This window comes from Mycobacterium kyorinense, assembly GCF_001672775.1.
Classification (GTDB): domain Bacteria; phylum Actinomycetota; class Actinomycetes; order Mycobacteriales; family Mycobacteriaceae; genus Mycobacterium; species Mycobacterium kyorinense_A.
In genome coordinates, this window is record NZ_LZKJ01000055.1 from 1 (window position 1) to 42984 (window position 42984).

Below are 42984 nucleotides of genomic sequence, written 5' to 3' on the forward strand. Positions count from 1 at the left end.
AGTGGCATAAGTGAACAAGTCATCAGCCGCGCACCGTGCAGCAGGCCGGTTTGTCGCTGCAAGGCGGGCACATCGCCGCATCCCAATTTTCTTGGGGCAAAAAGGGGATTTTGAGCCTTGTGGGAAGCATCAAGTGCTCGTCGCGGCAACGACGTGGCCTGCGATGACGTCGTACATCTTGGCGGTGATGTCCAGCGAGTCCCCGAGGATGTTGTAGCCGTGGTCGACTCCGCCGACGTCGTAGTGCTCGACCAACGAACCGGCGGACTCGAGTTTGCGCGCATAGTGGACAGCTTCGTCCCGCAGGCGGTCCAACTCCGCGGTGACCACAACTGCGGACGCGATACCGGCGATGTTGTCGGCGTTGGTTCCCCATCCTGGCGACGCCAGCCGGTCGCGTCGTTGCAGCGGGTCGGGGATGTACGCGGCGTCCAGGATGTCGCCCATCCACGGCTGGAAGACCGCTTTGCGGCCCGCGGGTGTGTGCTTGTGTTTGGCCCGCGTCACCAGATCCACCGGCGCGTAGTGCAGCACTTGAAGTTTGATCTGCGGACCACCGCTTTCCAGTGCGAGGCGGGCGGCTGCGGCGGCCAGATTGCCCCCGGCGCTCTGACCTCCAACGCAGAGCCGGGTGCCGTCCCAATCCCGGTCCGGCGACGCCGCCCACGCCACCATGTCGTAGATCTGCTCGACTGCGACAGGGAAGCGGTGCCGCGGAGCCAGGGCGTAATCCGGGTTGATCACAACGACTTTGGCGTGTGCCGCCAGGTAGCGACACCACGGGTCGTCTTGCTCGGGATGTCCCACGGCGAATCCTCCGCCGTGCACATTGACATATACCGGCGGCCTGGCAACGGCATCGGCGGGCGGACGGTAGATCGTCGCTGCGAGCGGTCCGTGACGGGTGGGGATCGTGACGTCGCTGCTGCGCGCCGGGATGTCGTCGAACCGTAACTCCGGGGGCGGCGTGGTGCCACCGGCCACCGCTGCGAACAGTCGTGCCATGGGGTCGGCAATGAAGGGCAGCGACAGCAACGGCATGCCAGAAGTCAACCAAGCGGGCACCGCCAAACAGAAGCCAGGGTCGTGATCGCGGGCCAGATCGCAGCCCTGGCTTCTGCTTCGCGGAAGGAGGCTCACTCCGGTGCGAACAACCGCATGCTCTGCTCGCGCATGTCGACCTTGCGGACCTTGCCCGTGACGGTCATCGGAAACTCGTCGACGACGTGGACGTATTGGGGGATCTTGTAGTGGGCCAGCTTGCCGGTGGCGAAGGCGCGGACGGCCGCGGCGTCCAGCGGAGGGCGTCCCGGTTTCATCCGGATCCAGGCGCAGATCTGCTCACCGTATGCGTCGTCGGGGACGCCGATGACTTGTGCGTCCTCGATGTCGGGATGGGTGTAAAGGAATTCCTCAATTTCGCGGGGATAGACGTTCTCCCCGCCGCGGATGATCATGTCCTTCAAACGCCCGACGATGCGGCAGTAGCCGTCGTCACGCATGACCGCGAGATCGCCGGTGTGCATCCACCCGTCGGCGTCGATCACTTCGGCTGTCTTGTCCGGCTCGCGCCAGTAGCCCAGCATGACCGAGTAGCCGCGCGTGCAGAACTCGCCCGGCTGGCCCCGTTCGACGACGTCGCCGGTGTCGGGATCGACGATTTTGATTTCGACGTGCGGATGCGCGCGGCCGACCGTCGCGGTGCGCCGATCCAAATCGTCGTCGATGAGGGTCTGGCAGGACACGGGTGATGTCTCGGTCATGCCGTAGGCGATGGCGACCTGGGCCATGTTCATCTCGGTCATGCAGCGCTTCATCACCTCGACCGGACACACCGACCCCGCCATGATCCCGGTGCGCAGCGACGACACATCGGTGTCGGCGAAGGCCGGGTGAGCCAGCATCGCCAGGAACATCGTCGGCACGCCGTACACACCGGTGCAGCGCTCACGTTCGATGGCCGTCAGCGTGGCTTTGGCGTCGAAACCGGCCGCTGGAATGACGAGCGTGGCGCCGTGCGTGGCGCAGCCCAAGTTGCCCATCACCATGCCGAAGCAGTGGTAGAACGGCACCGGAACGCACAGCCGGTCAGCCGGTCCCAGGTTGAGCAGTTCGGTGACGAAGAATCCATTGTTGAGGATGTTGCGGTGCGACAACGTCGCGCCCTTCGGGAAGCCGGTGGTTCCCGACGTGTACTGGATGTTGATCGGATCGGTGTTGCGCAACGCGCGCAGCCGCGTCCGCAGTTCGTGTGAGGCGCACCGTTCGGCGCGGTCCTGCAACCTCTTCCAGTCGTCGGTGTCGAGAAACAGCACGTCGTTCAGATCCCGGCATTGCGGACGCACCTCCTCGATCATGCCGCGGTAGTCGGAGCTCTTGAACGCCGTCGCCGCGATCAGGGTGCGCACACCGGATTGATTCAACGCGTAGCGGAGTTCATGGGTGCGGTAGGCGGGATTGACGTTGACCAGGACGGCGCCGATCTTGGCTGTGGCGTACTGCACGATGACCCACTCGGCGCAGTTGGGTGCCCAGATGCCGACGCGCTCACCTTTTTCCACACCCAGCGCCATCAATCCCCGTGCTGTCAGGTCGATCTCGGCGTTGAGTTCGGCGAAGGTCCAGCGACGGTTGCCGGCGAGGTCTACCAGCGCCTCGGCGTCGGGCATCGCCGCAACGGTGCGCTCGACGTTGGCCCCGATGGTCTCCTCCAGGATCGCGACATCGGTCGGACCGGCGTCATAGGCTTTCATCGGATCAGATCCTCGTAGCGGTATTCGGTGGTGATCGGCCCGCCCGCCAGAGCTTCTTCGCGGCGGCGTAGCTCCACCCGGCGGATCTTGCCGGAGATGGTCTTCGGCAGTTCGAAGAACTCGATACGCCGCACCTTCAGGTAGGGGGCAACACGGTCGCGCACGTGCTCCATGATCACGCGGGCGGTGTCGGCGTTGGCCTCCCATTCGACGGCCAGCGAGACGTAGGCTTTCGGCACGCACAACCTGGTGTGGTCGGGTTGGGGGACGACGGCGGCTTCGACGACCGCGGGATGCTCGACGAGCACGCTTTCCAGTTCGAACGGCGACACCTTGTAGTCCGATGACTTGAAGACGTCATCGGTGCGGCCGATGTAGGTGATAGCGCCGTCGGCGCCGCGGCGCGCAACGTCACCGGTGTGGTAATAACCGCCGGCCATCGCTGCGGTGTTGCGTTGCGCGTCACCGAGATAGCCGGTCATCATGTTGACCGGATGAGCGTTCAGGTCGAGGCAGATCTCACCCTCGTCGGCAGGCTGCCCGGTGACGGGATCGACCAACACCACCGGCACACCGGGCAGTGGGCGACCCATCGAACCGGCCTTGGCGGGTTGGCCCGGGAGATTGCCGATCAACAGCGTGGTTTCCGTCTGGCCGTAACCGTCGCGGATGGTCAACCCCCACGCGCGTTCCACTTGCGCGATCACGTCCGCATTCAGCGGCTCGCCGGCGGCCACGACCTCTCGCAGCTGCTCGGGCCGGGCACCCAGATCGACCTGAACAAGCATGCGCCACACCGTCGGTGGCGCACAGAACGTCGTCACGTTCCCGCGACGCAGCTGAGTCAGCAGCGCGGCGGCGTCGAGTCGGTGATAGTTGTAGACCAAGATCGATGCCTCGGCGATCCACGGCGCGAAAAAGCAGCTCCAGGCGTGCTTGGCCCACCCCGGTGAGCCGATGGCCATGTGCACATCGCCGGGCCGCAGCCCGATCCACGCCATCGTCGACAGATGCCCCACTGGATAGCTGATCTGTGAATGCTGCACCAGCTTGGGTGCGCTTGTGGTGCCGGAGGTGAAGTAGATCAACATCGGATCGTCGATGTCAGTACGCGCCGTAAAGGGGTGCACACCGCCCAGTTTCGAGGCCTCGGCATAGCAGCGCCACCCGTCGACCGGAGCGCCCACCGCGATTCGGGTGTAGTCACCGACGACGTGGTCGAACTTGACGGTGTCGGCGGCGTTGGCGATCACCGCGCGCGCCGCGCCGCGGCTCACTCGGTCGGCGATGTCCGCCGGTTGGAGCGCGGTGGTGGTCGGCATGATGATCGCTCCGAGCTTGGCGACGGCCAGCATCGACTCCCACAGTTCGACCTGGTTGCCGAGCATCAGGATGACCCGGTCCCCCTTGCCGACGCCGAGCCCGTCCAGCCATGCCGCGACCCGGTTAGAGCGTTCGGCCAACTCGGCGAAGCTGACCCGTTGCTCGGAGCCCTGCTCTTCGACAATCCGCAGCGCGGTGCGGTTATTGCTCCGGGCGATGACGTCGAACCAGTCGGTGGCCCAGTTGAAGCGACCGGCGAGTTGCGGCCAGGAAAACGCGCCGTCAGGTCCGTTACCGGACAGGATCTGGTCACGCGCGATGCGGTAGCGATCGGTGTTGGTCGCCATATCCGATAGCATCCCCCGCCGCCGGCACGATGTCCGCTAGATGAGCATCGCCGGGCCCGATACTGTGCTCGAGTCAATGTAGAGCTGGAGTGTCGATGACAGAGCGGGGCAGAGCCGAACAGCTGCGGCTCGACGTCAGTGCGGCCGTCGGCGAACCGGCCTCGTTGGCCGCAACCCACTACGCGGCCGGCACGCCGAACCCGACGGTGCTGGTGTGCCTGCCCGGCGGGACATACAACCGCGGCTATTGGCACCTGGATGTGCCCGACCATCCCGGCTACAACTTCGCCGATTACGCCGTCCAACACGGCTATTCGGTGGTAGCGATCGACCCGCTCGGCACCGGCGACAGCACCCGGCCGGCCCGTGACATCGCCCTGGCCGATATCGCGGCGGCGCTAAACTGCGCGATCTCTGCTCTGCCCGAAATCACCGACAGCACAGCAGCTCCCGTCGCGGTAGCGCACTCGTTGGGCGGCTATCTCGCGATTCTGCAGCAGGCCGCCGCCCCCAGTTATGCGGCGCTGGCCATCCTCGGCTGCACCAATCAACATGTCGCACCATTGAACCTCGACCCGGAATTCGTCGCGGCGGCCGGCACCTCACAAGGACGTGCGCTGCTCATCGAGCAATTCGCCGGAATGATTCCCGAGCCGTACATGGAAACCTCGCGCGATTGGTTGCAGAGCTGGTTTCACCTCCCCGACGTCCCGGCGGCGGTGCTGACCGCGGATAATTCGACGACGATTTCGGTTGCACCGCGGTGTTTTTCAGCTGCGGCGATCCCGGGTGTGGCCGCCGAAGAAGCAGCGTCGGTGGCGGTGCCGGTTTTCCTCGGCTACGGCGAGGTGGATGTCTCACCGGATCCACGGGCCGAGGCGCGGTTCTACAGCCACAGCCCCGACATCACCACGTTCATCGTTCCGGGCAGCGCGCATTGCCACAACATGGCATCGACCCGTCGGCTGTTGTGGCGACGGCTGCTGGCCTGGATCGCCGGGGTGGCGGGTTCAGCAGCTGGGTAGGGTGAATTATGGCCACGGCTCGACGACGCGGTTTCAACGAGACAGTCACCCGGTTCTGGAGCTTTGCAGCTCCCGCCTACAACCTGCCAGCGCTGCAGCAGTGGGTCTATCGGCCCGCGCAAGACGAGGTGATTGAGCAGCTCGTCGCTCACCGTTCTCGCCGGGTGGCTGACATCGCCTGCGGCACCGGCGTTCTGGCTGATCGCATCGAGCGTGAGTTGCACCCAGAGGAGGTCTACGGCGTCGACATGTCCGACGGGATGCTCGCCCAGGCACGGATGCGGTCGGACCGGGTGCACTGGCTGAAGGGCCCAGCCGAGCATCTTCCGTTTGACGATGGTGCGCTCGAGGCGGTCGTGACCACCTCAGCGTTTCACTTTTTCGACCAGCCGGCCGCATTGCGTGAGTTCCACCGGGTGCTGGCGCCCGGCGGATTAGCGGCGGTCGCGACGCTGAGCCCGCGACGGACGCTGCTGCTGCACAACCTGTCAGCAAACCGGTGGAATCCCTCCCACAACCCGTCGCCGCCGGAGATGCGCGGCCTGTTCGAGGACGCCGGGTTCACCGTCAGCGAGCAACACCGGGTGCAGCGGCCGGTGTGGACGAAGATCCTCTCGGATTTGCTCACCGTCGGGATCAAGAACTGACGCATGTGCCGAGCGGTAACGGCAGATGTGCCGCTCGAGGACTATTTATGGAAAGTGCGGGGTAAGCGTCGTGGGTTCTTACGGGCGCGGCAGACGTGATCTAGGGGTAGCGGGATGAAGGTTCCGGGTTTGGCCACCGTGGTTGGTGGCGTGACCGACGGAGCAGGCCGGATGCTGCGGGCCGGAATGCAGGGTGCGGCGATGACGGCGGGTGCGGTTCAGATGCTCACCGAACCCGTCGTGCGATCGGTGAGCGAGTCGACGAGTCGAGTGCTCGGAACGGGCGATTCCGGCAACGGCGCGCAGCACACCGATGCCCAACCGTCCGTGGCGTGGCACACCGGGCGGCGGCTGCATCTCGACCTGGATCCGTTACTGCCGTTCACCCGCTGGCATGAACACGCCGCCGCGGTGGAGAAGGCCGTGCGCACCATCCCGGGTGTCGCCGCTGCCCACGTCGAGGGCGCATTGGGGCGACTGGTCGTCGAACACAAGACATACGCGGACAGCGACCGTATCTGGGAAGCAGTGCGCGAGGCGCTCGCAACGTCGGTGGACGGCTCTCCCACCGGTCCGCGGTCGCCGCGCACCGCGCCATTCGCCGATCCGGGTGACCCGCTGGCGTTGCTTCTCCCGCTGACCGCCGCGGCGATGGATGTGCTGGCGCTCGGCGCGGCGGTGGCCGGATGGTTGGGCCGCCTGCCGGCCGCGCCGCGAACGGCGCAGGCCGCGGCGGCGGTCATCAACCACCAACCCCGGCTGGTTTCCCTGCTGGAGTCGCGGCTGGGACGGGTGGGCACCGATATCGCGCTCAGCGCCTCGACCGCAGTGGCGCACGGGCTGACCCAGTCGGTTGGCACACCCCTGCTCGATTTGGCGCAACGCGGGTTGCAGATCTCCGAGGCGGCGGCGCATCGACGCACGTGGCGCGAACGCGAACCCGAGCTCGCCTCACCCGACCGGCCCCAAGCTCCGGTGGTCCCCGTCATCTCGTCGGCCGGGGCCGGCTCACACATACCGCGACACAACTGGGCGGCCGCGGCCGCCGGCGAGGCCTCGCACGTCGTCGTCGACGCCGCCATCGACGCCGCGATCGACACCGCGAAGGGCGCCATGGCCGGGCCGGTCGAGGAATACGCCGACCAGGCGGCGAATGCCTCGCTGGTCGCCGCCGCCGGTGCCTTGTTGGCCGGCGGACGCGCCGAAGAGGTCGCCGACGCGATCCTGGCCGCCATCCCCAAAGCGGCGCATTTCGGGCGCCAAACCTTTGCCGCCATCCTGGGCCGCGGGCTGGCCAACGCCGGTCAGCTGGTTCCCGATCCGGGTGCGCTGCGGCGGCTGGACCGGGTCAAGGTGATCCTCATCGACGGCGCGGCATTGCGCGGTGACGCCCGCGCCGTATTGCGGGCGGAGGGCAGTGCCGCCGGCTGGGATGACGACCGGGTCTATGAGGTGGCCGACGCGCTGCTGCACGGCGAGCGGGCCCCCGACCCGGACCCCGACGAATTGCCGGCCACCGGGGCGCGGCTGCGATGGCTTCCGGCCAGGGGACCGTCGGCGGCTCCGGCCGAGGGCCTCGAACGTGCCGACCTAGTGGTCGACGGCGAGCGGGTCGGCAGCGTCGACGTGGCGTGGGAAGTCGACCCGTATGCGATCCCGTTGCTGCAGACCGCGCAGCGCACGGGCGCCCGGGTGGTGTTGCGGCACGTCGCCGGCACCGAGGACCTGGCCGCCAGCGTGGGCGCCGCCCACCCCTGCGGGACTCCGCTGCTGCCGCTGGTACGCGAGCTGCGCGCCGACCGTGGACCGGTGTTGCTGGTCACCGCGCTGCACCGGGACTTCGCGTCGACCGACACGTTAGCGGCGCTGGCCGTCGCCGATGTCGGGGTGGCTCTCGACGATCCCGCCGCCGCCACCCCGTGGACCGCCGACATCATCACCGGCACCGATCTGGCCGCTGTGGTCAGGATCCTCTCAGCCGTTCCCGCGGCGCGGCGGGCCAGCGAATCGGCGGTGCGACTCGCCAAGGGCGGCAGCACACTGGCCGGGCTCCTGGTGGTCACCGGCGACCCCCGCGGCGGCAGTCCGGTTGCGGTACGGCGTTGGCTCAATCCAGTCAACGCCGCCGCCGCCACCGCGCTGATCGGCGGAGCTCTGGCGGCCGGCAACGTGTTGCGGCAACCCGATCCCACTCCGCAGCCGCTGACCGCCTGGCACGCACTGGACCCGGAGATCGTCTATGCGCGGCTGGCCAGCCGGTCGCGGCCGTTGACCGCCGAACCGGGCGCGCCGCCGTGGCGACGCGTTCTCGACGACCTGTCCTACAACCCGATGCTCGCGCCGCTGCGTCAGCCGGCCCGGGGTCTGGGACGGCTGCTGGCCGCCACCCGCAGCGAACTGTCCGATCCGCTGACACCGATCTTGGCGGTGGGAGCCGCGGCGTCGGCGATTGTGGGCAGCAACGTCGACGCGCTTCTGGTCGCGGGGGTGATGACGGTCAACGCGCTCGTCGGCGGTGTGCAGCGGTTGCGCGCCGAGGACGCCGCTGCCGAGTTGTTCGCCGAGCAGGACCAGTTCGCGCGCCGTGTCGTGGTCCCGGTGGTGGCGACGTCGCGGCGCCGGTTGGAGGCGGCCCGCCACGCCGAGCGAACCGTCACCGTGCCCGCGAGCTCGCTGCGGCCTGGCGACATCATCGACCTGGCCGCTCCGGACGTCGTGCCGGCCGATGCCCGTCTGCTGGTGGCCGAGGACCTCGAGGTCGACGAGTCGTTGCTGACCGGTGAATCACTGCCGGTCGACAAGCAGGTGGAACCCGTCGCCGCGGCCGATCAGGACCGGGCCAGCATGCTGTTCGAGGGCAGCACGATCGTGGCCGGACATGCCCGCGCGATCGTCGTCGCCACCGGTGTCGCCACCGCCGCGCATCGTGCTCTGGCGGCGGTCGCCGACGTCGAATCCGCGGCCGGCGTGCAGGCGCGGCTGCGGGAGCTGACCAACAAGGTGCTGCCGCTGACGCTGGCCGGCGGTGCCGCGGTCACCGGGTTGGCGTTGTTGCGCCGCGCGTCGTTGCGCCAGTCCGTTGCCGACGGCATCGCGATCGCTGTGGCCGCCGTCCCGGAAGGCCTGCCGTTGGTGGCCACGCTCGCCCAGCTCGCGGCGGCGCGGCGGCTGTCGGCGCGCGGAGTGCTGGTCCGCGCTCCGCGCACCATCGAAGCGTTGGGCCGCGTCGAGACGGTCTGCTTCGACAAGACCGGCACGCTCACCGAGAACCGTTTGCATGTGGTCCGCGCCGTACCGGCCGGCACCGACCCGCAGGGACCATTCCCCGATGCCGCCGACCCGGTGGCCGCCGGCGTGATCCGGGCTGCCGCACGGGCCTGTCCGGCGCCCCAGAACGGGCAAGGTCACGCCCATGCCACCGACGAAGCGGTGCTATCGGCGGCGAATTCGCTTCCCGAGCAGCTGAATTCCGACTGGGTCACGATCGCCGAGGTGCCGTTCGAGTCCAGCCGTGGCTACGCGGCCGCGGTCGGCAGCATGAACGGGGATGCGCCGACACTGGTGCTCAAGGGAGCACCCGAGCAGATCCTGCCGCGGTGCCGCTTCGACGACCCTGACGGCGATCGCGGCCACGCCGAATCGCTGGTGCATAACCTCGCCGAGCAAGGATTGCGGGTGCTGGCGGTAGCGCGACGACACTGGGACGCCGACGCGACCGACGACGCCGATACCGACGCCGACGACGTCGATGCTGCCGCATACGATTTGGAGTTGCTCGGCTACGTCGGCCTGGCCGATACCGCACGACCGTCGGCCCAACCACTGATCGAAGCCCTGCAGGACGTCGGACGCAAAGTCGTGCTGATCACCGGCGACCATCCGGTCACCGCACGGGCGATTGCGCGCCAACTGGGTCTGCCGCAGGACGTGCGGGTGGTCACCGGCGCCGAACTGGCCGCTCTCGACGAGGATGCCCGCGCTGAATTCGCCGCCGACGTCCAGGTTTTCGCCCGGGTCAGCCCCGAACAGAAAGTGCAAGTCGTCACCGCGCTACAGCACGGCGGGCAGGTGACCGCGATGGTCGGCGACGGCGCCAACGACGCCGCGGCGATCAGGGTCGCCGACGTCGGCATCGGGGTCAGCGGACGCGGGTCGTCGGCTGCGCGCGGCGCCGCCGACATCGTCTTGACCGAAGATGACCTGGGTGTGCTGCTCGACGCGTTGGTCGAGGGCCGCGGGATGTGGGGCGCGGTGCGCGACGCGCTGACCATCCTGGTTGGCGGAAATGTGGGCGAAGTGGTGTTCACGATCATCGGGACCGCGTTGGGCACCGGGCGCGCCCCGGTCGGGACCCGCCAGCTGCTGCTGGTGAATCTGCTCACCGACATGTTCCCCGCCCTTGCGGTGGCCGTCACTCCGCAATACCCGCAGCCCGAGGACGCCGCCGACCAAAGCGACGAGGACCTGGATGCGGCGCGGCGCGCCTACCAGCGCGCGATACTCACCGAGCCCACACCATCGCTCGACGTGCCGCTGATGCGGCAGATCCTGACCCGCGGCGGCGTGACGGCCGCCGGTGCCACCGCCGCGTGGGCGATCGGGCGCTGGACACCCGGCACTCAACGACGCACGGCGACAATGGGTTTGACTGCCCTGGTGAGCACACAGTTGGCCCAGACGCTGCTGGCGCGTCGGCACAGCCCGCTGGTGGTGGCGACGGCGCTGGGCAGCGCGGCCGTGCTGGTCGCCGTGGTCCAAACCCCAGGCGTCAGTCACTTCTTCGGCTGCACACCACTAGGGCCGGTGGCGTGGACGGGCGTAGCCGGTGCCACCGCGGCGGCCACCGCTGTCTCGGTGGTGGCTCCTAATTGGCTGATCAAAACCACCGATGACGAAGTGGTGGTCGCCGACGACGAGGCGCCCCCGCCGGCGCTGCACGTCGTCGACTAGATCTCCGGCAGTTCGTGTCGCAGCACCTTGCCGGCCGGATTACGCGGAATGGCGCCGACGATGCGGATGTCCCTCGGCTGCTCGAAGCGAGAGACCTTGTCTTTCAAATACTCCCGCAGGCCCGGCTCGTCGATGTCGCTGTCCTCCCGGGGCACCACGAATGCGGCCAGTCGCTGACCGAACTGTTCGTCCGGCACCCCGACGACCGCGATGTCGGCGATGCCGGGGTGTTCGGCAAGCGCGTTTTCCACCGCGCGGGGATAGACGTTCTCGCCTCCCGACACGATCATGTCGTCTTGGCGGCCGACGATGAACAGCCGCCCCGACTCGTCGAAATATCCCATGTCGCCGGTGCTGGTCATGCCGTGCAGCACGGCTTTGGTGGCGCCGCCGGTGTAGCCCTCGAATGTCAGCTCGCCACCGACGTAGACCCGTCCGATGACCCGCGGGCCGACGGGCTTGTCGTCGTCGTCGAAAATTCGGACCGGGCAACCGATGGACGGCTTGCCCACCGTCTCAGGGTTTTCCCGCAAATCGGCGGGCGTTGCCAGTGCACCGATCCCGACCTCGGTGGACCCGTAACCGTTGTAGAGGACGTCGCCGTACTCCGTGCTGAATCGGCGCACCAGCCCCGGCTCGAGCCGCGCTCCACTGGACAGCACCACCCGCAGCGACGGCAGCGGATTTCGCGCCCGCACCGCGTGCGGCAGTTCCAAAATGCGCGCCAGCATGATCGGCACGACGGTAAACGCGTCCGCGCGATACAACGACGCCTGCGCCAGCATCGCCTCGGCATCGAAGCGCCGGTGGGTGAGGATCGTGCCACCCAGGGCCACCGTCAGGATCACCATGCCGAAGCCCAACCCGTGGAACATAGGTACTGCCAACGCTATTCGTGATCCGGTGCGCAGCCCGGTGCGCTCGAGGATCGTCACGCCGACGCCCAGCACCCCTGGATTGACCCGCGGGGCGCGGGGCACACCCTTGGGTTTGCCGGTCGTGCCGGATGTGAGCAAGACGATCCGGCCGGCCCGCGCGACGGTGGGCCGCGAGCCAGACCCGTGAGCTTGGATTGTCGTGGGGTCGACCGCCGCGATCGACTCACCCGCGGCGCGCACTTGTTCGATGAATTCGGCGTCACAGACCACGGTTTGGATGTCGTGTGCGCTCAGCGCGGCGGCCAGCGCCGCACTGCGGAATTCGGTGTTGACGAGCACCACGTCGGCACCGACCAGCGCGACCGCGAAGACCGCTTCGACGAATCGGCGGCCATTGCGGCACATAACACCGACCGCCTGACCGGGCTGCACGCCTCGGCGATACAGCTCTGCGGCCAAACCCTCGATGCTGGACCGCATTTCGCGGTAGCTGACCGCGCCGTCGTCATCGATCATCACAGTCCGGTTCGGCCACCGGGCTGCCGTGACCGCCAGCAGCGTGAAGGGATTGGTGCCGCCTCGCCGCGCCTCGTTGAGCAGCCGGGCCGTTGCGAGCGGTCCCGGTGGGATCAGCAGCCGAGAGCGCGCCAGCGCGCGCCCGGCGCCCCAGACCACACCTAGGATCGTCATGGCCGGCCTTGTCCCGAGCCGACAACATAACGAGACCACAGCCGCGCAGCCCGATCGATCGGCCCGGCCAACGCCACCGACGCCAATTCGGCGGGCCCGGTCCAGGCCGGCGCGATGGTGCGGGGCCGTTGGATCACGGCTTTGGCGATCACGTCGGCGGCCTGGTCGGGGTGCAGCCCCGGAAGCCTGCGCAAAATCGGTGTCGGCTCGATCATCCTGGTACGAACCAACCCGAAGTAGACGGAGGTGACCTCCACGCCGTCGGCGTGCAATTCCGGTGCGACGCTGCGCAACCAGAGGTCGAATGCTCCTTTGGATGCCTGGTAGGCGCCCCACTGCGGCCCCGGCGGGACGCGGACGCCGACACTGGACACGTTGACGATATGTCCGCCGCCGGCCTCACGCATCGCCGGAAGTACTGCCAGCAGCAGCAGAATCGGGCCGAGGTAGTTGATCGCGATTGTGCGCTGGAAGTCATGCGGCCGGTCGTACTGGTGATGCAGTGAGCGGCGCAGCGATTTACCGGCGTTGCTCACCACGATGTCCAGCGCGCCATGTTCGTCGGCGAGCCGTGTCCCGAGGCTGCCGATGGCCGCCTCGTCGGTCAGATCGGCCGGGTAGGCGCATGCTCGTCCCCCGCCGGCGGTGATCGACGCGGCGAGGTCGCTCAGCCGGTCCGCCGACCGGGCAACGAGCAGCACGGTCGCTTGGGCGGCGGCCAGTCGGCGGGCGGTGGCCTCGCCGACGCCGTAGGACGCTCCGGTGACCAGGACCGTCTTCCCCGATACGGCGCTGCGCAGCCTGTCGAGATCCGCGATGCGCGTCGGATTGGCCAGCCGGTCGATGGCCTTAGCCGCCACGTTCATCGGTCCTCCGCTCGACGAACCGGTGCATGCTGTGAGTCTGGCAGAGGCCGGCGCCGCGCGTAGGCTGCGGACGAGTTTCTCCTGTCGAAGGACTGCCGATGGCCGATTCGAACACCAGCTTGTCGCCCGCATTGCGCCGGGCGCTGGACTTGCTGATCGACCCCCCGGCCGAACCCGACGCCCGCAACGGCTATCTCGATCTGCTCGGCACTGGGCCGGAGGCAGCTGCCGCCCCGAAGAACACCGGGCTGATCCAGGCGGTGTGGGCGTCGCGGATCGGGTCGATGCTCTACGACAACGCGCAGGCGGTGGCCCGTCGGCTGCTCACGGCCTGGCAGCACCCCGTCGAGTGGTTGAACATTCCGCCGGGTGGGACCGCTCTGGACGTCGGGAGCGGCCCTGGCAATGTCACGGCCTCGCTGGCCCGGGCCGCCGGCCCCGGTGGATTGGCGCTGGGGATCGACGTGTCCGAGCCGATGCTGACACGGGCGGTGCGCGCCGAATACGGCCCACAGGTCGGGTTTCTGCGAGCCGACGCGCAACGACTGCCGCTGCGCGACGACACGGTGGACGCGCTGGTTTCGATGGCCGTACTGCAGTTGATACCTGACCCCGCGGCGGCGTTGGCGGAGATGGGTCGCGTGCTGCGGCCTGGCGGACGACTGGCGGTGATGGTCCCTACTGCCGGGCGGGCCGGCCGGTTGTTGCGGATGCTGCCCAACGCGGGCGCCCACGGCTTCGACGACGACGAACTCGGCGACATCCTGGAAGATCGCGGCTTCGTCAGCGTGCGCACCAAGAACCTCGGCACCATCCAGTGGGTCCGCGCAAAGCTTGGTTAGACCGGCAGCTTCGTGCCGGTCTCCTGCTCGGCGAATTCGAAGATTCGGGCGCCTGCCTCGTAATCGCAGGCCACGGCCGAACGGCCGATCAGCACCGGGCCACCACGTAGTCCGAATCTGCCGTCGACACCGACGTAGCTTCCCGGTGGGATGGGTTCGCTGATGCAATACAGCGTGGGCGCCGCGCCTGCGTCGATATCGTTGCCGAACACACCTGCGACCGCCTTGACGGCGCGATCCGCCAGTGCCAGCAGCGGTTTGTCGGAGACCTGCGACAGGTTTGACGACACCCAGCCGGGATGGGTCAGGTGGGTGACGATCGGCGAATCGGCCGCGCGCAGTTTGCGATCCAGTTCCAGCCCCCACAGCATGACCGCGAGTTTGGATCGGGCGTAGGCGCCCATCACGCTCCACTTGTGGTGTCGCAAATGCATGTCGTCGAGCCGCAGTTGGGCACCTCGGTGAGCGTCCGAGCCCACGTTGATGATCTGTGACCGCAGTCGATCGAACAGCACATTGGTCAGCGCGAAGGGACCCAGAAAGTTTGTGCCGATGGTCATTTCGTACCCGTCGGGCGTTTCGGCGCGGTGGTCGGTCAGCGCTCCGGCGTTGTTGATCAGCACGTCGACGTCGCCGTCGAGCAGGGTCGGGAATGCACGTACCGAGGACATGTCGGCCAAATCGAGCTTGAGCACGGTCGTCGAGCCGCCGATCTCCGCGGCACGTTGTGCGCCCAACTCGGTGTTACGCACCGCCATGATCACGTGCGCGCCCGCGTTCGCGAGAGCACGGGCGGTTCCCAAGCCGACGCCGCTGGTTGCCCCGGTCACGATGACCCGCTTGCCGGTCAGATCTCCCAGTCGCCTCGGCGACCACTGTGCAGCCACTTGTCGAGAGTAGCCGCGCCGCTTTTCGTCGCTGACCTGGGATTGACAGAGCAATCCGTCGCTGGTTAGTTACGTCGAGACAGGATTCTCCGGGATGTGAGGCTCAGTCGATGCAGACGCCGCGCGAACTCCGCTGCCGCACCATGATTCGTGTGACATGACCGACAGCGCCCGTCTGATCGAGAACCTGATTTATACCTACGCGGAGCGGATGGACGCGGGCGATCTGGACGGGGTGGCGGCGTTGTTCGCCCACGGCCGGATCTGCGGTATCGAGAACGGGCCGCCGGAAAGCGTGTTCACGGGTGCTGCCGAGGTGCGCACGATGTATGAGATGGCTGTCCGTTTGCATGACGACGGCACCCCCAAGACGAAGCACATCACCAGCAATGTGCAGATTTTCGTCGACGAGGCTGCCGGCGTCGCGGAGAGCCGCTCCTACTACGCCGTCACCCAGGCCGCCGCCGATTTGCCGTTGCAGGTGATCGTCACCGGCCGCTACCACGACACGTTTCACCGGATCGACGAAATGTGGTGGTTCGACACCCGCATCATGTTCATCGATCAGGTCGGCGACACCAGCCGGCACTTGAAGTTCTGATGGTGCGTCGCGGCTTATGCGGTTCGCGTAGGACACCTGGGAACAATCAACGTCGCAACCCTCGTGACAGCACGCCGCGGCCCACGATCGTGGGCAGATCGAGGAAGGTGCGTATTCCGGGGGCCGCCGCGCAGACTGGTGCGATCGCATGCACCGCATGCATGGCCGTGCCCAGGCAGCCCTGGTCGGTGTCGTCCTCGTCGTGGATGGCGATGCGCGACTCCAACACCATCGACGGCAATCCCTCGACGGTGACTTTCCAGCCCCGCCCATTCGGCCAATGCGGCGCCTGGTCGGCGCCCAGCCGGGTGATGTGCTCGACGGTCAGCGCCGGACGACCCTCGATGATTGCGGTGTAGGCGAACCGCTGCGCAGAGACCGTGCCGGCGTCGATACGCCCGGCGGTGATGTCGATCGGCGTGTCGGTGACGGCGACCTCGCGCTCCCAGACGTAGTCGTCGACGGTTGCGCCGAGCCCGTCGGCCAACAACATCAGTGGAGCTTTGAACGACAAGCCTCCGATCGCCGGCTCGTCCATCGGGACCGGTTCGTTGGGGTCTTTGCCGAATCCCATCACGTCGATCAACACGAACGGAACGTTGTAGGTGGTGTAGTCCATCAACTCCTGCACCCGCAGCGAGTCGATCCGGCGGAACAGACCCGACATCGTCAGTGGCAGGACTTCGGCGGCCCACCCCGGTTCGATGCCGGTGCCGTGGAAGGAGGTCTGCCCCTCCTCGCAGGCGGCTTCGAGCCGTTCGACCACGTCGCCGCCGCTGCTTTCCGGATAGATCCATGCCGTCACCGCCGTCGAGACGACGTTTTTGCCGGAGGCCAGCAGCCGGCATACGTCGTCGAGGGCGGCCGACGGATTCCATTCGCCCTGGGCCATGTAGAGCACACAGTCGGCGTCGAGGGCAAAGATCTGCTCGGGGTCTTTGGTTGCGGTAACGCCGATTTCGCCGGTACCGCAGATCTCGCCGACGTCGCGACCGGCCTTGGTGTCGGTGTAGACCAGCGCCCCGACCAGTTCCAGGTCGGGGTGGTCGTGCACGGCCGCGACGGCATGGCCACCGACGTTTCCGGTGGCCCACTGAACGACTTTGAGTGGCTCAGTCATGGACTGGGCGTGCTGTGCTGCTCGGCGGCCTGCCGCGCCAGGCGCTCCTGGTGGATGCGGACGAGTTCACGAAATCCGAGTCGGTGGTACTTCGGGATTGGTTGAATGCCCCATTGATCCTGGGCGGTGTCCTTGCCTTCGGCACCCTCGGGCGGCCCGAACGGCGGGTAGGGGAACTTGCACTCCAGCGTGTCGTCGGAGTAGCGGACCTTCAGCAGTTCGCTGCAGATCTCGGTGAGGCTCAAGGTCGGGTAGCCGTAGTACACCGCCATGAACGGCAGCGTGAATGCGCCCTCGATGACCAGGGCGACCAGGCAGACCAGCACGGCCCGCTTGATCCAGGTATGCATCCGCGCGTAATAGGGTGTGGTGCCCGGCGGCAGGTCGTTAGCCGGGTCCTTTTCCTCGGTTGGTCTGGTCACAGTCGTGCTCCTTGAATCTGGTTCAGTCGGAGAAAATTTCGCGGTTGACCGTGTGCAGATACGGGATCGCCAAAAACGGGGTGATGTAGAAGACGTCGTAGAGCCACCAGCCGACGACCGGGAACACCACCCCGGCGTAGCGCACGTCGGCGAACATCGTCATGTTGAACACGTAGCCGCACCAGATCACCACGCCCATCCAGCAGGTGATGACCATCCACTGGTGTCCCCAGCGCTTCATCTGCAAGAACCCGATCGCGGCGGCGACCCGCATGGAAAACACGGTGAGGATCAGTCCGGCCACCCAGGCCTTCTCCCCCGGTCCGGCCGAGCCACCGACCCACAACTCGTTGTAGTGCCAGAAGTAGCCGGCATCGAACATGTTGCCCCAGCCGACCATCAGCACCCGATTGATCAGGGTGTGGTTAGCGATCAGGTCAAGGGCCCACCCCAGGCTGTTCAGGCATCCGTCGATCAACACCAGATAGCCGATCAGCGTGACGATCATGGGCCGAACCGACAGGCCGGCGCGCAGCGCTTGACGCTGCAGCCATACCCCACGCATGAAGATGGGAAAGCCGATCAGGCCCGGCGCCCACATGCCCATCAAAGCAGCGCCGACGATCATCCATTTGTCGGCCCGGCGCTGTGCCCGCCGTGACTGGTCGTGGTGGTCCTCGAGACTGGTCGCGGCGTTGGCGGTGGCCGATGGCGAGTTCACAACTGCCACCAGCCCCGGGCGAACGACATGTAAAGCTGGATGAGGAACATCGTGAGCAAGTAGCCGTAGATGACGACCTGCAGAATGATCAGCGCTCGCTTGCGTTTCCGCTCTTGTTGGTCCATGCGGGACGGTCCTTTCCTAGCTCGGCGTGCTCGGGGCGTCTGCCGCGGCCAGGCTGGCTGCCGCGACTTCACGTAGTCCGTCGGTGATGGCCCCGTCGGTAGTCAGCGGCGCGAGGATGCAGACCTCGGCGGCTTGCAATTCGGTTGTGCCGGCGGCGATCAGCTGTGCGGCATTGACCAGCACCCTGGTGGAGGGCGGCTCGAAATGGAAAGCATCGTCGGCGGAGCGGATCGCGACCGCGCAGCCGACCAGCCGCCGTGCAGTGGCCAATGCGACACCGGTTTCGGCGACGATCACCTCGGCCTCGCGTTCAGGGGGCAAGTACTGCATGGGCAGGGTGACAAACCGTTGCCGGAAGGAGGGTTTGAGCTCCTTGAGCGAGCTGCGGTAGGCGGGATTGTAGGAACACACGAGCATGAATTCGTCGGGCGCCGTCACCACCTCCCCGGCCCGGTCCAGGTACAAGGACCGGCGGTGATCGGTCAGCGAATGCAAGATGGCCAGCGAGTCGTGGCGCGCCTCGACGACCTCGTCCAAGTAGCAGATCGCTCCCGCCTTGACCGCTCTGGTCAATGGCCCGTCGGTCCACACGACGTCGCCGCCGGTCACCATGAACCGGCCGACGAGATCGGAACTGGTGAGGTCGTCGTGGCAGCTGATGGTGACGACTGGTCGGCGCAGCAGCGCCCCCATGTGCTCGACGAACCTTGTCTTGCCGCACCCGGTGGGCCCGGTGAGCATCACCGGAATACGGCGATGGTAGGCCTGCTCGAATAACTGGACTTCGTTTCCGCTGGCGAGATAGGTGTCGGTGGTCATGGGTTCCTCATGTGGTGAACGGTCAGGCGGCGACGAGTTCGCGGTGGACGTGGGCTAGTACGCGGGGCAGCTCTTCGACTCGTTTGATGCGTTGAGATCGACGGGGCCCGAACACCTCCGGGAGGGGATCGACCCGGGTAGGACCAACTCCCACGTAGTACACCGAGACGCCGGCATCGTTGGCTTCCTCGACCGCGTGCGCGGCGTCGGCCCAGGCGTAGCGGCCCTCGTAACCTTCATCGGAGATCAATCCGTCGCCGATGACGATCAGCAGGCGCCGCTCGGAGGGCTGCGCCAACAGCCGGCTCGTCAAATGGCGCAACGGGGCTCCCAGCCTGGTGTAGCCGCCAGTGGTCAGGCCCAGCCGGCTGGGCGGCACGAACCGGCGATCGGCGAAATCCTTCAGGCACCGCACTTCGACCCGATGGCGGGTATTCCCGGTGAACACGAAGACGCCGTGACGCTCGCGGGCCACCGCCATCGCCCGCGAAAGCGCGTCGGCACAGGCCAATTCGAGTCGGAAGATCCGGCCGCCGTGCACGCCCAGTGACGAGCTGCCGTCGAGCAGCAACGCCGTGGTGACATCCCGGCTGCTGGGCAGCAATTCCCGGAAGATGCGGGGCTCGGCCACCTCGCCGGTGGACAAGTCGAGGTAATGGCGGACGTAGTGGTCGACGTCGATATCGGATCCGTCTTCCAGGCCGCTGGTCATCGCGCGATGGGTGTGCTCCTGGAACCATGCGCGCAGCTCTGCGGCGATCGGAGCCTGATGCGACGTGCGCTGGGTGTCGACGCGTTCCAGTACCGCGACGTGGTCGCGCAGGAAACTGTTCGTCCAGGAGTTCCACTCGGGGTACGGGATGCCCGGCCGGTGCTGGGGAGTGATGTCGAAATCGTTGTCCTGCGGCCGGCTCGGCGGCGGGAGATTGGGGTTGCGAACGCCGCCGTCGCCGCCCACGGGCACGGAATACGGTCTCGGCAACCGTTTTTGGGTGGTGGTCCACGGCATCCGGCCAAAGCTGCGTCGCAACTTGTCGGACAACTGCTGCGGCGTGGTGTAGGCCAGCGGCAAGGTGCCCAGCAGCGGGTGCACCGCCAGGCTCTGCTGCTGGCGCGCCATCACGACGGCGCGGTTGAGCATCTGTTGGCCGTCCATGTCACCGGCCGCTGCCTCCACCTCGGGTAGCAGTCGCCGTATTTCGGTCAACAGGCCCGGCCAGCGCGAGCCGATCCATCCGACGGCAACACTGGCCTCGACGAGTGTGAGCGCCCGAAGTTCGCGTGCCGACAACTCGTTGAGCCGGTATTCGGTCAAGCGTTCTTTCGATGGTGCGCATTGAAAGGCGATGCCGCACGTGGTTGTTCGGCGTGTCCAGTCTCCGCTGAGCGACGGATACGGAACGTGAACGAAGGTCAGGGCCGCGTTCAGGCCGAAACTGCGCTTCTCCCCGGTCACCAGTCGCACGCCTTCGCGACGGCGTTCACTCAACGCGACCGCGGTCACGGCGCAACTGCGCTCGATCGCCATCGCGGCGGCGTCAGGCAGCTCAGGCATTGAGCGTTTCCCGGCTCAGAAGGTGCCGATATTGGAGAACATCCAGTACCAGAACCAAATGATCAGTCCGGTCCCTCCCCAAGCGGCGACGTAGCGAAGGATCTCCCAAAGCATCGCCATTCTGCGACCTCCTCGTTGATGAGCGGTGAACAAGCGGATGCGTCATCGGACCTCCAACCCGCGCACCGCAGAAGCGACCAGCTCGTCGAGCATCGTGTCGCGGGCCTGCGGATCGTGCGTTGTGGTCAGGACGCCGTAGACGCCGAGCAGGAAAAAGACCGCGCTGTAGAACGCGTCGACTTCGGGATGCACCTCGCCGTCGCTGCGCACCCGCTCGATGTGGCGGACCAGCAACACGATCACCGGGTGATCGGTCCAATCGTCGGTCTGGGGCCGTGACGGCGAAAAGTGCAGGGCCAGCAGTTCTTTGAAGAGTATTCCGCCTAACTGCTGCTCGAGTCCCTTGAGCAGGCGTATGACCTCGGTCAGCGGTGCGGTCAGGTCGCCGGCGGTGTCCAGGAAGCGGGCCAGTTGGGTGGCAAGGCGGCTCTCCTCCCGATGCTCCAGCTCGAGCAGGACATGTTCTTTCGACGGAAAGTGAAAGTAGAAGGTGCCGTGCGCGACGCCCGCAGTGGCCACGATTGCGCTCACGTCGGCATCGGCCATGCCTGAGCGTGTGAACTCGGTGATCGCCGCGTCGAGGATGCGCTGCCGCGTCTGCCGTCGGCGCACTTCGCGTGCGCACGTCTTGACCCGCGGAGCCATGCCTTGTCTTTGTAGTCGAGGCGCTGACTTAAGTCAATGATACGAGTCAGCGAACAAGCGGCCCGCCCCAGCGCCCCGCCCAGGTTTCAGTGTGAAGCCATGGCGAAGATGCCGCCAAAATCCCGCCCACGATTCACACTCAACGCCAACGATTCACACTCGACGAGGACGTCGGCCTCAGTCGGAGAAGATTTCGCGGTTGACCGTGTGCAGATACGGAATTGCCAGGAATGGCGTGATGTAGAAGATGTCGTAGAGCCACCAGCCGACGACCGGCAGAACTACTCCCGCGTAGCGCACGTCGGCGAACATCGTCATGTTGAACACGTAGCCGCACCAGATCACCACACCCATCCAGCAGGTGATGATCATCCACTGGTGGCCCCAGCGCTTCATCTGCAAGAAACCGATGCCGGCGGCGATCCGCATCGTGAAGACGGTCAGAATCAGCCCGACCTCCCAGGCTTTTTCGCCCGGACCCGCGGCGCCGCCCAGCCACAGCTCGTTGTAGTGCCAGAAGTAGCCGGCATCGAACATGTTGCCCCAACCGTTCAGCAACACGCGGGCCAATAGCGTGTGGTTGGCGACCAGGTCAAGCGCCCATCCCACGGTGTTGATCGCAGCGTCGACGATGACGAGATAGCCGAGCAGGGTGACCAGCATCGGCCGAACCGACAGCCCGTCGCGCTGTGCGCGGCGCAGCAACCACACGCCGCGCAAAAACAGCGGCAACCCGAAGATGCCCAGTGCCGCAGTGCCGATCAGCAGGCTGCCGGAGATCAGCCACTTGTCGGCCCGGCGCTGCGCGACGTGCGACTCCGCCATGTGTTCGTCGAAGGACAGTCCGCGGGGCGGGGACGTCGGCGCCTTGCCGGTATCGCGCTGGATCAGCTTGGACAGGTTCACGAACCCTCCTCGTCGGAGCCGCCCGGACTGGCGGGTCCAACATAACAAAACTGACTGCAGTCACCAAGAGCGACGGCAGCCGGTGCAGTTAGCCGGATCGCGACGGCGCGATGCTGCGTAACGTCCTGGCCACGTAGTCCTCGAGTAGCTCGCGCCGGGTCGGCCAGTCGTGCGTGGTGATCAACAGCGCGTAGAGGCCCAGTAAGAAGAACACCGCGCTGTTCATCGCGTTGACGTCGGGATCGGTCTCGCCACGGTGGCGAGCATCCTCGATTTGTTGCGCCACCAACACGATCACCGGATGATCCCGGCCGTCCTCGGTTGGTGGACGGGTCTGCGAGAAGTGCAGTGCCAGAAAATCTTTGAAGAGCGAATCGCCGAGTCGGCGTTCCAATCCCATCACCAGACGCACGGCCTCATTCAAGACGCCCGCAAGGTCGCGCTGCGTTTTGAGGAATTGCGCCAACTGTTTGACGATGCGGTCTTCTTCGCGCCGCTCCAACTCCAGCAGCACATGCTCTTTGGTGGGGAAGTGGAAGAAGAACGTACCGTGGGCCACCCCGGCGGCGGTCACAATGGCGCTGACATCAGCCTCGGCCATCCCGGAGCGCTTGAACTCCGACACGGCCGCGCCCATCAGTCGCTCCCTCGTCTGCAACCGTTTCGCGTCGCGTGCAGATAGCCCGTCCGTCACTGCCATCTTGGTTCCTCTTCGTGATGACCCGGCTCATCAGGTCGACGGCCCTCATGGAGAGGTTATCTTGTCGAGCACCCGAATTGGCCTGCCGACGATCCGGCGACCTGGACCGGTCGCGTCGAGGCAATGCCAGGTTCCACTCCCATACGTCATTGACCGAAGTCAATCAGCTCGGCTTAGATGAGGGGCAGGCATCCCAGGAGGCACCGCGTGGCGTTGGAGCAGTTCCAGCTGGACGGACAGGTGGCGATCGTCACGGGCGCCGGGCGCGGTGTGGGGGCAGGCATCGCCAGGGTGCTGGCGGAAGCAGGCGCCACCGTCGTCGGCACTGCGCGCACCGAGTCGCAAATCAACCAGACGATCAGCGACATCAAGCGCGCCGGCGGCAACGGACTGGCACTCGTGGCAGACGCAATGGACCGGCCCGACAGCGCGCGTGTCGTGGAAACGGCCATGGAGCGCTTCGGGCGCATCGACATCTTGGTCAACAATGTCGGCGGGTCCACCTACGCGCGGTTTCTGGATATCACCGACGAAGACTTCCGGCACACCTTCGATTGGTGTGTGACATCGGCGTTCATGATGAGTCAGCTGGTGGCGCCGCACATGCTCAGCGCCGGGCGCGGCTCTATCGTCAACATTTCCTCGGGCTCTGCCCGATTCGGTATTCGCGCGCTGACCGCATACTGCGTCGCCAAGGGCGGCCTGGAGGCACTCACCCGGGCAATGGCGCAAGAACTTGCGCCCAAGATCCGGGTCAATGCCATCGCGCTTGGCTCGTTCGCCACCGACGGACTGCAAGGAAGCCTGGATTTGATGCCCGGATCGCTGGAGAAGATGCAAGAGCGCATCCCCCTGCATCGCCTTGGCGACGTCGAAGACCTGGGGCGGCTCACGGTGTATCTGTGTACGCGGGACTGCTATGCCACCAACGCCACGTTTCACGTCGACGGCGGCATCGACTCGAACAATTCTCCGTTGCCGATTCCCGACTACTAAGAGATGTTCTGCTCCAGTCCGGTTCGCAGCAGATCCCAGGCGAGCCGGCGAGCTTCGGTGGCTCGGGTGTGCAGCAGCCCCTGGACCGATGCGATGGAATCCGGTTGCGGGGCATCGCCTTCGTCGACGGCGTTGTGCAGATCTTCGGCTACCTCGACCGCCATCAATGCCGCGTCGCCGACACGCTTCAGCGCGTGATGCAAACTGTCGTCTTCGATCAGGAGGCGAGCACTGCGTAGCTCCAACGAGAAATCGTTGACCACCTGACCGATCTGATCGAAGATCGGGCTCATCAAGCGCTGCCGCTCGTCGCGGTCCTCGATGTCCAGGACATCCGAACCCTGTTTCCACAGGGTTGCCAGCTTTTGGCTATGGGTGCCCACGGCGCGGGAGACCTCGATCATGGCTTGCTTCTGCAGTTGATTGCGGAGCTGGACCCGCTCGACGCGAGCCAACTCCCGCTGAGCTTCCATGTCGGCGCGGTGCAATTCCTGCTGCGCCTCGAGCTCGGCGCGGTGCAGCGTGCGCGTCAGGTCCAGTTCACGCGCCCACCGCTGCTCGGCGGTGGCGAGTTCCATTCGCACTCGCTCGACAGCCTGGTCCGCGTGCTGCCTGGCCTGCCGCTGGACGCTGCTGGTCTGCCACAACGACACCAGCGCGACGCCACAAACCGCGGCGCCGAAAAACCACTCCGCCCTGCTTCCCAGCTCGCCGGGACTGAGAAAGATGAACCATACGATCGCCAAACTACCGGCGAAACCGCAGGTCAACCAGCCAATTTCGCGCCATCCCCGGGGCGTGAACCCGCGCGGGGCGGGCCGGATGGGCGCCATCGCTTGCGTTGCCTCGGCGGAGTTGCTGACGTCGCTTACTTCGTCGCGCTCCAGCAGTCCGGTCATCGTCACCTCCCGATTGCTTCAGCCTCCCCGACGCAGATTTCAGCCTAAAGGTCTCAGCGCTCGGGTGGGGATCAGGCCGAACGCCCCGCTGTTGCGAGCGGTTACCCGCGCGGCTTCTCCGTACCCTCGGTGGGGTGAGTGCTGCACCCGAAACCAGCATCGTCCTGGCGGACTGCTTCTCCCGTGATCTCCCGGAGATGGCAGTCCGCTGGACGGCCCGGGAGGTTCGACAGCCGCGGCTGCTCGTGCTCAACCAACCTTTAGCCGCTGAACTGGGTTTCGACGATTCCTGGTTGCGGGGCCCCGACGGGCTGAAGTTTCTGGTCGGCAACCTACTGCCCGCCGGCGCCCAACCCGTCGCGCAGGCCTACGCCGGACACCAGTTCGGCGGATTTGTCCCGCGTCTGGGCGATGGTCGCGCATTGCTGCTCGGCGAGCGGGTCGACATCCATGGCAACCGTCGCGACCTGCACCTCAAGGGATCCGGAGCCACACCGTTTGCCCGCGGCGGTGACGGCATGGCCGCAGTCGGCCCGATGCTGCGCGAGTACGTCGTCAGCGAGGCGATGCACGCTCTGGAAATCCCCACCACCCGATCCCTGGCCGTCATCGCGACCGGGCAGCCGGTGCAACGGGACACACTGCTGCCCGGAGCCGTGCTGTGCCGCGTCGCAAGCAGCCACCTGCGGGTAGGAAGTTTTCAGTTCGCCGCCGTCGCCCGAGACGTCGACTTACTGCGCCGCCTCGCCGATCACGCGATCAGCCGGCATTACCCGGCCGCCGCACAGGCCGAGCAGCCTTACCTCGCACTGTTGGATGCGGTGATCGCCGCTCAGGCGTCGCTGGTGGCGCGCTGGATGCTGGTCGGGTTCGTGCACGGGGTGATGAATACCGACAACATGACGATTTCAGGCGAAACCATCGACTACGGGCCGTGCGCGTTCATGGAAGCCTACGACCCAGCCACGGTGTTCAGCTCGATCGACTTCTGGGGCCGCTACGCGTACGGCAATCAACCCGCGATGGCCGACTGGAACCTCGGCGCGTTCGCCGAAGCACTTCTTCCGCTTTTCGCTGAGGACCGGGAGCACGCCGTCGCGCTCGCGCAGGACTCCCTGGGAAGTTTCCGGCAACGCTATGAGGCCGCCTGGTCGGTCGGCATGCGGGCCAAGCTCGGGCTGACCGACGGCACTGCCGACGACGTGGCGGCGCCGCTGGTCGCGGAGCTGCTTGGGCTGCTGCAGCACAGCCACGTCGACTACACCTCGTTTTTCCGCCAGCTCGGTCGAGCGGCTCGCGGCGACGCGGAGCCCACCCGCGGACTATTCGTCGATCTGGCCGGGTTCGACGCGTGGCTGGCGCGCTGGCTGCCGCTGGGGCCGGACGCGACCCTGATGGACCGGGTCAACCCGGTCTACATTCCCCGCAACCATCTCGTCGAGGAGGCCCTCGCCGCGGCTACCGGCGGCGATCTGCAGCCGGTCGAGCAGCTGCTCACCGCAGTGACCGCCCCCTATGACGAGCGGCCCGGCCTCGAGCGCTACGCCCAGCCGGCGCCGGAGGACTTCGGCGCCTACCAGACCTTCTGCGGCACCTGAGGTTTGGGCTCGGCCGGCGGGCTAACCGCCGACCTCGGCGGGCAAGGGTGGCGGCAACGGCGTGGATGGCGTTGCGGTGGCGGGCGCTGACGGCGTGGGCGCCTTGGGGGCTGGCGCCCCGTGGAAGTCCACCATCGGTTCGTCGCGGATCACCTCATCGCCCGCGCTGACGACCAAAGAGCTTGCTGTGACGGTGTACTCGATGCCGTCGTTTTCCGCGACAAACTTTCCGTTGGCGGACTGCGAGGCCGGGCGGATCAAGGTAGCCCCGTCGCGCACCCGCACGCCGCGGTACTCGTATTGGCCGGCCGGTGTTTTGCAGATCGCCACCCGTGAGGTCTCAGTGCTGCCAAACACCACCGTGGAATTCGGTGTACTGCACCGCGCGGTGGAGTCGAGGTAACCCTGGTCGTCGGTGGCGGGCGCCGCCTGCGCCGACGGCAGCGGCATGAGCAGCCACGCTGCCCACGCTGCTGCTGCGACGGCGGAGCGGAGGCTGGAACACCCGGCGGACGACATCGACGTCCACCAGACCACGACCGGTCGTGTTGTGCGAGGCGCCACGCCGAGTCCGGGCGATCTCTGCGGAAAAGCGCGTTCGCCGATGGCTGTGAAGTCAGTCACCGAGAGGTCGGCTTTCACCAGCTCACATCAAGTAGCGAGCCGCTGCGAACCAAGCTGCCTCGTTTGCCGAGGTTTGCGTTCCACCCGCTGCGGGAACTGAATCGGCTGAGACGGTCGAATGCCGTCGAGCTACGAAATTGGAGGAAATGTGTCGGACAAGAGCGGGCCTGGGGAAGCCATCAGGGGCGTCGTCGAAGGCGCCAAAGGGTTGGCCAAAGAAGCCGCCGGCGCGGTGACCGGCAACGACGAAATGGTCGAGGAGGCGAAGGCTCAGCAAGATAAAGCCGAAGCCCAGCGCAACGCGGCGCGCAAGGAAGCCGAAGCCGAAGCGGCCCGCGGTAGCGCGAAGGCCGCCGAAGCGCGTCAGAAGGCCAACCAGGACAACAACGACTAACACCTCGGCAGAATGGGCCCAGCTGGATTACCGCTGGGCCCATTCTCGTTTTTATGCCGGATTCAGCGGATGGAGTGGCAGCGGGTTGGCTGCTAAGGGATGCTGGGAATCGCAATGGCTGACATCACCATGTTGATCCTCGCCGACCACGACTGGTTCCGCGAACGGTTCGCCAAGCTGGATTACCTGCAGGCGCAGACACCCCTCGACCCGGTGGCACTCGAGCGGGTATGGCATCCGTTGGCCGACAAGCTCGATCTTCACGCCTACATCGAAGAGAAGATCTTTTACCCTCAACTGCTGACGCGCGGTGCCGATGATCCCGAAGGGGAGACGCTCGATGCCATCGGTGATCACAACGACATTCGCGACGGGGTGCGGGCTGCCAACGGATGCCGGGTCGGCACACAGGAGTGGTGGGAAGCGGTCGGACGCACCCGAGTCGCCAATGATGACCACATGGCCGAAGAAGAGCGGGAAGGGCTCTCGGACTTTCGTCGTCATGCCCCGATCGGTCTTCGTGAGGCGCTCGGGCGGCAATACAGCGAGTTCATGTCCGCGCATCCAACCACCGAGGGTGTGCCGATCGTTGATCGCGACCCCGAAAGCTACGTCGAGGAAGTCGCGCGCACCGCGCAGTTCAAAGCCTCCGAGCGCACCGACTTTTCGCTTCATATCGGCAGCCTGAAAGGTCAATGAGCATAGCGCGGTTACGCTATCCGTGTGAGCAGCAAGCAAGTCGCCGGTGGGGTGGTCCACGAGTTGCCGGCAGATCTGCGTGAGGCGCTGATCGTCAACTCCACGGCACTGGCCGCCTGGAACGACATCACGCCGTTGGCGCGCAACGAGTTCATCTGCTGGGTCGAGGACGCCAAGCAGGAGAAGACGCGCGAACGCCGGATTCGCCGGACCCAGGAGGAATTGGAAGAGGGCAAGCGCCGACCCTGCTGTTGGCCGGGCTGCAAGCACCGCGAGCGCAACGGCAGGTGAGCGCGGCCTGGCCCTGCCTTATCCGGTCTTGACGGGGAGGTGCGCCCAACCGCGAACGCTGGACGTGTGGGCCATGACCGCGTTGTCGTAGTCGACTTCCCAGTCCGTCCAGCGCGTGAGGACCTCTTCGAAGGCGACCCGGGCCTCGAGCCGGGCCAATGCAGCGCCGAGGCAAAAGTGCAGCCCCCGACCGAAACTCAGATGCCCTCCCTCTCGGTGGACGTCGTAGCGATCGGGATCGGTGAAGCGCGTTTCGTCGCGATTGGCTGATCCGTTGAGTAACAACATGTAGGACCCCTCGGCCACGATGTGCCCGTAAAGCTCTGTGTCGCAAGCAACGTAACGTGCCTGGACCGGTGACGGGGCCTGGTAGCGCAAGGTCTCCTCGACCGCGGAGGCGATCAGCGACGGTTCGGCAACGAGTTCGCGTCGTTGATCGGGATGTTCGCCGAGCAGCTGCCCCATGAAGCCGATCAGCCGAGCGGTGGTTTCGTTGCCCGCGCCGGCGATCATCGCGGTGTACGCCAGGACTTCGGTGCGGTCGAGCGGGCGCAGCGATCCGGACTGGTCTTCGATCTGTGCGTTGAGCAGATCCGTCATCAGATCATCGGACGGGTGCGTGGCTCGCCAGTCGATGTATTCGGCGAACATCGTGATCGCATCTTCGAAGATGGTCGGACTGATGTCCCCCTGCTGCCGGTCGACAGCTATGCGCTCGTTGTTGCGATCGCGAATAAGCTGTTGCCCGTCCTCTGGAATGCCCAACAGGTAACCGATCGTGCGCATCGGCATGATCGCACCGAGATCGGCGACGAAGTCAAAGCCATCCCGATCACGAAGCGGATCCAGTGCACGCGAACAGAAATCCCGCACCATCCCTTCGACGGCCAGCATCCGGCGCGGAGTGAACACCCCCGACAACAAGCGTCGGTGCAAGTCGTGCAACGGTGGATCCTCGAACAGCAGAATTCCCGGCGGCACTTCGATGCCGCTGAACAGAATGTCGGCGGTGGTGCCGCGGCCGGACCGATAGGTCTGCCAATCGAGTAGCGCCCGGGCGACGTCGTCATAGCGGCTCAACGCATAAAAGTTGTACTTCTCGTTGAAGTACAGCGGCGCCTCCGCGCGCATCCGCTGCCAGATCGGGTACGGATCGTCGTCGATCTCGAAGTCAAATGGGTCGTAGTACAGCTCGGCGGTCGGGTTGGTGATCACTGATCCCTTCTCCTTGCTTCGAACCACACCTGGACGTCCCTACCGCGGTTGGTTTTCCACCCCGGAGAACAGCGGCGCCGTCGGACCTGCGGTCACCCATCCGCCCAGCTTGGTCGCGAGGTGCGGCGCGAACACCGCTCCGTAGAGCAGGTTTCCGACGATGACGACCGCGACGATGGACAGCACCGACGACTGCAGACGGCCCTTCGCCCGCTTGTCGGCCCACATCTCGATGACGTTTCGGCCCTCGGCATCGGTGCGTCCGAGCAGGTAGGTGAAGACCATCATCTGCACGCCCATCGCAAGGGAGTCGTAAATCGGATACTGGTGCTTGGTCCCCTCCGACACCGCAAGCCCCGGGATCACATAGCCATAGTGGAAGATGCCCAGCCGTGCCCCCAGCATGGCGTTGAAAAAGAAGGCCCAGCAGAAGCCCACGACGAGGCCGACGGTGAGCAGCGTGAATGGTCTGCGCCAGTGGAACTTTGCGCTCAGCCACCGTCCCACTGCGGCACCGATGACGGCCGGCAGCACGAAGTAGGAGATGTAGCCGATGGGCACGGACGAGGGCAGCCCACCCCACGTCATGTTCAACGGCCACCACGAGGGCATCCGCGGCAGCGCGGGCGGGAACTGCGCGTACATCGCCCAGTCATAGGGCGCTTCGATCCACGAGAACGAGACCGCCGAGATGCTCAGCAGGAGCAGCGGGTGCACGCGGCGGCGCCGCAAGCTCAGGTACACACCGATCGCAAGGAAGCCAATACCCCCGATGTAGGCGAAGGCAAGGCCGGCCTTCAGCAGTGGGGTCAACTCCGCGCTCACCGGTCGTCCTCGTGGCTGGCGGCCGCGCGTGCTTCGGGATCGAAATAGCTGACCAGGCCGAACACCAGGACGATCAGTCCGAACAACGTGCCGAGCATGATGACCGCGCCCACGCCGATGCCCCTTCCGATACCGACTCCGTACCGTACAGATAGTGGACACTATCTTAAAGATCCGGTGATCGCGACTATCTTCGAAGCCGTCCACCGCCGAGACGCGGTCCGAGGAGTGAATATCCGTGCCCCAGCGCCCTGCCGCCAAGAAGCCGACTGCGGTCGAGACGGCGGCCCGTACTGCACGTCGGCCGCGCGGTGCTCCGCGGACACTGCTGCTCGGTGCTGCGCGTGATCTCTTCGCCCGCCGCGACTACCGCAGCACGACGACCCGCGAAATCGCAGAAGCCGCAGGGGTCACCGAGCATCTGCTCTTCCGCCACTTCGGGTCGAAAGCGGGTCTGTTCCGGGAGGCCCTGGTGCTACCGTTCACCGACTTCGTCGATGAGTTCGGCCGGACGTGGCAATCGGTGGTGCCCGAGGAAACCGACGAAGAGGAGCTGGCGCGGCATTTCGTCGGGCACCTGTACGACGTGCTGGTGGAACACCGCGGGCTGCTGCTGACGCTGCTTGCCTCGGAGACGCTCGGCGACGAGGAAATCGCCGACGCCGGCATTGCCGACATCGGCCGCGCGCTGAGGGTGCTCGGTCAGATCAGCGCGGAGGGCATGCATCTCCGCGGGCTGCGCTCCGGCCAGCCGGACCTACCGGCCCACTCGACCGTGGCGATGATCGCCGGCATGGCGGCATTACGATCCACCTTTTTCGGCCCTAACCAGCCGTCGCGCGAAGCCATCGTCGACGAACTCGTCCAAGCGACCCTGCACGGCTTCCTGCACCGGCAGGCCTGAGCGTATCCCTTGCAGTTCAATTGTTTTCGGTGGCCATTCTGGCTCTCTCCTTCATCGAGGCGACCACTCCGCCGTCGCTGAGGATATCGGTGCCGGTGAGGTAACCGGCTTTGTCGCTCGCGCAGAAGGCCAGCAACTCCGCCATCTCTTCGGGTGTGCCCCACCGTGGCACCGCGGCGTCGGCGACCAGCGCGCCGGCTCCAGCGTGCTCCTCAAGCCGGCCCATCTCGGTGTCGATGGAACCCGGGGAAACCGAAACGATGCGGATGCCCCGGCCGGTGAACCGTTCGGCCTGGAAGGTCGAGTACCACCGGACGAAGCTCTTGCTGATCGCGTACGCCAAACCGGAGCGGGCTTCCTCGGGAACGAGGCTGCACACCGACGCCATTTCCGTCATGAAACGGGCTTCGTCTTTTAGTGCCAGCGGGAAATGCTCTGCCGGGACGAGGTTTTCGGGCAATAAATGGGCGGCCATCGATGCCACGTTGACGATTGCAGAGCCTTCCCCGGCCATGTAGAAGGCCTCGTTGACGTTCAGCGTGCCGATCGCGTTGGTCCGCATGACGTAGTCGGCATCACCCATGCTGGGACTGACCCCGGCAGTGTGGATCACCGAGGCCACCGTCCCCAGACCGGATGCGGTTTCGAGTAGCTCGGTGACTGCCTGTCGGTCGGTGACATCACAGTCGACGGCCGTGGCGGTGATCCCGAGATCCTGCAACGCCTCGGCCGCAGTCTGCAGCCGGTCCTGCCTGACGTCGCAGAGGACAAGAGCGCGGTCTCGGCCGACGATCTTGGCCGTGGCCACACCCATCCCGCCCGCACCGCCGGTGATGACCGCTACTTGATTCATAGGTTCGTCTTCGTCAGCTCGGCGTATCGCATGAGGTGGTGGTCGGTAGTTCCGAACTCGTATTGGATTGCGGTGAGCCGCTTGAAGTAATGCCCGATGGCCAGCTCTTCGGTCATCCCCATGCCTCCGTGCAACTGCACAGCCTGCTGGCCGATGAACCGTGCCGCTCGGCCGACGGTGGCTTTACCCGCCGACACCGCCCGGGCACGGGTCGCCTCGTCGGCTTCGAGTTTGAGGATCGCGAGATAGACCGCGGCGACGGACTGCTCGAGTTCCATATACATGTCGACCATTCGGTGCTGCAGCACCTGAAAACCACCGATCGGCTGCCCGAATTGCTGGCGCTGTTTGCAGTATTCGACGGTGTCCGCCAGAACTTTTCGCATGCAGCCCACCGCTTCGGAGCAGATCGCCGCGGTGCCCTCGTCGCGTGCCCGGGCCAACGAGGAACCTGCCCGGCCCGGCTCGCCGAGTAGCGCCTCGGCCGGCAGCCGCAGATCGTGGAACGTGAGGTCGGCCGCGCGGCGGTCATCGATGGTTCGATACGGATGCACTTCGATACCGGCTGAGCCGACATCGGTGAGGAACAACGAGATTCCGTCGACGCCCGGCGTGTGAGCGGTGATCAGCAGGTGTGTCGCCAACGGGGCAGCCACGACCGTGATCTTGGCGCCGTTCAACACCCAGCCCTCGCTGTCGGGTTCGGCCTGCGCCGACACCTCCTGCCAGCGATCACCTGAGTCCGGCTCGGCGGCGGCCAACGCCACAATCGCAGAGCCGCCAATGATCTTCTCCAGCACCGCTGTCGCCGCTCGGCCGCCTGCCCGACGCAACAGTCCACCGGCAACCACAACCGTTTCCACGTACGGTTCGACCACCAGCGCATGCCCCAATGCCTCGCTGATGATCATGAGTTCCACTGGGCCGCCGCCGATTCCGCCGCTATCTTCGGGCAACGTAGCTCCCAGAATGCCCAGCTCCGTCGCAAAGCCGCGCCAGATGTCGGGCTGCCAACCGGGACCGGTCTTAGCGGCTTGGCGACTCTTGTCCAAGGTGTACCGAGCGGCGAGAAACTTCGCGAGCCCGTCGCGCAATAGTTCCTGCTCATTGGTCAGATTGAAGTCCATCTACAGCCCCAGTGCCGCCTTGGCGAGGATATTCCGCTGAATTTCGTTGCTGCCGGCGTAGATCGAGCCGGCCCTGTCATTGAAGTACCGCAGCGGTGCGACAGCCTGCCACGGCTCGCCGGTGTGGTACCCGTCGGCAGGCGGCACGAACTCGGCGATCGGACCGCCCGGCGCGGTCACATGCGGCTGGTAGGCCCGGCCCCACGGGCCGGCCGCTTCCAGCGCGAGTTCGGTAAGTGCCTGACTGAGTTCGGTGCCAAGGATTTTGAGCATCGACGACGCCGCGCCGGGGTTTCGGCCCCCGGCGGCCGCGGCGAGCACTCGGTATTCGAGAATCTCCAGCACCTCGGCGCGAATCCGCGCATCGGCCAGTTTGCGCGCAAAGGCCTGGTCGTCGGCCAGGCGTCCGCCGCCCGGGCCAGGCTGGTGCTGGGCCGCTGCCCCGATCTCCTCGGCCGCCACTTGCAGCGCCGGCGCCACGGCACCACCGCCGCGCTCGAATTCCAGGAGATACTTGGCAACCGTCCAGCCGCTGTCGATCTCACCGACGACGTTGGCCTTGGGCACCCGCACCTCGTCGAAGAACACCTGATTTTGGATCTGTTCGCCCGACGTCATCACCAGCGGGCGAATCTCAATGCCCGGCGAGGTCATGTCAATCAGCACGAACGTGATGCCCTGCTGCTTCTTCTCCATGCGCGAGGTGCGCACCAGCGCGAACATCCAATTGGCCTCGGCGGCATGGGTGGTCCAGATCTTGCTGCCGGTACACACCAAATCGTCGCCGTCGGCGATGGCCGCCATCGACAGCGCGGCCAGATCCGATCCCGCTTCCGGCTCGGAGTAGCCCTGGCAGAAGAAGACCTCACCGGTCAGGATTCGCGGCAGGAAGTAGTTTTTCTGCGCCTCGGTTCCGTACGCGATGATGGCGTGCGCGACCATCCGAATCCCCATCGGGGACAACGACGGTGCGCCCGCCAACACCGATTCGCGGCTGAAAATGTAGTGCTGGGTCAGACTCCAGTCGCAGCCGCCGTATTCGACCGGCCACGCCGGCGCGGCCCAGCCCCGTTCGTGCAGAATCGCCTGCCACGCCATGCTCGCGTCGTGCTCGGCGTAGACACTGGTCATCAATCGGCCGGCGCGCCGCAACTCCGCAGTGAGTTTGTCGTCGAGAAACTGCCGGACCTCGTCGCGGAATGCCCGCTCTTCCGTTGACCACTGCAGATCCATGAGTTTCCCGGCCGCGACGTCGTATCCGTGTGATGTCCGCGTGAGTCTAACTCAGGCTGCGTGAGTGTCCGGGGTGCGCACATGCTCGGGGCGGACGCCTCGGCCGAAGGTGATCGGCGGGATGAATTGCAACGGACCCCGACCGATGATCTTCGGGATCCGGATCGGGGACAGGTCACCCGTCAGGTTCGGCGCAACTGCCCTGTCCTGAGCGAACACTTGGATGGCCTGGATGATCCGGGTCGGCAGCTCTCGCCGGCGCTGCACTTTGGCGAGATCGGCATTGCTGAGGCGGCCCTCGCGCAGCGGGCCGCACAAGATGTTGGCCGCCGCCACCGCATCGGCAACGGCGAGGTTGATGCCGACCCCGCCAATCGGTGACATGGCATGGGCGGCATCGCCGATGCACAGCAGGCCGGTGCGCCACCACGTCTTGAGCCGGTCCACCCGCACGTCGAGTTGACTGGTCTCGTCCCAGGATTCGAGGTCGTCGACGTGTTCGCGCAACTGCGGTCGCACCGACACGATGCGCTGCTTGAACGCCTCAAGTGGCTCGTCGCGGGGGTTCGCGCCTTTCGGCATCAGATACGCGATCTGCCAATAGTCGCTGCGGTAGATCAGCGCCATGGTGAAGCCCTTGCGGATCACCCCGTACAGCTCCTGCGGGTCGCCGGGGCGCCAGTTCAACCGGAACCAGAGCACGTCCATCGGAGAGTGCGCCGCAGCGGTCTCCAGCCCGGCCGCGGCCCGCACCGCGGACTTGCGCCCGTCCGCGCCGACCACTAAGTCCGCCCGCACTTCGAGGTCAGGCGTGCGCACCCCGATCACCCGATCGCCATCGAAGATCAGATCTTTGACCTCCGCGTTGCGGATCAACGTGAATTCCGGGTAGGCAGAAGCCTTTTCAGTGAGGAAGTCGAGAAAGTCCCACTGGGGCATCAATGCGATGTAGGGGTGCTTGAAGCCCAGGCGTTTGAGCACGCCGAACGTGCCGAAGGTGCGTATCGAGCCGTCGGTGTCGAAGGCGACACGGTTGACCTTGGTGTGCGGTAAACGCAAGAGCTCGTCGACGATGCCCAGCTCGTCCATGATGCGCAGGGTGCTCGGATGCACAGTGTCGCCGCGGAAGTCGCGCAGGAAGTCAGTGTGCTTCTCCAACACGACAACCGGAATCCCGGCTCGGGCAAGCAGGAGGGCGTGCACCAGGCCGGCCGGGCCGCCGCCGGCCACGCATACCTTGGTCTGGATAGCTCGCGTCATGGTCTGACAGTACTGTTCGGCGATCGCAACCGTCCGGCTGTCTTATTGACAATTTGTCATCGCGCGAAGATCGCCACGGCGCGTCATATGGCGCATTACAGTGCTTGCGTGGGCGGACGTCTGTTAGCTAACCAGCGGGGCCGGTGGCTGGCCTTGGCGGGCTCACTCGTCGTGGTCGGCGGAATGCTGTATGCCCAAGGGGCGGAGACTCCGTGCTGCGCAAAGTCGGCGGCGGTCGCACAGACGGATGCCAAACCAGGACAAGGCGCCCCGCCGGTCGCCGGCCACTCGGAGCCGCACATCGCCAGTGCCGCTGAGGTCAGCTCGTTGGCGGCCAATGCGCCCGCGGCTGCCCAGCAATTCGATTTCGACTTACCCGCCGGGGTCGCGCCGGAACAGGGACTGCAGGTCAAGACCATCTGGGCGGCTCGTGCCATCAGCGTGTTGTTTCCACAGATCACCACCATCGGCGGGTACCGGCAGGATGCCTTGCAATGGCATCCCAACGGACTGGCGATCGACGTGATGATCCCCAACCATCACACGCCCGAAGGTATCGAGCTCGGCAACCAGATCGCCGGGTATGCGTTGGCGAATGCCAGACGGTGGGGTGTGCTCCACGTCATTTGGAGGCAGAAGTTTTACCCGGGCATCGGCGCGCCGAGCTGGACGGCCGACTACGGGTCGGAAACCCTCAACCATTACGACCACGTTCATATCGCCACCAACGGCGGCGGATACCCGAGCGGGCGGGAAACCTACTCCATCGGATCGATGAGTCCCGCGCCCTCGCAATGACGGTGCGCTAGCGGTTGTCGTCCGAAGGCTTCAGCACAAAGTCCACGATGATGCCCGCCATGGCGTCAATTGCGCTGCGGGCGATGACTTCATAACCGTGGGTGCTCAGCGTCGGCAGGCACAGCAACCCCGCGCGCGGCGTCAGCCCCGCAGCCTTGGCGTGCGAAGCGTCGGTTTCGAACGCGCCCAACACCGCGGCCTGGGGTTGTAGCCCCCGGTCGGCGGCGATCGTCATCAGCCGGTCGGCGACGTCTTTGTCGTAGACACACAAGGCGTCGCTGTAGCCGACGATGGGCCCGCCGGTGACGCTCGTCGCGTACTCCTGCTCGGTAGGCCCGACCTCCAAAGCGAGGGTGAGATTGCCCGGTAGCGCGGCGCTGGCATACGTGCCGCCGACTCCGCCGATCTCCTCGTTGGTGGTGAACACCAGATAGGCGTCGGCGGCGGGTCGCTGGCCTGACTCGCGCAGCTGGCGTGCGGCGCGCAGCAGGGCGGTTACCGCGGCGCGGTCGTCGAGGAAGTACGCGCCGAGGTAGTCGCCGAACTTGACCAGTGTTCGCTTGCTCCGGTCCACGCACACCCGGGTGCCGGCGCGTACCCCGGCGGCGGCCAGCTCATCGGTGCTGCGGCCGGTGAAGACATAGACATGCTGCCAATCCAGCGCCTTGTCGCCCTGATCAGGTTTGGTTTCCCAGATTCGCGGGCTCTCCTTGGTGGTGTGTTCGGAGCCGAGGGTGAGCACTCCGGTAAGGGTTTCGTGGTCGCCGAGCACCGCCACCGGCCCGAGCCCGAAGTTGCCCGGATACATCGTTCCCAACTCCGTCAGGTGCAGCGAACCATCGGGTTCGATCCGCTTGACGAGCATGGCCAGTTCGTCCATATGGGCCATGACGCGCGTCGCGGAGATGGGTCCGGCGGTCGATGCCAACCGGTGGCGGTGCTGGCGCGTCGCAGCATCGTCGCCGGAACTGTCGGCCGCGCCGATGTAGCCGATCAGGTTCCCGGCGTCGTCGATCCACATGTCGTCGACGAGCGGTTGCAGTTCGCGGGCGCACACGGCGCGCACCGCCTCTTCCTGGCCGCACGGCCCGTAGGCCCACAGCAGTTCTTGCAGCAGGTCTGCGGTGGAGTTGTCGGACTGTCCCATCGGTTTCCTTTCCGCTACTCCAACGGTATAGGTGCCGGCTGGCGCAAGTGGTAGCCGCAAACGCGGCGGCAGGCCATGCTAGAAGGTGGGGCCGCACAAGTTCGGCTGGCACCCGTGGGGTCGCGTCAGACGGCCCGATGCAGGAACGAAGGAAGGACTGTTGTGAACGAAGAGCAACGCACCAGGATGGAGTCCGGGCAGGGCTTCATCGCTGCGCTGGACCAGAGCGGTGGCAGCACCCCTAAAGCTCTCAAGCTCTACGGCGTTGCGGAGGACGCGTACGACAACGACGAGCAGATGTTCGATCTCATCCACGAAATGCGTGAGCGGCTGATGGCAAGTCCGAGCTTCACCGGCGACAAAGTTCTGGCAACGATCCTGTTCGAGCAGACCATGGACCGCAGCATCAACGGCGAGGACACCGCAGCGTTCCTGTGGAAGCAGAAGCGCATCGTCCCGTTCGTGAAGGTCGACCAAGGGCTCAGCGATGCCGAAAACGGGGTGCAGCTGATGAAGCCGATGACCAAGCTCGACTCGCTCCTGGATCGGGCGGTCGACAAGGGCATCTTCGGGACCAAAATGCGTTCGTTCGTCCAAGAACCGAACGAGCAGGGCATCAAGACCATCGTCGAGCAGCAGTTCGAGTACGGGCACAAGATCGCCGAGCGTGGGCTGATGCCGATCCTGGAGCCCGAGGTGAGCATCAAATGCCCCGACAAGGTGAAAGCGGACAACCTACTGGTGGAAGCGCTGCACGCCAAGCTCGATGAGTTGGCAGCAGACGGGCAAGTAATGCTCAAGCTGACTTTGCCGGACGAAAACAACCTCTATACGCCGTTGATCGAGCATCCCCGAGTTCTGCGGGTGGTCGCGTTGTCCGGTGGCTACAGCCTCGCGGAAAGTTGCACGATCCTGGCCGAATGCCACCACCTGATCGCGAGCTTCTCTCGAGCGCTGACCGAGGGGCTGACTGCCGACCAGAGCGACGCGGAATTCGACGAGAAGCTCGGATCGAACATCGAGGAGATTTACACGGCCTCGCTGACGTAACCGGGCGCTCGCCTAGCCTGATGCTTCCGAGGTGTGGTGTTAGGTTCAACGGCGGGCGAAGGAGGTACGCGTATGGCGTCAGGTCTGTATGGATTTCTGACCATCGTCACCCTCGCGCTCGCGTTGGTGTTCGCCGCGTTTGCTGCTGTCTACGTAAAGCGGCTGGCGGACCGAGCGCCTACTGCGATAGGCGACGACATTGGCAGCGCCAAAGTTGTTGTGCGTAAGGTGCGCAACCGGGAAGCGCTATCGTCCGATGAATTGGACTTTGCCAAGCAACTCGTTGCGGCTCGCGGTTCCTTGATGGCGCTGTGCATCCCCGGTGCTTTGTTCATGGTGGGATGCTTTTACGTGTTTGGCAGTCTGTACCACCTGCACGGAGCGACGCCCTCCGAACGCACATTTCTCGGCGTGTTTCCGATGTTGGCCTCGATGAACTTCACGACGCAGATTTTGCGCAGCGCACGGTTGAAAAGGCGTCTGCAAAAGTTGGCTTAACGCGCACAAGGCATGTGCTGCTTCCGTTTCGTCGGCTCTGCCGACGGCACCAACAAGTGATAATGTCCGACACCGTCTACTGGCATTCCGGACAGGCTGGTAAGGTCAGTACGGCCCACATATCAACCTGGTTGATATGTGGGTAGGCATGTGGCGCTGACGCGTGGGTGGGGGCCGAAGCGAGACCGGGGCCGGATTCCGAAAGGTGATGGCGTGAGCCCTCGTTCAGTCGGCAGGACTGTCTTGGCGCGATTCTGGATGCCTTTGGTTGCCGTCGTTGCGGTCACGGTGGGCGCGGTGTGCATGTGGAAGGTGCATCAATTCTCCGCTCCCCCGCCCGTCGTCACCGTCAATGGTCCGGCAGCACCTGAGCAGACCACCCCCAAGCAGCTCACGTATGAGTTGTTCGGCTCGGCCGGAGAAGGCGGGATGCTCGTCTACTTGGACATCGACGGGCATCCGCATCAAATTGATCTCACGACGTTGCCGTGGTCCCACACGGAGACGACGACGCTCACCGTGGTGTCCGGCAGCATCTCGGCACAGGTTCACGGAGGCCAACTCGGCTGCCGGATGCTGGTGAACGGCGTTGTCCGCGACGAGCAATCCGATACCCACGCGGACGCACACGTCATGTGCAGGGTGAAATCTGCATGAGCGAGCACCGAATGAAACGGCCCTTCTTCCCCCGAATGGTCCGCGTCTTCGCCATACCGATCATCGCGTTCTGGGCCCTGCTCGCCGTGTCGACGAACACGTTCATGCCGCAGGTCGAACGGGTCGCGGAAGAACTCGCGGGGCCGATGGTTCCGCACTATGCGCCCTCGCAGCGGGCACTGCTGCACATCGGCGAGAAATTCCACGAATCCGATTCGACCAACTTGACCATGGTTGTGCTGGAAGCCGACCGGCCGTTGGGCGATGCGGACCACCAGTATTACGACGATTTGGTGCGCCGCCTCAAGCGTGATCCCACCCACGTGCAGTACGTGATGGATCTGTGGGGGAAGCCGATCACCGCGGCGGGGGCGCAGAGCGTCGACGGCAAGGCCGCGTACGTGCTGTTGCGCCTCGCAGGCGATATCGGCCAGATGGAAGCGAATGAGTCGGTCAACGCGGTTCGGCATATCGTCGCGAACGAAATGCCGCCGCCCGGGCTCAAGGTCTACGTCAGCGGCGCTGCTCCGCTCGCCTCGGACACGGTGGCTATCGCCAATTCGAGCTTGAACAACATCACGATCGTGACGATCTTCCTCATCGTCGGGATGTTGCTGTTGGTTTACCGCTCCATCACCAATCTGCTGGTGCCCCTGCTCGGGGTTTTGATCGAGATGCTGGTCGCGAAGGGGGTTGTCGCCACCCTCGGGCATTTGGGATACATCGAGCTCTCGTCATTCGCCGTCAATATCGTCGTCGCGCTGACCCTGGGAGCAGGCACGGACTATGGCATCTTCTTGATGGGCCGCTATCACGAGGCGCGACAGGCCGGCGAAGGCAGGGAGGCGGCGTTTTACACCGCCTACAAGAGCGTCACGCCCATCATCCTCGGCTCGGGCCTGACGATCGCGGGGGCATGTTTCTGCTTGATTTTCGCGCGCCTCAACTACTTCCACACCATGGGGCCGGCCGTCGCCATCGCGATGCTCTTCAACATCGCGGCCGCGTTGACACTCGGCCCGGCCATCTTGACCGTGGGCAGCCTTTTCGGGCTCTTCGACCCGAAAGCCAAGGCCAAAGCGCAGCTGTATCGGCGGATCGGCACGAGCGTGGTGCGGTGGCCGGTGCCGATCTTCGTGGCCAGTTCCGCGGCCGTCGTGCTCGGGGCGATTTTCGTGCCAACGTATCGGCAGAACTACGACGACCGTCAGTACCAACCGCACGGTGCCCCCGCCAATCAGGGTTTCGCGGCGGCGGATCGGCACTTTCCGAAGAGCAAGCTGTTCTCCGAGATGCTGATGATCGAGACGGATCATGACATGCGGAACTCGGCTGACTTCATTTCGTTGGACCGGGCGGCCAAGAGTCTCATTCGCCTTCCCGGTGTCGCGATGGTGCAAAGCATCACCAGGCCCCTGGGCCGGCCCTTGGAACATGCCACGCTGCCCTACTTGTTCACCACGCAGGGCAGCGGGAACGGTCAACAGCTTCCGTTCAACAAGCAGCAAAACGCCAATACCGATCAGCAAGCACAGATTACGACACACACCGTCGAAGTCTTGCGGCAGGAGATCGTCTTCTTCCAACGGATGTCGGATGAGCTGCACAAGACGGTGCTCACCGTCGAGGATCTGCAACAGATTACCGATGAGATGAACTCGGAGATCTCCAACCTCGACGACTTCTTCCGGCCGATCAAGAGCTACTTCTTTTGGGAGAAGCATTGTTTCGACATTCCGATCTGCTGGGCATTCAGATCGCTATTCGAGGGCCTCGACAACATCGACCACCTGGCTGCTGACATCAAGGACGCCAGAACCTCCCTCGAGGCCCTGGACAGGCTGTTGCCGCAAGTCATCACCCAGCTGAAGCTCACTGCCGACGACTCGGAGGCGTTGGCCGCGCTGTTGGTCAGCAGCTACGGCCAGTCGTCGCTGCAGTCCACCCAGACCGACCAGACATTCGACGACCTGGTCAATGTGGGACTCGATTTCGATCGTTCCCGCAGCGATGACTTCTTCTACATCCCCCGCGAGGGCTTCGACAACGAAGACGTCAAAACCGGTATGGCGCTGCTGATGTCGCCCGACGGCCAGGCTGCCCGCTTCATCGTCACCCACGAGGGCAACGCCATGGGTCCGGAAGGGGTGCAGCATGTCGAACAGTTCCCCACAGCGATAACCGCGGCGCTGAAAGAGACCTCGTTGGCTGGCGCGAGGGTGTATATCGGCGGGTCTGGATCCAACGATAAGGACATCAAAGAGTACGCCGCGTCCGATCTGCTGATCGTGGCGATCGCGGCCTTCGTGCTGATCTTCTTGATCATGCTGTTCCTCACGCGAAGTCTGATGGCCGCCTTGGTGATTCCCGGCACCGTGGCGTTCTCCTACGCCGGGGCGTTCGGGCTCTCGATCCTCGTCTGGCAGCACCTGATCGGCCTGCCGCTGCACTGGTTGATACTGCCGCTGACGTTCATCATCCTGGTGGCGGTGGGTTCGGACTACAACCTGCTATTGATCGTTCGCGTCAAAGAGGAGCTTCACGCCGGATTGAATACCGGTCTGATCCGTGCGCTGGGAAGTACCGGTGGTGTGGTGACATCTGCGGGATTGGTATTCGCGTTCACGATGCTGGCAATGCTGACAAGCGATCTCAGATCGATCGGTCAGGTGGGTTCGACAGTATGTATCGGCCTGCTGCTCGACACGTTGATCGTGCGTTCGTTTGTCGTGCCGTGCATCGTCAGAATCCTCGGACCGTGGTTCTGGTGGCCAACGCTGGTGCGTTCCCGCCCGCTACCGCAGCGGTGAGACCTGCCGCGTGGTCATCGCCCGGCGATGACCTTCGCGGTGATGACGCCGAGCTTGAGCATGCCAAGCCAGGTCGAGGGGGTGAGCAGCGTCGGCCACCCGGTGCGAGCACGATCTGCACTGAGGTCCCGCCCGGCGAATCGGTCACGCAGCCATCGCAGCG

40 protein-coding genes and 1 pseudogene are annotated in these 42984 nt (G+C 65.4%); 16 read left to right on the forward strand and 25 right to left on the reverse strand.

The window, feature by feature from the left end:
* Positions 1 to 129: 129 nt before the first annotated feature.
* From A5707_RS05220 to A5707_RS05230, 3 genes are all read right to left on the reverse strand, one after another.
* Complete coding sequence (locus A5707_RS05220; protein WP_065013455.1) at positions 130 to 1041, reverse strand: alpha/beta hydrolase; 912 nt, start codon at positions 1039 to 1041, stop codon at positions 130 to 132.
* Between the two features lie 95 nt (positions 1042 to 1136).
* Positions 1137 to 2753 (reverse strand): AMP-binding protein, encoded by a 1617-nt coding sequence (locus tag A5707_RS05225; RefSeq protein WP_065013456.1) that lies wholly within the window; start codon positions 2751 to 2753, stop codon positions 1137 to 1139.
* Positions 2750 to 4423 (reverse strand): AMP-binding protein, encoded by a 1674-nt coding sequence (locus tag A5707_RS05230; RefSeq protein ID WP_065013457.1) that lies wholly within the window; start codon positions 4421 to 4423, stop codon positions 2750 to 2752. Before A5707_RS05230 ends, A5707_RS05225 begins: the two co-directional genes overlap by 4 nt.
* A 95-nt stretch (positions 4424 to 4518) precedes the next feature.
* Here A5707_RS05230 and A5707_RS05235 point away from each other — a divergent pair, with 95 nt between their 5' ends.
* The 3 genes from A5707_RS05235 (at position 4519) to A5707_RS05245 (ending at position 11045) form a co-directional block, all read left to right on the forward strand.
* A complete protein-coding gene (locus tag A5707_RS05235; protein WP_065013488.1) occupies positions 4519 to 5448 on the forward strand; it encodes an alpha/beta fold hydrolase in 930 nt (309 codons plus the stop codon).
* An 8-nt stretch (positions 5449 to 5456) separates the two neighbouring features.
* Entirely contained in the window at positions 5457 to 6095 is a 639-nt protein-coding gene (locus A5707_RS05240; RefSeq protein ID WP_065013458.1) for a class I SAM-dependent methyltransferase, read from the forward strand.
* A gap of 186 nt (positions 6096 to 6281) precedes the next feature.
* Positions 6282 to 11045 (forward strand): HAD-IC family P-type ATPase, encoded by a 4764-nt coding sequence (locus A5707_RS05245; protein ID WP_419866390.1) that lies wholly within the window; start codon positions 6282 to 6284, stop codon positions 11043 to 11045.
* Here A5707_RS05245 and A5707_RS05250 read toward each other — a convergent pair.
* Both A5707_RS05250 and A5707_RS05255 read right to left on the reverse strand, forming a co-directional pair.
* On the reverse strand, positions 11042 to 12613 hold the full coding sequence (locus A5707_RS05250) for an AMP-binding protein (RefSeq protein ID WP_065013460.1): 1572 nt from the start codon (positions 12611 to 12613) through the stop codon (positions 11042 to 11044). The two genes, A5707_RS05245 and A5707_RS05250, sit on opposite strands and share 4 nt — an antisense overlap.
* Positions 12610 to 13479, reverse strand: a complete 870-nt coding sequence (locus A5707_RS05255) for an SDR family NAD(P)-dependent oxidoreductase (protein ID WP_065013461.1) — start codon at positions 13477 to 13479, stop codon at positions 12610 to 12612. The genes A5707_RS05250 and A5707_RS05255 overlap by 4 nt, the downstream gene beginning before the upstream one ends.
* A gap of 98 nt (positions 13480 to 13577) precedes the next feature.
* Here A5707_RS05255 and A5707_RS05260 point away from each other — a divergent pair, with 98 nt between their 5' ends.
* Positions 13578 to 14321, forward strand: coding sequence for a methyltransferase domain-containing protein (locus tag A5707_RS05260; protein WP_065013462.1), 744 nt, complete (start codon positions 13578 to 13580; stop codon positions 14319 to 14321).
* Here A5707_RS05260 and A5707_RS05265 read toward each other — a convergent pair.
* Positions 14318 to 15208, reverse strand: coding sequence for an SDR family NAD(P)-dependent oxidoreductase (locus tag A5707_RS05265; RefSeq protein WP_065013463.1), 891 nt, complete (start codon positions 15206 to 15208; stop codon positions 14318 to 14320). The genes A5707_RS05260 and A5707_RS05265 overlap by 4 nt on opposite strands.
* A gap of 157 nt (positions 15209 to 15365) precedes the next feature.
* Here A5707_RS05265 and A5707_RS05270 point away from each other — a divergent pair, with 157 nt between their 5' ends.
* A complete protein-coding gene (locus A5707_RS05270) occupies positions 15366 to 15809 on the forward strand; it encodes a nuclear transport factor 2 family protein (RefSeq protein ID WP_065013464.1) in 444 nt (147 codons plus the stop codon).
* Between the two features lie 46 nt (positions 15810 to 15855).
* On the opposite strand, the gene A5707_RS05275 is transcribed toward A5707_RS05270, so the two are convergent.
* The 9 genes from A5707_RS05275 to A5707_RS05310 all read right to left on the reverse strand — a co-directional run bounded on the left by A5707_RS05275 (position 15856) and on the right by A5707_RS05310 (position 22943).
* Positions 15856 to 16929 (reverse strand): dihydrodipicolinate reductase, encoded by a 1074-nt coding sequence (locus A5707_RS05275; protein ID WP_065013465.1) that lies wholly within the window; start codon positions 16927 to 16929, stop codon positions 15856 to 15858.
* On the reverse strand, positions 16926 to 17351 hold the full coding sequence (locus tag A5707_RS05280) for a hypothetical protein (protein WP_065013466.1): 426 nt from the start codon (positions 17349 to 17351) through the stop codon (positions 16926 to 16928). The genes A5707_RS05275 and A5707_RS05280 overlap by 4 nt, the downstream gene beginning before the upstream one ends.
* Before the next feature lie 22 nt (positions 17352 to 17373).
* Entirely contained in the window at positions 17374 to 17979 is a 606-nt protein-coding gene (locus tag A5707_RS05285; RefSeq protein WP_419866391.1) for a hypothetical protein, read from the reverse strand.
* An 89-nt stretch (positions 17980 to 18068) separates the two neighbouring features.
* A complete protein-coding gene (locus tag A5707_RS24725) occupies positions 18069 to 18197 on the reverse strand; it encodes a hypothetical protein (protein ID WP_269455137.1) in 129 nt (42 codons plus the stop codon).
* A gap of 16 nt (positions 18198 to 18213) precedes the next feature.
* Positions 18214 to 19017 (reverse strand): CbbQ/NirQ/NorQ/GpvN family protein, encoded by an 804-nt coding sequence (locus A5707_RS05290; RefSeq protein WP_065013468.1) that lies wholly within the window; start codon positions 19015 to 19017, stop codon positions 18214 to 18216.
* Positions 19018 to 19039: 22 nt separating this feature from the next.
* Positions 19040 to 20572: a nitric oxide reductase activation protein NorD gene (locus A5707_RS05295; RefSeq protein WP_065013469.1), complete on the reverse strand. Its 1533-nt coding sequence runs from the start codon at positions 20570 to 20572 to the stop codon at positions 19040 to 19042.
* Positions 20573 to 20734: 162 nt separating this feature from the next.
* The gene (locus tag A5707_RS05300) at positions 20735 to 21337 is read right to left on the reverse strand and encodes a TetR/AcrR family transcriptional regulator (RefSeq protein WP_065013470.1); all 603 of its coding nucleotides are present in this window, start codon (positions 21335 to 21337) and stop codon (positions 20735 to 20737) included.
* 177 nt (positions 21338 to 21514) lie between these two features.
* Positions 21515 to 22162, reverse strand: coding sequence for a hypothetical protein (locus A5707_RS05305; protein ID WP_197495259.1), 648 nt, complete (start codon positions 22160 to 22162; stop codon positions 21515 to 21517).
* Positions 22163 to 22331: 169 nt separating this feature from the next.
* Positions 22332 to 22943: a TetR/AcrR family transcriptional regulator gene (locus A5707_RS05310; protein WP_065013472.1), complete on the reverse strand. Its 612-nt coding sequence runs from the start codon at positions 22941 to 22943 to the stop codon at positions 22332 to 22334.
* 207 nt (positions 22944 to 23150) lie between these two features.
* On the opposite strand from A5707_RS05310, the gene A5707_RS05315 reads away from it, so the two are divergent.
* Complete coding sequence (locus tag A5707_RS05315; RefSeq protein WP_065013473.1) at positions 23151 to 23939, forward strand: SDR family NAD(P)-dependent oxidoreductase; 789 nt, start codon at positions 23151 to 23153, stop codon at positions 23937 to 23939.
* On the opposite strand, the gene A5707_RS05320 is transcribed toward A5707_RS05315, so the two are convergent.
* Positions 23936 to 24838 (reverse strand): hypothetical protein, encoded by a 903-nt coding sequence (locus A5707_RS05320; RefSeq protein ID WP_065013474.1) that lies wholly within the window; start codon positions 24836 to 24838, stop codon positions 23936 to 23938. The two genes, A5707_RS05315 and A5707_RS05320, sit on opposite strands and share 4 nt — an antisense overlap.
* A gap of 134 nt (positions 24839 to 24972) precedes the next feature.
* Between A5707_RS05320 and A5707_RS05325 the strand changes: the two genes are divergently transcribed.
* Entirely contained in the window at positions 24973 to 26436 is a 1464-nt protein-coding gene (locus A5707_RS05325; protein ID WP_065013475.1) for a protein adenylyltransferase SelO, read from the forward strand.
* Positions 26437 to 26457: 21 nt separating this feature from the next.
* Here the strand turns inward: A5707_RS05325 and A5707_RS05330 are convergent, their stop codons facing one another.
* Positions 26458 to 26955 (reverse strand): hypothetical protein, encoded by a 498-nt coding sequence (locus A5707_RS05330; RefSeq protein ID WP_065013489.1) that lies wholly within the window; start codon positions 26953 to 26955, stop codon positions 26458 to 26460.
* Positions 26956 to 27208: 253 nt separating this feature from the next.
* On the opposite strand from A5707_RS05330, the gene A5707_RS05335 reads away from it, so the two are divergent.
* From A5707_RS05335 to A5707_RS05345, 3 genes are all read left to right on the forward strand, one after another.
* Entirely contained in the window at positions 27209 to 27454 is a 246-nt protein-coding gene (locus A5707_RS05335) for a general stress protein CsbD (RefSeq protein ID WP_065013490.1), read from the forward strand.
* 114 nt (positions 27455 to 27568) lie between these two features.
* Positions 27569 to 28153, forward strand: coding sequence for a hemerythrin domain-containing protein (locus A5707_RS05340; protein WP_065013491.1), 585 nt, complete (start codon positions 27569 to 27571; stop codon positions 28151 to 28153).
* Between the two features lie 24 nt (positions 28154 to 28177).
* Entirely contained in the window at positions 28178 to 28444 is a 267-nt protein-coding gene (locus A5707_RS05345) for a YdeI/OmpD-associated family protein (RefSeq protein WP_065013476.1), read from the forward strand.
* 18 nt (positions 28445 to 28462) lie between these two features.
* On the opposite strand, the gene A5707_RS05350 is transcribed toward A5707_RS05345, so the two are convergent.
* Positions 28463 to 29659, reverse strand: coding sequence for a cytochrome P450 (locus tag A5707_RS05350; RefSeq protein WP_156657579.1), 1197 nt, complete (start codon positions 29657 to 29659; stop codon positions 28463 to 28465).
* A 39-nt stretch (positions 29660 to 29698) separates the two neighbouring features.
* The gene (locus A5707_RS05355) at positions 29699 to 30484 is read right to left on the reverse strand and encodes a spirocyclase AveC family protein (protein WP_065013477.1); all 786 of its coding nucleotides are present in this window, start codon (positions 30482 to 30484) and stop codon (positions 29699 to 29701) included.
* A 238-nt stretch (positions 30485 to 30722) separates the two neighbouring features.
* On the opposite strand from A5707_RS05355, the gene A5707_RS05360 reads away from it, so the two are divergent.
* Positions 30723 to 31388, forward strand: coding sequence for a TetR/AcrR family transcriptional regulator (locus A5707_RS05360; RefSeq protein WP_065013478.1), 666 nt, complete (start codon positions 30723 to 30725; stop codon positions 31386 to 31388).
* Positions 31389 to 31404: 16 nt separating this feature from the next.
* Here the strand turns inward: A5707_RS05360 and A5707_RS05365 are convergent, their stop codons facing one another.
* From A5707_RS05365 to A5707_RS05380, 4 genes are read right to left on the reverse strand one after another with little or no spacing between them, the layout of a single operon-like run.
* The gene (locus A5707_RS05365) at positions 31405 to 32241 is read right to left on the reverse strand and encodes an SDR family oxidoreductase (protein WP_065013479.1); all 837 of its coding nucleotides are present in this window, start codon (positions 32239 to 32241) and stop codon (positions 31405 to 31407) included.
* Complete coding sequence (locus tag A5707_RS05370) at positions 32238 to 33368, reverse strand: acyl-CoA dehydrogenase family protein (protein ID WP_065013480.1); 1131 nt, start codon at positions 33366 to 33368, stop codon at positions 32238 to 32240. The genes A5707_RS05365 and A5707_RS05370 overlap by 4 nt, the downstream gene beginning before the upstream one ends.
* On the reverse strand, positions 33369 to 34601 hold the full coding sequence (locus A5707_RS05375; RefSeq protein ID WP_065013481.1) for an acyl-CoA dehydrogenase family protein: 1233 nt from the start codon (positions 34599 to 34601) through the stop codon (positions 33369 to 33371).
* Between the two features lie 51 nt (positions 34602 to 34652).
* Positions 34653 to 35861: an FAD-dependent oxidoreductase gene (locus tag A5707_RS05380; protein WP_082969263.1), complete on the reverse strand. Its 1209-nt coding sequence runs from the start codon at positions 35859 to 35861 to the stop codon at positions 34653 to 34655.
* An 87-nt stretch (positions 35862 to 35948) separates the two neighbouring features.
* On the opposite strand from A5707_RS05380, the gene A5707_RS05385 reads away from it, so the two are divergent.
* On the forward strand, positions 35949 to 36659 hold the full coding sequence (locus tag A5707_RS05385) for a glycoside hydrolase (protein WP_156657582.1): 711 nt from the start codon (positions 35949 to 35951) through the stop codon (positions 36657 to 36659).
* A gap of 7 nt (positions 36660 to 36666) precedes the next feature.
* On the opposite strand, the gene A5707_RS05390 is transcribed toward A5707_RS05385, so the two are convergent.
* The gene (locus A5707_RS05390) at positions 36667 to 37806 is read right to left on the reverse strand and encodes a M42 family metallopeptidase (RefSeq protein ID WP_065013483.1); all 1140 of its coding nucleotides are present in this window, start codon (positions 37804 to 37806) and stop codon (positions 36667 to 36669) included.
* Between the two features lie 162 nt (positions 37807 to 37968).
* Between A5707_RS05390 and A5707_RS05395 the strand changes: the two genes are divergently transcribed.
* The 4 genes from A5707_RS05395 (at position 37969) to A5707_RS05410 (ending at position 42821) form a co-directional block, all read left to right on the forward strand.
* Positions 37969 to 38856 (forward strand): fructose bisphosphate aldolase, encoded by an 888-nt coding sequence (locus A5707_RS05395; protein WP_065013484.1) that lies wholly within the window; start codon positions 37969 to 37971, stop codon positions 38854 to 38856.
* Between the two features lie 72 nt (positions 38857 to 38928).
* Positions 38929 to 39354, forward strand: a complete 426-nt coding sequence (locus A5707_RS05400; protein WP_065013485.1) for a hypothetical protein — start codon at positions 38929 to 38931, stop codon at positions 39352 to 39354.
* Positions 39355 to 39612: 258 nt separating this feature from the next.
* Positions 39613 to 40011, forward strand: coding sequence for an MmpS family transport accessory protein (locus A5707_RS05405; protein WP_065013486.1), 399 nt, complete (start codon positions 39613 to 39615; stop codon positions 40009 to 40011).
* Positions 40008 to 42821, forward strand: a complete 2814-nt coding sequence (locus A5707_RS05410) for an RND family transporter (protein WP_065013487.1) — start codon at positions 40008 to 40010, stop codon at positions 42819 to 42821. Before A5707_RS05405 ends, A5707_RS05410 begins: the two co-directional genes overlap by 4 nt.
* A 14-nt stretch (positions 42822 to 42835) precedes the next feature.
* Here the strand turns inward: A5707_RS05410 and A5707_RS24350 are convergent.
* A pseudogene (locus tag A5707_RS24350) lies at positions 42836 to 42984 on the reverse strand (lipase); the annotation flags it as partial.

Coding starts and splice junctions, on each gene's coding strand:
- A5707_RS05310 (WP_065013472.1), bottom strand. CDS start 22,943: ATGGCAGTGACGGACGGGCTATCTGCACGCGACGCGAAACGGTTGCAG.
- A5707_RS05295 (WP_065013469.1), bottom strand. CDS start 20,572: ATGCCTGAGCTGCCTGACGCCGCCGCGATGGCGATCGAGCGCAGTTGC.
- A5707_RS05305 (WP_197495259.1), bottom strand. CDS start 22,162: ATGGCGGAGTCGCACGTCGCGCAGCGCCGGGCCGACAAGTGGCTGATC.
- A5707_RS05330 (WP_065013489.1), bottom strand. CDS start 26,955: ATGTCGTCCGCCGGGTGTTCCAGCCTCCGCTCCGCCGTCGCAGCAGCA.
- A5707_RS05370 (WP_065013480.1), bottom strand. CDS start 33,368: ATGGACTTCAATCTGACCAATGAGCAGGAACTATTGCGCGACGGGCTC.
- A5707_RS05255 (WP_065013461.1), bottom strand. CDS start 13,479: ATGAACGTGGCGGCTAAGGCCATCGACCGGCTGGCCAATCCGACGCGC.
- A5707_RS05220 (WP_065013455.1), bottom strand. CDS start 1,041: ATGCCGTTGCTGTCGCTGCCCTTCATTGCCGACCCCATGGCACGACTG.
- A5707_RS05275 (WP_065013465.1), bottom strand. CDS start 16,929: ATGACTGAGCCACTCAAAGTCGTTCAGTGGGCCACCGGAAACGTCGGT.
- A5707_RS05390 (WP_065013483.1), bottom strand. CDS start 37,806: ATGGGACAGTCCGACAACTCCACCGCAGACCTGCTGCAAGAACTGCTG.
- A5707_RS05375 (WP_065013481.1), bottom strand. CDS start 34,601: ATGGATCTGCAGTGGTCAACGGAAGAGCGGGCATTCCGCGACGAGGTC.
- A5707_RS05385 (WP_156657582.1), top strand. CDS start 35,949: ATGGCGCATTACAGTGCTTGCGTGGGCGGACGTCTGTTAGCTAACCAG.
- A5707_RS05225 (WP_065013456.1), bottom strand. CDS start 2,753: ATGAAAGCCTATGACGCCGGTCCGACCGATGTCGCGATCCTGGAGGAG.
- A5707_RS05230 (WP_065013457.1), bottom strand. CDS start 4,423: ATGGCGACCAACACCGATCGCTACCGCATCGCGCGTGACCAGATCCTG.
- A5707_RS05380 (WP_082969263.1), bottom strand. CDS start 35,861: ATGACGCGAGCTATCCAGACCAAGGTATGCGTGGCCGGCGGCGGCCCG.
- A5707_RS05405 (WP_065013486.1), top strand. CDS start 39,613: ATGCCTTTGGTTGCCGTCGTTGCGGTCACGGTGGGCGCGGTGTGCATG.
- A5707_RS05300 (WP_065013470.1), bottom strand. CDS start 21,337: ATGGCTCCGCGGGTCAAGACGTGCGCACGCGAAGTGCGCCGACGGCAG.
- A5707_RS05365 (WP_065013479.1), bottom strand. CDS start 32,241: ATGAATCAAGTAGCGGTCATCACCGGCGGTGCGGGCGGGATGGGTGTG.
- A5707_RS05235 (WP_065013488.1), top strand. CDS start 4,519: ATGACAGAGCGGGGCAGAGCCGAACAGCTGCGGCTCGACGTCAGTGCG.
- A5707_RS05270 (WP_065013464.1), top strand. CDS start 15,366: ATGACCGACAGCGCCCGTCTGATCGAGAACCTGATTTATACCTACGCG.
- A5707_RS05400 (WP_065013485.1), top strand. CDS start 38,929: ATGGCGTCAGGTCTGTATGGATTTCTGACCATCGTCACCCTCGCGCTC.
- A5707_RS24725 (WP_269455137.1), bottom strand. CDS start 18,197: ATGGACCAACAAGAGCGGAAACGCAAGCGAGCGCTGATCATTCTGCAG.
- A5707_RS05285 (WP_419866391.1), bottom strand. CDS start 17,979: ATGATCGTCGGCGCTGCTTTGATGGGCATGTGGGCGCCGGGCCTGATC.
- A5707_RS05245 (WP_419866390.1), top strand. CDS start 6,282: ATGCAGGGTGCGGCGATGACGGCGGGTGCGGTTCAGATGCTCACCGAA.
- A5707_RS05340 (WP_065013491.1), top strand. CDS start 27,569: ATGGCTGACATCACCATGTTGATCCTCGCCGACCACGACTGGTTCCGC.
- A5707_RS05290 (WP_065013468.1), bottom strand. CDS start 19,017: ATGACCACCGACACCTATCTCGCCAGCGGAAACGAAGTCCAGTTATTC.
- A5707_RS05320 (WP_065013474.1), bottom strand. CDS start 24,838: ATGACCGGACTGCTGGAGCGCGACGAAGTAAGCGACGTCAGCAACTCC.
- A5707_RS05410 (WP_065013487.1), top strand. CDS start 40,008: ATGAGCGAGCACCGAATGAAACGGCCCTTCTTCCCCCGAATGGTCCGC.
- A5707_RS05240 (WP_065013458.1), top strand. CDS start 5,457: ATGGCCACGGCTCGACGACGCGGTTTCAACGAGACAGTCACCCGGTTC.
- A5707_RS05250 (WP_065013460.1), bottom strand. CDS start 12,613: ATGACGATCCTAGGTGTGGTCTGGGGCGCCGGGCGCGCGCTGGCGCGC.
- A5707_RS05260 (WP_065013462.1), top strand. CDS start 13,578: ATGGCCGATTCGAACACCAGCTTGTCGCCCGCATTGCGCCGGGCGCTG.